The organism is Paenibacillus sp. MER 99-2, assembly GCF_023714095.1.
Classification (GTDB): Bacteria; Bacillota; Bacilli; order Paenibacillales; family Paenibacillaceae; genus Paenibacillus.
In genome coordinates, this window is record NZ_JAMAUZ010000010.1 from 115,344 (window position 1) to 164,006 (window position 48,663).

The 48,663-nt window shown below is 47.2% G+C and carries 21 protein-coding genes (1 of these 21 cut by a window edge); 17 read left to right on the forward strand and 4 right to left on the reverse strand.

Annotation, left to right across the window (positions count from 1 at the left end; translation table 11 throughout):
* Positions 1-588 carry the 5' portion of a type 1 glutamine amidotransferase domain-containing protein gene (locus M3636_RS26130; protein WP_251384474.1) on the reverse strand. 96 nt of this gene lie to the left of the window's left edge, so only the first 588 of its 684 coding nucleotides appear in the window; the start codon lies at positions 586-588; its stop codon lies beyond the left edge, outside the window.
* Between the two features lie 267 nt (positions 589-855).
* Between M3636_RS26130 and M3636_RS26135 the strand changes: the two genes are divergently transcribed.
* A complete protein-coding gene (locus tag M3636_RS26135) occupies positions 856-1,503 on the forward strand; it encodes a TetR/AcrR family transcriptional regulator (protein WP_251384475.1) in 648 nt (215 codons plus the stop codon).
* Positions 1,504-1,696: 193 nt separating this feature from the next.
* Complete coding sequence (locus M3636_RS26140; protein ID WP_128099897.1) at positions 1,697-2,161, forward strand: hypothetical protein; 465 nt, start codon at positions 1,697-1,699, stop codon at positions 2,159-2,161.
* A gap of 243 nt (positions 2,162-2,404) precedes the next feature.
* On the opposite strand, the gene M3636_RS26145 is transcribed toward M3636_RS26140, so the two are convergent.
* Together M3636_RS26145 and M3636_RS26150 are read right to left on the reverse strand one after the other, a co-directional pair.
* Positions 2,405-5,431, reverse strand: a complete 3,027-nt coding sequence (locus tag M3636_RS26145) for a DEAD/DEAH box helicase (protein WP_251384476.1) — start codon at positions 5,429-5,431, stop codon at positions 2,405-2,407.
* Positions 5,428-7,200 (reverse strand): SWIM zinc finger family protein, encoded by a 1,773-nt coding sequence (locus tag M3636_RS26150; protein ID WP_251384477.1) that lies wholly within the window; start codon positions 7,198-7,200, stop codon positions 5,428-5,430. The genes M3636_RS26145 and M3636_RS26150 overlap by 4 nt, the downstream gene beginning before the upstream one ends.
* 284 nt (positions 7,201-7,484) lie before the next feature.
* Here M3636_RS26150 and M3636_RS26155 point away from each other — a divergent pair, with 284 nt between their 5' ends.
* Positions 7,485-8,315, forward strand: coding sequence for an endonuclease/exonuclease/phosphatase family protein (locus M3636_RS26155; RefSeq protein ID WP_251384478.1), 831 nt, complete (start codon positions 7,485-7,487; stop codon positions 8,313-8,315).
* Positions 8,316-8,437: 122 nt separating this feature from the next.
* Here the strand turns inward: M3636_RS26155 and M3636_RS26160 are convergent, their stop codons facing one another.
* On the reverse strand, positions 8,438-9,265 hold the full coding sequence (locus M3636_RS26160; RefSeq protein ID WP_128099901.1) for a methyl-accepting chemotaxis protein: 828 nt from the start codon (positions 9,263-9,265) through the stop codon (positions 8,438-8,440).
* Positions 9,266-9,762: 497 nt separating this feature from the next.
* Here M3636_RS26160 and M3636_RS26165 point away from each other — a divergent pair, with 497 nt between their 5' ends.
* The 14 genes from M3636_RS26165 to M3636_RS26230 all read left to right on the forward strand — a co-directional run bounded on the left by M3636_RS26165 (position 9,763) and on the right by M3636_RS26230 (position 47,949).
* On the forward strand, positions 9,763-12,075 hold the full coding sequence (locus tag M3636_RS26165; RefSeq protein WP_251384479.1) for a glycoside hydrolase family 88/105 protein: 2,313 nt from the start codon (positions 9,763-9,765) through the stop codon (positions 12,073-12,075).
* Between the two features lie 464 nt (positions 12,076-12,539).
* Positions 12,540-13,019 carry an ArsR/SmtB family transcription factor gene (locus M3636_RS26170; protein ID WP_128099903.1) on the forward strand — a complete coding sequence of 160 codons (480 nt, stop codon included), beginning with the start codon at positions 12,540-12,542 and terminating at the stop codon, positions 13,017-13,019.
* On the forward strand, positions 13,016-14,299 hold the full coding sequence (locus M3636_RS26175) for an MFS transporter (RefSeq protein WP_251384480.1): 1,284 nt from the start codon (positions 13,016-13,018) through the stop codon (positions 14,297-14,299). Before M3636_RS26170 ends, M3636_RS26175 begins: the two co-directional genes overlap by 4 nt.
* Positions 14,300-14,674: 375 nt before the next feature.
* Entirely contained in the window at positions 14,675-16,078 is a 1,404-nt protein-coding gene (gene kamA / locus M3636_RS26180) for a lysine 2,3-aminomutase (protein WP_145409845.1), read from the forward strand.
* A gap of 73 nt (positions 16,079-16,151) precedes the next feature.
* Entirely contained in the window at positions 16,152-21,944 is a 5,793-nt protein-coding gene (locus M3636_RS26185) for a non-ribosomal peptide synthetase (protein WP_251384481.1), read from the forward strand.
* Positions 21,937-29,886 (forward strand): non-ribosomal peptide synthetase, encoded by a 7,950-nt coding sequence (locus M3636_RS26190; protein ID WP_251384482.1) that lies wholly within the window; start codon positions 21,937-21,939, stop codon positions 29,884-29,886. The genes M3636_RS26185 and M3636_RS26190 overlap by 8 nt, the downstream gene beginning before the upstream one ends.
* A 2-nt stretch (positions 29,887-29,888) precedes the next feature.
* Positions 29,889-36,338, forward strand: coding sequence for a non-ribosomal peptide synthetase (locus tag M3636_RS26195; RefSeq protein ID WP_251384483.1), 6,450 nt, complete (start codon positions 29,889-29,891; stop codon positions 36,336-36,338).
* A gap of 74 nt (positions 36,339-36,412) precedes the next feature.
* Positions 36,413-40,342: a non-ribosomal peptide synthetase gene (locus M3636_RS26200; RefSeq protein WP_251384484.1), complete on the forward strand. Its 3,930-nt coding sequence runs from the start codon at positions 36,413-36,415 to the stop codon at positions 40,340-40,342.
* A gap of 350 nt (positions 40,343-40,692) precedes the next feature.
* Complete coding sequence (locus M3636_RS26205; RefSeq protein WP_145409830.1) at positions 40,693-42,027, forward strand: ABC transporter substrate-binding protein; 1,335 nt, start codon at positions 40,693-40,695, stop codon at positions 42,025-42,027.
* 50 nt (positions 42,028-42,077) lie between these two features.
* Positions 42,078-43,028 (forward strand): carbohydrate ABC transporter permease, encoded by a 951-nt coding sequence (locus M3636_RS26210; RefSeq protein WP_251384485.1) that lies wholly within the window; start codon positions 42,078-42,080, stop codon positions 43,026-43,028.
* Positions 43,025-43,873 carry a carbohydrate ABC transporter permease gene (locus M3636_RS26215; RefSeq protein ID WP_145052136.1) on the forward strand — a complete coding sequence of 283 codons (849 nt, stop codon included), beginning with the start codon at positions 43,025-43,027 and terminating at the stop codon, positions 43,871-43,873. Before M3636_RS26210 ends, M3636_RS26215 begins: the two co-directional genes overlap by 4 nt.
* Positions 43,874-43,897: 24 nt before the next feature.
* Entirely contained in the window at positions 43,898-45,745 is a 1,848-nt protein-coding gene (locus M3636_RS26220) for a cache domain-containing sensor histidine kinase (protein ID WP_251384486.1), read from the forward strand.
* Positions 45,742-47,346, forward strand: a complete 1,605-nt coding sequence (locus M3636_RS26225) for a response regulator (RefSeq protein WP_251384487.1) — start codon at positions 45,742-45,744, stop codon at positions 47,344-47,346. Before M3636_RS26220 ends, M3636_RS26225 begins: the two co-directional genes overlap by 4 nt.
* 51 nt (positions 47,347-47,397) lie before the next feature.
* On the forward strand, positions 47,398-47,949 hold the full coding sequence (locus tag M3636_RS26230) for a GNAT family N-acetyltransferase (protein ID WP_251384488.1): 552 nt from the start codon (positions 47,398-47,400) through the stop codon (positions 47,947-47,949).
* The last annotated feature ends 714 nt before the right edge of the window (positions 47,950-48,663 follow it).

Genomic DNA, 48,663 nt, shown 5'->3' on the forward strand with positions numbered 1-48,663 from the left:
GCTGAATGCAGCCGCTTTGTCGTAGCGACCTGCACGTTCTCTCAGTGCGTCTTCCAGCAGGAACGGAACGAAGTCAGTTTGTTGTGCCAGTGCTTCCTCTTCATTAGTGAAGCCGGAAACGGTTTTATCCTTGATCAGCAGCAAGCCATTGGACAGCTTCACGTTAAGCAAGGCTGTAACACCGTGGCATACACCGGATACAACGCCGCCTTTTTCATAGATTTCACGAGAAAGCTCTTGCAGCTCAGCATTATCCGGGAAATCCCACATTGTACCATGACCACCTGTGAAGTAGATCGCGTCATAGTCGCTGGCTTTCACGTCGCTTGGTTTCAACGTATTTTTCAATTTGTTCATGAACGCTTCGTTCTCATAATAGGCTTTGGTACTTTCATCTAGGGAATCACCCAGACTTTTCGGATCGAGAGGTACATTACCGCCGAGTGGGCTGACCAAGTCGATCTGTACATTGTCATTATGATCGAATTCCTCAATAAAGTGAGTTGCTTCACTCAACCATAAGCCGGTGGGCTCGTCCTTTGTTGCGTATTTATCTACATTGGTCAGGACAACTAATATTTTTTTCATAAAGAAAACCTCCTGTGTGATGTATCGTAATTTAAATTGTGTAAAATATAATTTTATAAAACTCAATTACCTAAATATATCATAACCAAATTTCAAAGTAAACTAAAATGCCGAAAATAGTTTAGTTGGTATAACATATCTATTTCGTCTTTCCGTGCTATACTTTATATATCGCCTATTTGGTGCACCGTGAAACAATCGCATGATTTGCATCGAAGCTATAACAACAAAGATAGGTAATTGAATGCATATAGAGGAGGGCACTCCATGAAACGTCTGGAGAACTCACAGAAATTTTTGACCAAGATGATACCTGTGCTACGCACAACGGCAATTAGTTCGCTTCGAATGGATGACGTGGCCAGGCATATGGATATCAGCAAGGCAACGCTATATAAATACTTCTCTTCCAAAGAGGAAATTATCCAGAATATTTTGGAGGATTACATCGCAGAGATCCATGATTCCAGAGCTACGATGATGGATGACTCGATATCATTCGAACGTCGCTTCCAGATTGCGTACCAGCATTCCATCTCACATGTGCTATATCTGCCTGAATTTTTCTGGAGTGATGTGAAGAAGCTGTATCCAGCAATTTTTGAGGGTTTTTCGACTGCATTGCGCCATCATAGTGAGCAGTTATGTCACTTTTTTGAAGAGGGAATAGATCGAGGTGTATTTAATCGAATTAATCCCATTCTGTACATGATTCAGGATGAGGCAGTCATTCGAAAAGTGGCCGAGCCAACATTTTCAATTATGTATGATATGACCATTCGCCAGGCGCTGTATGATTATTATCTGATGAAGAAGAACCAGTTATTGAATCCAGAGCGCATTGCATCTCTCGATGATCAGCCTGTAAAAGCACATATTCACGAGTTGATTCAACAGCTATCACGAACGATGTAATACGGGGATTTAGGTAACCAATTGGGTTGAAATATATCTGAAAATGTAAGTACAGGATGGTTACGGGATAGGTTGATCCAAACATTTTAAATTTAATTTTAAATGGATTGTACAACTAGGTCTTTTGATATAGAATATCGGAGAAAACCGTACTATATTGGTACATATTACATATCCAATCGGAGGACAACAGATGAAACGGACTGGCAAATTCTTCACTTCGACAATGGTTGCTGCTATTGCAGCAGTATCGATCGTTGGCTCGGCTTCGGCGAGCGCAGTTTTTAACTCGAACACTTCGAGCATTAATGCGATCGACATCAGCAAAATGGACATCGAGACTGCGCTGATGATGGTTCAGCAAGAACGTACTAAATTACTGGATGCTCAATTGCAGATGCAAATTCAGGAAGTTCAGAAACGCAATCAACAGATTGCAGACTTGAACGCACAATTACACGTTGCTCAACAAAATGGTGATGAGGCTTTGGCTCAGCAGTTGAAGAACCAAATTGATGCAGCAAGTAATTCACAGCAAATGGACATGCTTCGTTTGCAGTCCATGTCGAACAAGCGCAATGAGGCTTTTGATTTGATGACTAATTTTGTGAAGAAAATGCAAGATTCCAGATCCTCCATCATCGGTAACATGCGATAAGCGAGAAGCGCAACCGCAATATAATCTATAACTAGGTAGGTTGGAGAATTCGAAGACCGGTTCTGGTTATAACCCAAAAGAGCGAAGCACGGACCTTAAGTTCCATGCTTCGCTCTTTTATTTGCATATATTCACCAGGGTGAATGCTTTATCTTCTTATCGTCACATGTTTCATCACGGTGAAGTTGCATATGTTCTATATTCCATCGTCTGATGTGAAACGAAATGAACATGACGGATCGGTTATCCTGACCAGTCCCGCCGGCGAGTGAATAGATCTGTCAGCTCATCTGTCGAGAGCTCTGTTATCCAGTTCTCGGAGCTGGTAATGATATTGTCGCTAAGCTGCTGCTTGCTCTCAAGCATCTCGTCGATGCGCTCCTCCAGTGTGCCTAGGGAGATAAATTTGTGCACCTGAACATCCTTGGTCTGACCCATCCGGTAAGCCCGATCAGTGGCTTGATTTTCCACGGCAGGGTTCCACCAACGGTCAAAATGGAATACGTGATTGGCGGCTGTCAGATTAAGACCCACACCGCCAGCTTTAATCGAAAGAATAAAGACAGATGGCTGTTCTGCTGCAGGAAGTGTCCGTGACTGGAACTGATCGATCATGCGATCTCGTCCTGTTTTGGAAGTCCCACCATGCAGATACAACACAGGTTCTTGCAGTTCTTGTTGCAGCACTTGCTGTAACATCTGCCCCATACCAAGATATTGGGTAAAGATAAGGCAGCGCTCGCCCTCTTCTCGCAACTCACGGACAAGCTCCATCAACCTTTCCAGTTTAGCAGATCGGCTAACGAGCATTGCCATGTCTTGTGGGCTGTACACGTCGTACGTTGCACCTGAGTCCTCCGATGTCACGGTCTCTGGGAAAGCTTCCTTGGTCAGCAGCAGTGGATGATCGCAGAGCTGCTTCAATTGCGTCAGTGCAGAGAGGATCGCACCTTTGCGCTTAATACCTTCTAGCTCTTTCATCTTATCCATCAGAGCCTGAACGGATTGGTCATATAGAGCACTTTGTTCACCGGTAAGGTGAATGTAGGTTTTCATCTCGTTTTTGTCCGGCAGATCAAGCTGGATATTCGGATCTTTTTTCTTGCGGCGCAGCATGAACGGTTTCACTAACTGCTGCAAGTCCTGCATGCGCTGCTCATCCTTATCCTTTTCAATAGCACTGATAAATCGTGTTTGGAACGCTCGTGCACTGCCCAGATAACCCGGATTAATAAAGTCATAGATGGACCATAGCTCAGCCAATCGATTTTCGATCGGTGTACCCGTCAATGCGATTCGGTGTTTCGCAGGGAAACTGCGAACGGCCATCGATTGCTTCGTTTGGGCATTTTTAATATTTTGTGCTTCATCAAGGCAGATGGATGCCCAGGTATAGGACTGCAGCATCTCTTGATCGAGTGTTGCCGTTGCATAGGATGTAATAATGATATCCACCTGCTCTGTAGCTGAGCGGAATGCTTCTTCGCTAAGTCGTTTGGCTCCATAATGCAGCATCATGTTTATGGAAGGTGCGAATCGGCTAATCTCTTTCTGCCAGTTGCCTAGTACGGATGTTGGACAGATGAGAAGCGCTGGTGCTTGCCCTGGGGAACGTGTTTCATTTTCCTTCAGATACAGCAGATATGTGATGAACTGGATCGTCTTACCGAGTCCCATATCATCGGCAAGGCATGCACCGAGTCCGAACCGGCGCAAGAATCCGAGCCATGCAAAGCCTTCTTTTTGATAGGAACGAAGCTCAGCTTGTAGCCCTTCCGGAATAGGTAGGGAAGGTGCACCACCTTGTCCGCCTCCGAGCTGTGCAATCACCCTGTGTAGATGTTCATTCAGCTCTACCTCCAACCGGATGTTCTCATTCGCTTGTGGCTGCTCTTCTTCCTCGGCTTGCTGCCCTTCCTTCCATTTCTGGTTGCGATATTCCCGTTGTTCATTGTGCAACAGATGCAGGTGCAGAATATCTTGGAAGGAGAGACCTTGCTCCCGATCCACGCCGCCCATCGCTCTTCGAATCTGCTCAAGCAGAGCAGGATCCAGAGGAACCCATTCTCCGCGAAAACGAACGAGCCGTTCATTACGAGCCACTAGATCAGCGAATTCCTCTTCCGTCAGATCTGAGTCGCCAATAGCTATGCGCCAGTCAAAATGAATGATGGAGTCCAGTCCGAAGAATGACTGTCCGCGTTCACTGCCTTCCTCCGGCTTAACCTTCGCACGCAGCTTCGGCTTTTTCTTCCGTGCAGCTTCCCACCAGCCTGGCAGCAATACTTGCCAGCCCGACTCCAGTAGTCGTCCGCTGTCAATCGTGAGAAACTGCCACGCCTCCTGATCTCCTAGCGGATCGCTGAGTACATCACGGCTACCACTGACCTCACGGCTAATGCGTGGGAGATGTGCCCGCAATTGTTCCAGCCATGCGGCAGATCGATCTATAATGAAGGCTGTCCAGCCTTCAGGCCATTCCCCCTCCAGCCGGCCACGCGAATCCAGTCGCACTGGAATGAGTGAAGAGGCATCCAGCTTGTTTTGCAGCACCAATCGTAATCGCCATGAAGGCTCATCATCGTCTGGTTCCAGCAATTGTAGAAGTGGCCGGAAGGGAGCGGCATCTGCTTTCCAGCCGATAGAGACGAGCCATGATTGGGCATCCATGCCAAATGTCCGCGGAGGTTCGCCATTCTGCGGGAATAGCTGCGGGAACTCGCGTCTCAGATCTGTGGCTGCTTCCTCCGTGCTGTACCATCGCTGGAATACGGAAGCGGAGTAGGCAGCACCTAGACCTTCGCTATAGCTCTCATCGGTTTGCTCTATGGCTTTGGTCAGCGCGGCGCGATCCTGTTGCTTCATCCGGTCTGAATCCCAGATCCATTGCAGTTGCCCTGTGCGATGAGCCACAAAGCTAGGAATATATTTACGATCTTCAATCGTGGAAGCCAGTACTGGAGCGAGCTGAATCAGATGGGCAGCCTGCTCATCCCATCTCCATTCAATATGCAGTAAGGTGTGCATGTCTGCGAAGAAAGGGATCACTTCTTCTGCGGGCAGCACTACAAGTTCAATGTCTTCAAGCTGGCGGATTTCGAGCTCCGTACCATAGAACGAAGGAGCATGCCAAGCGAATAACCGTTGCTTGAGTGATTGTCCGGATACAAAGTGGTGGGTATTGAGTGCGCCATAAAACAGGGCATCCCCGTATCCCGTTAAGGCAACGTGAACTTCAATCGTTTCGGTGTAAGGATGGTTAAGGCTCATGAGATTAATTTACCTTTCCGAAGCTCTTCCTGCAGCGCACGCAGTCTGCTATTGCGAACCGCGAGAGCCGTGATGAACTGCTCCCAACGTTCTTCTTGCTTCAATTTTTTGTATAGTTTCGCCAGTCGCTTTAGCAACTTAACTGCTGCTTTGTACCCGTCTCTGTTTTTGTGTCCAATATAACGTTCGACGGCCTGATGGTAGAAAGGTAGCAGCAGTTCGGGCGCATCTTTCTCGATGGGTTGAAGTATTGCGACACGGAATTCGAGTGGCTCCGCCCCCGTACTAAGTTGAAAATCGATCCAACGCCGCCACTGGCTGCGACGATGAAGGGCATCCTCATAGGCAGGCCGAGAATGGGGCAACATGCTAACTAACGTATTCCACATCGTATCTTCTGTTTTGGGGAGCTCCTGAATAACAGTGTCCCAGAGTTGCATGTAATCATGCAATGGATCATTGCGACGATTCGCGAGCAACGGTCCGAGCTCCGCCAGCCACTGTCCAAGCCTGTTCCAATCCAGTTGCTCAACCAGGACGTGCAGGAAGTGCAGTACATGCTCTGGTGGAATGCCATAGGCTGAGCTTCCGCTCGTTAAGATCTGCCAAGCTTCGGCATCCCGTTTCAGATGGAAGCAAATCCAGCCCTGTGCTAACACCAAAGGTAGTGGAAGCGAGGGTGGTCTTCTTTTCGTTATGCTGGTTCCTGTGCCTGAACTACTAGGGTTCATATTTAGCACACTGCCAGGAGTTGTACTAGTAGAAACGGAGTCATCACTTAATTTATGTTCAATGTCGCGTAGAGCTGTTAGTTCAGCTTCTAGCTCGTCTTGTTGGTGTAGGTGAGGCACTAGCCAGTTTAACCACAAGTCGCGATAGATGGATGTAAATACCATGATGCTAGACGTTTCCGACAACATTTGCTTACGAAGATAGGTTACCGTTTCCTCAAGACGTTTCCAATGCTGCGCGTGCTGCTCGTCAGTCAGATTAGATAGATCGAGTGAGCGATTTAGCTCCTTCTCTATGCTTCTCTGAAGGGCATCTACAGCAAGCTGGGCAGGATAACTAAGATAAACAGGCGAATTGGTGTTCGGATTACGGCCAGGTATACAGAAGCGCATAAGGTACATATGCACGTGTAGGTCAAATAGTTGATCCATGCCTGGAGACAGCTTGGGTTTAATCGCATAGAGCTCGTCCGTAGCTGCCTGTATATAGCTTGTATTTGCCGTGCCTATCCCTAGACGATTGAGCGCATTTTGAAATAGTTTATGCCATTCCGGAATAGGTAGCTGAGCAAGATCCATCGCTTGTTCCTTTATTTGGCTGTACAGATTGTCTGGTGTCTCAAGCTCCTGTACACGAGTTTCAAATTCCGAGCGTACCGATGATATAGCAGGGGCAGGCTTCACGGATTGTTTCAGTGCGGTGCTCGAATGTGCGTTCACAATGGCATGAACAGGACGTCCCATGCTTTCAGCGTAACTCATAAGAACAGCGATCATATGTTTACAAGGGGAATGTACTGGGCAAGGGCAGTCGCTTGTCGGTATGGACTGCATACTCAGCAGCACTCCATATTCTTCAGTACCTTGAACCATGGCATGGATGCCTTGCTGCTGCGTGAATGTTAATGGGCCAACACGTTTCTGTTTATAATATTGGAATCCGCGCATAATGGTCAGGTTATCGAAATGATCCGCAATTTCACGAATCAATTGTTGCCACTGTGCATCATCCATGATCATTTCATTGGGTATGTTCATCATTCCATCTCCTGGGGAAATCATAGGTTCATCATTCAACGCGTTCTGACGTTAAAGGTGTGAATTTAATGTATATATCATATCAGTTATAGGACAATCCGTGCAGGAGTTCTGTAAATGAAACAGATATTTGGTGAATTCATTTCTCCGTAAAGACAAGTTCATCGTAGCCATATGTATGCGAAACTTGTGTGTATTGTGTATGCTTAGGGTATGTATTCTACTGAGGAACCATGCAGGAACAGACGATACCTAACATTAAAAGATCAGGCAGGAGAGAGCTTATGAAAATACTTACCTTAAACGCACACGCTTGGGCAGAAGAAAATCAATTGAACAAGATTAGCCAATTGGCTGAATTTATTAATACACATCAGTTTGACATCATCTCCATGCAGGAGGTCAATCAACCGATTCAGGAAGAAGCGCTAACTGCGGCAGAGCTGGAGCATTATTTTCGCATAGATTCGGACACCGTGGTCAAAAAAGACAATTATGCTTATGTGCTGTTAACACAATTATCTGAAACGTATTACTGGACCTGGATTCCTACGCATGTCGGATTCCGCACATATGATGAAGGACTGGCGATTCTGAGCCGAACGCCAATTACACAGGCTTTTGGGGAATATGTATCCCATATGCAGGATTACAACAACTACCGAACACGTAAAATCGTTGGCATTCAGACGGTGGCTGATGGAGAAGAGGCGTGGTTCGTCAATGGACATTACAACTGGTGGGATGATGACCAGGAGCCTTTCAAAGGCCAGTGGGATCTGACCGAGAGCAAGCTTGCGCCATATATGAACGAACCTTTGTATATGATGGGGGATTTCAATAATGTAGCGGAGATCCGGGAACAGGGGTATGACTATATGATGAGTCATGGCTGGCATGATCTCTATACCATGGCAAAACAGAAGGACGATGGCGCAACAGTTGTGAAAGCCATTGCTGGATGGGCGAATAACAGTCAGCCACTGCGTATTGATTATATTTTCTCGAATCGTCCTGTTCAGGCGAAGTCTTCAACGGTTGTGCTTAACGGTAAGAACGGGCCTGTTGTATCTGACCATTATGGTGTTGCGGTCGAAATTGACATGAATAACTAAGGTAAACCAAGCAAAAAGCCTCCGCTGACTTCCAAATAAGGAATGGCAGGACGGAGGCTCTTTGGCGTCTAAGCATATATGTACATATAACTTCAAGGGTATCTTGCATGTTAAAACTGAGGTTATTCGAGCGATAACATCTTATGCACGAATGTTTTGAGATCTGCGCTGGTGTGGCTCAGCTTATCAATACTTTCCATGAACTCACTTACGAGCTGTGCTTGATCTACCGTTGCCGTTGTAATCTGACCAATCTCTTGTTCCATATGTTTCATAGAGTCCTGAACACTCCCGAGGGAGGTTTCAATATCAGCCGCCGCTTGTTTCGTATGATCGGACAATTTGCGGACTTCGCTCGCAACGACCCCGAAGCCACTACCCAGATCACCTACGCGAGCAGCTTCAATCATCGCATTCAAGCCAAGCAGGTTCGTTTGTTCGGATACTTCACGGATCACGTTGGTTACTTTGGTTACACTTACCGAATTCTCTACCGCTTGCTTGGAGTTACGCAGAATCTCTTCTGATGTTGCGGACAGCTCTTCTGAATGTGCAGCGATTTGTTGAATACCACCAACGAGGGCGTTAATTGTACTTTCATTTTCACTAATTAGCGACTCTAGCGTCATGTGATTATCCAGTGCATAGTTTACACCCAGAATACCTACAACCTGATCATTTTCTTTAATGGGAATGAGAATGGCATCGAATGGTCTACCTTGCAGATCGCCAGGCATCCGTGCCACGGTACGTGTATCTTTGTTAACTAACATTTTGAAATTCTTATAGTCATCATGCAGCTCATCGCCGACTTTTACACCGATCTCCAGACTTTTTGCTTCGGAAAAATATAAAACTTTCTCATGATCATTAATAGAGATGGATACATCATCACGGAACATTTGACTGACAAAAGGCATTGCATTTACCAAAGATTCAAGCGTATTCAAATTTCATCTTTCCTTTCCAATACAAAAAGTGGAATTTCCAGTCTAATACCTATATCGGCAAGGCATTCCTTTTTTTAAACCATTGTTTAAATATTTGTAGAGGTTGTTCAAAAAGTTCGCTTTTGATTACGAAGGATGCACGAGCAGCATCTCAGCATCGAAGATGGAATTCAGCCGAAATGTCCGTTGCTCACGTAGTCCTGCCTACGCTCCGCTACTCCATTTCTATCTTCATCCCATCTTCTCGGTACTGAAAACCGCCCTTTTTGAACATGCACTTGTTAGGAAGTAATATTGTAAGCGTAAACAAAAATCTGTAGCCATGAGCAAACATGTCAGGTATACTGGGTGTAATATTGACCGATCACAAAACGATAAAGCAATCTATTGTATCGATAATCAAGGGGATATCCTACTTAGGTTAAGCGCTATACTTAATGGTTTTTCCCCCAGCATATTTATTATTTTATTCCACGGGAGAGGAAAGTGGGGATTTCATGACAACCTATTTCAGTGAACCACAGAGCATGTACTATCGTTTCGGGGATGATCAGGATCAGGTATTGAAGGTACTGGCTGAGCGATATATCGGAGCCAATGCCCAAGCTGATTTCGTATATCGTTTATTTCAGAAGTCGGGCATTATGCAGAATGACAAAGGCTTGTATGATCTGAATTTAGGTAAACGCTTTCCAGAGGCCGAGAAAGGGCAGATCGTCTACGCGGCAGCGCTGGTTTGGGGGGATGAACACCGTAACCTGGATGTACTTATCCGCTGTTATGGCCCTGTTCGATTTTATTTTAACGAGCAACTCGTGTACCGCTCTACCGTTATAGATGAGATTACCCCAGATGCAACGGTGAAATTGGGAATTGATATTAAACCAGGCTGGAATACGCTGCTGTTACAAATGAGCTGTACTCCTGCTGGCTTTGGATGTCAGTTTGGATCTGACGAGGGTAAGGTTCGCATTTTGAATGTGCTCTCTCCTTTTGAAGATAGACTGGGGCAGGCAGGCTGGGTTTATTCCAATCTCTCAAACCAAGATATCTCGGTAAAACTCCATCCCTCCGGTGGTGGACAAACTGCGCTGAATTTAATAGGAAAAGAACAGGATACTGGGCTGACATGGTTCCCTAACCCAGAATGGTCAGAAGCACAACAAGCCATGCCTGCTCTGGAGCGCATATATGGACATCTTCCTGGTCACCGGGTGTATGCAAGAACTCATCTGAACAATAGTGATGCGACAGGGGCGAAGGTTCAACTATCTGGAGCCTGCTCTGGTCCGCTTCAAGTATGGTACCAAGGTGAGGAAGTGATCCGGCTCTCCGAAGCAGGTTCGTTTACGGAGGAAGTGGATGCTTCTTTTGGACGGAGCGAATTGTTGGTGTGCAGTGAATGTAGCGATGCTGAGACGCCATGGCAATTTACATTAACTGCCTCGGTAAATGGAAAAGAATTAAAGCTCCAGCTGCCGCAGCGAGTACATGGCGTATCCGGAGAATCATGGTTATATGCTGGGCCGTTCAAGGCTGGATCTGAACCGGCGGCGCAGGATATGAACCGATTCGACAAGGTGTACGCAACGGGAACAACGGGGGCATCCCCATCCGATCGTTTATCAGAGGAGAAAACGTATTGGCGACTGGATCGTCCAGATGCTTGGGTACGTCCGTACTATGAGAATGCGATGCTTAGTAACAAGTGGACGGTAGGTAGCGTGACCAACTATGGACGTTGGGATTATCCACTCGGTGTAACCGTATATGGCTTGTTACAGGCTGGTCGTCATTTACAGCGACCGGATATTACGCGGTATGCGGCTGAACATGTACAGACATGTACTCGAATGTACGAATATTCGTTGTGGGATCGTGAGCAATATGGATTCCCGGCGGTAAACCAGCAGCTCGTAATGCTCAAGATGTTGGACAATTGTGGTTCGTTTGGTTCAGCGATGCTGGAAGCGTATTCAGAGCATCGGGAACCGACAGCCCTCCCGATTGCGGCGCGGATTGCTGACTTTATGTTATCTCGATTGGAACGCCGGGAGGATGGTGCTTTTTACCGCGAGTGTACTGGGGAGTATGCTGAGAACACGATGTGGGCGGACGATCTGTATATGAGCACACCGTTTTTGGTTCGTTATGCCCGTTTGACGGGAAATACAGCGGCACTGGATGAGGCAGCAAGACAGTTTTTGTTATATCGTAAGTATCTATTTATGTCTGATTACAAGATCATGTCCCATGTATATGACTTCAAATATGGGCAAGCGACACGAGTACCGTGGGGACGGGGAAATGGTTGGACGCTATTCTCGTTAACGGAGGTGCTGGAGGCTCTTCCTGAAGGGCATACGGATCGCCCAGCATTGATTGATTTTTATAATGAACTATGTGAGGGGTATGCTGCACTTCAAGACCCGAGTGGGTTATGGCACCAGGTACTAAATGATGCAGGTACGTACCTGGAGGCGTCGTGTACAGCCATGTTTGCTTATGGATTTTCCCGAGGCGTTCGATTTGGATGGTTCCATCATCCCGAACGTTATATTCTAGCGGCGCAGAAGGCGTGGAATGGATTAACGAAGTATGCGATTGACCGCCAAGGTAATGTTCATGGGGTATGTAGTGGATCGAGATACGCATTCACAGCAGAATATTACAACAAGGATCTCCTGACAGTCACCAACGACAACCACGGGATTGGAATTATGATGCTGGCAGGTACAGAGCTTGCTCGAATGAAAGGGCATTTAAGTCAATCTGCTGCGAGTCAGACCAAGACCGCACTGCATTCCTAGTTTGTTGAAGTGATACGTGGTATGTATCTCTGGGTACTATCTCAGTTTATGTGCTCCGTGTAGCTCTATATGTTCTATCTAGCCTGGTTACGGATTCTCTATTGGAGATCGGTGACCAGGCTATTTTTATAAAATAATTGACAAATTGTTCCATGGGTTGATATGATGCTTCCAACACGATTTAGATTTATAAATCGATTTAAACGCTGATTTAATTACTATATAGATTGACTAGACATTTACACAAGAACGAAGAGGACGGAAATAACGTGAAGAAGCGGAGCGTTCGTCTTTATCCCCGGATTTTACCCTTTGGAAAAGGGAATCAGAAAAATCTGGGGATAACAGCGATCGGAAGGTTGTTCTGTCATCGGAGTGGTCAGTGTGAATCTTTTTAGTTCAATTTATATCGTTTAATTACTGCTTTAATTTTCCCATTATGAAAGTTATAGAGGTGAACGACTATGTCAGACGAAACATTGCAGCCGATGGATATCACGTTGGAGCAACAGAAGATTATTTCGCATCCGTTCCGGGTCGAGATCATTATTTTGTTATCCGAGCAGCCGATGACGTCCAAGCAGGTGGCAGACCGGTTGGATAAAGACCCCGGTACAACGTATTATCACATCCAGCAATTGTTTAAGCATGAGATTTTGGAGCTGGTACATACGGAGGTTTCGAGAGGAATTGTTGAGAAATTTTACAGAGCCAAAGCGACGTTGTTTCGAGTCAATGATTCAGAACTACAGGTGAAGAGACAATTTCGGGCTAAGCGTGATAACTACATCATGCTGTCAGAGGCAGAATTGGCTGCTTTAAGTGACGAAATCTCCGAGTTGTTCTACAAATATACACAGCAGTCACTCACGTCTAAACAAGACAGAACCGCATACCAGATCAGTTTTGAAGCCAAAGAGTATGATGAGGGGGAGATCACTTGAGTACGCGTTTGTTCAATCGGAATTTTAATATTCTATTGTCTGGTATGTTCGTCAAAGGCATTGGAACGGGTGTGTACGAGGTGGCGGGCATGCTGCTTGTACTTGCGATCAGCGGCAATGTTTTTTATTCAGGATTAGCCTATTTTGCGATCAGTGCTGCGGATTGTTTAGGCTTCCTGATTGCCCCCTTTGCCAATTACGTATCGTACAAAAAAAGTCTCGTGTTCTGTGAATTTCTAAAGTCAGCCTTATTGTTCTCGATTCCGCTCTTTGCTGTATTATTTGGATTGAACGTATTTTACTGCATTCTCGTATTGTTTATCGTTGCTATGATCTCACAGTTTACCTACCCCGTAGAATCTACAGTCATCCCCAGTATCGTACCTCAGGACAGTCTGGTACAGGCTAACTCATATCTGAACACTCTCCGGGAAAGTATGAACATTGTATTTCTCGCTGTTGCGGGCATCGTGGTTGCATTCATCGGCCCCGTGCAAGCCATTCTTATTACGGCAATATGTCATTTGTGTACGTCCTTAATCTACACCCTGTATCGCTTTGATTTTCAAAATACCGATGAGAAGGAGCAGCCTGAGATCAGTAAATGGCTCCAAAATTACAAGCAAGACTTTATGGCTGGAATCCGTTATATCACCGGTTCATCGATTATCCCTCATCTGGTCGTGGCCTGCTTCTTTGTTAACTTTTTCATTGCTGCGATGTTCGCCACACTTCCGGCATTCGCCTTGATGCAAGGTGGGAGTGAATCCTACTATGGATATTATATGGCGGCAATGTCCGTTGGGCTGTTATGTGGAGCCATTATTACACCGCGTGTTGGTAAATTCCCTTTTGGCAAGCTGACGGTGCTCTGCGGCGTATCTTCAGGGTTATTATGGGTCGGTGCAAGCCTATTGCCAGTGATTCCATCCATCGCACTCTATGGTGCAGGGTTTGTAACGATTGGAATTTTCAATGTACTGATGTTCTCCGCAATTCAAAGACAGATTGAGACCTCTATGATTGGTAGAGTCATTACCGTTGTATCCAGTGCTGCAGCGTTTAGTATGCCGATCGGAGCTTTGGTGGGTGGAGCAATTGGTTCGGTAAGCCCGTTGTATTCCATTTTACTTGGTGGCATTGCGATGGTGATCTTTGGTATGTATTGGCTCGTTAGCGGTGTTCTTCGGAAGTTACCGTCCATTGATCAGCTTGAATTATCAGAAACAGCCGCTACTCCAACCTCGTATCATGAACCTGTGAAGGATGCACATGCCTAATAAAGTCTACTTTCATCTATCTTCTTGGTACGAAAAAACGGGATGAATTGAACACGAATGATAAGTCAATTACGAGAAAAATGTAAAATTAAGTAATCAATATTATGAATTTGTAATTTCCTATTTCAATTATAGTAAAATATGGTTACAATAGGTCTTAAAGATATATTTGTATATTATTTCAAATAAATCTTATAGAGTGCATCAATGATGTACTCTGGTGTGCATATGAAAGTAATGTGAATGTACTTATGAATGCACAAGGGTAGTTTCGATGTTTCTGTAGAGTAGTCGTAGTCTTCGATGCTAAGTAGTCATGAATCACATAACTAGGTATGGTGAAGGGGAGAGATGTTTTTGTACACTCAACGTGAAATGCCAGATAAAGCCGCCCAGCACAGAAGACACTATCAGGAAGTCGAATTATGGGAGAACGTCGAAGAGAAGGACTGGAATGATTGGATATGGCAACTGACCAATACAATCAAAACTGTGGATCAACTCAAGAAAGTTATTCGTCTAACACCGGATGAAGAAGAAGGCGTTCGGATTTCCGCTCAGACGATTCCACTCAATATTACGCCTTATTATGCTATGTTGATGGATCCAGATAACCCCGATTGCCCTATTCGTAAGCAGAGTGTTCCGATATCCCAAGAGATGAAGATGATGAGTTACGACCTCGAAGATCCTCTTGCGGAAGATGATGATTCACCAGTTCCAGGGTTAACCCATCGCTATCCTGACCGGGTGCTGTTCCTAATTACCAATCAATGCTCGATGTACTGCCGTTATTGCACACGAAGACGCTTCTCTGGTCAGATCGGAATGGGAGTTCCCAAGAAACAGATGGAAGATGCGATTGCCTACATTCGTAACACACCAGCCGTGCGGGATGTGCTTCTATCTGGAGGCGACGGATTGCTGGTCAATGACAAGATTCTAGAGTACATCATCAGTGAGCTACGCAAAATTCCACATGTCGAGATCATCCGAATCGGCACGAGAGCCCCAGTTGTATTTCCACAACGCATTACCGAGAATCTGTGCAACATGCTTAAGAAATACCATCCCATCTGGCTTAACACCCACTTTAATACACCAATTGAAATTACAGACGAAGCCAGAAGAGCCTGTGAGATGTTAGCAGATGCAGGTGTTCCATTGGGCAATCAGTCGGTACTACTCAAAGGAATCAATGATAGCAGCCACATTATGAAGAAACTAAATTTGGACCTCGTTAAGATGCGAGTTCGTCCTTACTATATGTATCAATGCGACTTATCGGAGGGAATTGGTCACTTTCGGACAACGATTTCCAAAGGAATTGAGATTATGGAGTCTCTCAGAGGACATACTTCGGGTTATTCCGTACCTACCTTTGTGGTGGATGCTCCAGGCGGTGGGGGCAAAATTCCGGTTCAGCCTAACTACATCGTTTCTCAATCACCTGGCAAAACCATTCTACGGAACTTTGAAGGTGTAATTACAGCCTACCCTGAGCCTCGCAACTATGAAGAGGGCACAGCAGATCGCTACTTCGATGCATATTATGGCAATTCAGTTGCCTATCGAACGACAGGCGTCTCTAGCTTCTACAACGGGGATGAACAGGAAAGTCTCGTTCCGGATGAGCTTGAGAGATATTCCAAGAGGGAAGCCTTCAGAAATAGTGGAGCTGAGACCTTGAAGGATAAACGGGAGAATCGTGATCGACTTAAGGAAAAGAAAATGAATAAAGATCTTCGTCCATCAGGCGAACATATCCTTGCTGATTAATGTCGGTAGATTTCAATGAGACAGATACCTCCATTCGAGTAATGGATCATCATAGTCAAGGGAGCGGATAGAGTTGATTTATTCTGAACGGAGCATCTCCTTTCTGGATGTGGATCATTCATTAATACAAGAGCTGCGGGGGATATGCCAGGCACAGGATACCTCTATGAGCATGATGATACTAGCAGCTGTACAGGTTCTCTTACATCGATATTCCGGTAAGGATGAGGTGGATATCGCTCTCGTTTTCCCGCGGGATGAAGCAACGGATTACACCTCGTATTCTGGAGACGATCTGAAGAATATGATTTCGGTAAACACCGTTTTTACAACAGACATCTCCTTTTCGAAGTTATTAACTCAGATTAATGAACGGTTTAGAAAGATTGCTGAACAAGCTAGCCTGTGTCTGGAGTCTTGGACAGAGGGGAATGCCACAACGGAGAAGTGTTCTGATACTTTGACGATGCGAGTATTTTTCAACATTGAGGATGCGCTAGGGTTAGTCAGGAAAGAATCGAAGCCAGCCCAAGCTAATACGCGATTATCGCCTGCACATTCATTTTCTGCTGAGCTGATATGGAATGTGACAGAGGCTTCGTGTAACGTACAGCTATTAAATCATGGTAGTACGTTAGATGAGGACAAGATAAGCAGCATGCGTGAGCATCTTGTATCGTTGCTTGCTCAGATTGCTAAGCAGCCTGACCTGGATGTAGATACGGTATCTTTTTTGACCCCATACGAGAAAGAGCAGCTATTATCGGAGTGGTCTGCGCCGCACCTTGAGTTTCCTCAGGATCAATGTGTACATGAGCTTTTTGATCTTCAAGCCCAGAGTACACCGGATGCGATAGCAGTGGAATCACTGGATGCCCGCTTGAGTTACCGTGAGCTTGCGGAAGCGTCTAACCGGCTGGCGAATTATTTGGAGACCAGGGGTGTGGTTCCTGGTGATCATGTTGGCATATATATGAGTCGGTCCATACATATGGCTGTGGCCAAGCTGGCTGTTCTGAAATGTGGTGGAGCCTATGTGCCACTTGATATCAGTTATCCTGTAAGTCGGCTGGAATATATGGCAGGGCAAGCCGAGCTAGGATTTTTAATTATAGATGAGGCAGACCTCGAACTGGGAAGTGACGTAACCAAGATTCATTTAGGGACAGAACAGGACAGCATTGCTTCTCAAGCTATGACCTACCGGCACAAGGCACACGCTGATCTGCTTGCTTATGTTATTTTCACATCGGGATCAACCGGATTTCCGAAGGGAGTAGCGATTCGTCACCGCTCATTGACCGGTTATCTGTACTCCATTATTCATGCCTTGGACATATCATCAGCGGATCGAGTTTTACAATTTGCACCGATTAGTTTTGATGCCACGATAGAAGAAATCTTTCCGTTCTGGCTGAGTGGTGCAACGGTTGTATTTGTCCCTGATCCATATCGATATCCAGATTCGGATTTTACGAACTATATCATTGAACAGCACATCAGCGTATTAAGCCTACCTACTGCGTTCTGGCATAGTTGGGTTGAGGACTGCGGAGAATTCGGATTTCCTTTGCCTGATAACCTGCGTATGGTGTTGCTTAATGCCGAACAACCTTCTATGGTCATTTACCAAAAGTGGCTTCAGCTAGCCGGAGATCAGATCCGGTTGATCAATACGTATGGTCCCACAGAGGCAACGGTTACGACCACATTGTTTGACATGAGCCAGATGAAAGAGGAATATGGCCGCATTCCAGCGGGATACGCTATTCCTAATGCTCGGATGTATGTGCTTGATGAGCGCCAGCAACTTATGCCGCCTGGGTTTGCCGGGGAACTTTACATCGGTGGAGAAGGCGTGGCTTATGGATACTTGCAACAACCTGACTTGAATCGTTCCGTATTTTTGGACAACCCGTTTGAACCGGGGGCTCGTATGTACAAGACCGGTGATCTAGTACGTTATCATCACGATGGTTGCCTGGAGATCGTAGGTCGTATCGATAATCAGGTCAAAATCCGTGGATTCCGCATCGAGCTTGGTGAGATTGAAGCTTTATTATCCCAGCATCCCTTACTGAAAAATATCGTAGCAACGGTTCATGAATTTTCGCCGGATGACAAAAGGATAGTGCTCTATTATGTTCCCAAAATGCCTCGCACCGGTGCAGTGAGTACAGAGGAACTATATGCTTTTTTGAAAGATCGCTTACCTGAGTATATGATGCCTTCCTTCTGGATGGAGCTAGACAATATCCCATTGTTGCCTAATGGCAAGCTGGATCGAAAGTCTTTGCCTTTGCCTGAGAGAAAACATGAGGATTCCTTGAAGCGAAACCTCTCGGAATATCGGCCTACGGAGCGACAGGTGTTTGCCATATGGTCTGATGTCCTTGGACTGAGTGAGATTGGGCTACATGATCCGTTTTTCATGCTTGGAGGGCATTCTCTATTAGCTACAAGAATTATTTCTCGTATTCGACAGTCCTATCCTATTGATATGACGATTGCAGAGTTCTTTGAGCGACCAACCATTGCGGGCGTATCAGAGCTTATTGATGGCAGACTGTTGAATGGTAATGAATCGGAGTTGCGACCAGCGCTGCTAGCCCAATCTAATCTAGCGAAGCCAGAGCCTTCTTTTGCCCAAAAGCGCTTCTGGTTCACACATCAGCTTCATCAGGATTCCTACAGTGATCATATGCCCTATGTGTGGGATGTGAGGGGATCGCTGAATCTTGATGCACTGAAACGAGCAATTCATCAAATCCTATCACGGCATCATATCCTTCGGAGTAAGTATCCGAATATCGGCGGAGAACCTGGTTATGCAACTGTACCTATATCTGCTGACGATTCAATTCTTACGTATGAAGATAAAGTTGTTACTCATAGCGAAGCCCTACAATGGATGGAGCAGGAGGTAATGCGCCCCTTCGATTTGACCTTAGGACAATTAGTTCGTTTGCGTTTGTTCCGATTAGGGGAAGAGGAGTACCTGCTGTTCCTCAACATGCATCACATTGTATCCGATGAATGGTCCGCTCAGCTATTTGTTAGGGAACTAGGCTTGCTGTACGGAGATTACCTGCTGGGCCGTCCTACGTCGCTTGAACCGTTAAAGGTGCAGTATGAAGACTATGCCCATATTCAGCGGCAATGGTTAAGTGGCGATGTTCTTGGCAGACATGAGGAATATTGGGTAAAGCAATTAGCTGATCTGACACCTTTATCCTTGCCTACAGATAGAAGTAAGTCTAAGCAGCAGAATAAGCGAAGTGGGAAAACAATTGCGTTTCATATAAGTGATTCATTAAACAACGATTTGAAGCGTGTATGTGAAACGGCAGAAACGACTTTGTATATGACGCTGTTATCTGCTTTCAATGTGTTGTTGTATCGCTACACATATCAGGAGGATATTGCGCTAGGTTCTCCCATTACGAATCGAAACTGGCCTGAGACCGAAGAGCTCATCGGACTTTTTGTGAATACACTCGTTCTCCGTACACATGTCTCGCCAGAGCAATCATTCTTGGATCTGTTAGCACAGGTGAAGAAGGTATCCATTGAGGCTTATGCCCATCAGGAGTATCCATTTGAGCAATTAGTTGAGAAGCTGCAACCGGAACGGAAGAGAGAGACTTCACCGCTCTTTCAAGTGTTTTTTGCACTACATAACACACCGGATGAGAAGGTGATTATGCCTCATCTCAATATGGAACTACGCGAGATCGATTATGGCATTGCTCAATTTGATCTATCCCTCACGTTTAAGGAAACCGAGCACGGATTAACGGGGGAATGGGTGTACGATACGGATCTGTTCCATGAAGCAACCATTGTAAGAATGAAGGATCATCTCGTAACACTACTGGAGACAGTTGTTGCACAACCTCAGCTTCAATTAAAAGATATTTCGATTCAGTCAGAGGCAGAGCATCAGCTTATGATTCAGGAGTGGAATCAGACGGAACGGAGCTTCCCGGGAAGAGTTGCATTGCCGGAATTGGTCAGTTTGCAGGCTATGCAGACGCCAGCTCAGACTGCACTCACCTTTGGAGAAGACGGTATATCCTATCAGCAATTAGAGAGCTGGAGTAATCAGCTAGCCATTCGATTGCTTGAGCGTGTGCAGTCAGGTGGCTGTATCGCTCTCTATATGGAACGTTCCATGGAGATGATGGTTGGCATACTTGGCATTATGAAATCAGGTTGTGCTTATGTTCCTATTGATCCTGCCCTACCGGCAGATCGGATTAGCTATATGTTAAGCGACAGTGGAGCCAGTCTTGTTTTATGTGATGGTTCGATGCAGGTTCCACAGGATTACACAGGTCATGTTATGTCAGTGCCGTCTATGGAAACGAATTACCAGGATGAGGATCGTCTTTCATTCACGAACCTGCAGGATTTGGCTTATATCATGTATACCTCGGGTTCCACAGGCAGACCTAAAGGTGTGGAAATCACCCATGAAGCACTTGCTAACTTTGCCCATAGCATGATCCGACTGCTTGATTTCAAGGCGGGTGATCGCATTGCTGCGCTGACAACCGTATCATTTGACATATTTGCTCTAGAGGCACTCGTGCCACTTATTGCTGGAATGGAAGTAGCTCTGGCTTCAGGTAGAGAGCAGACGGATGTTCATGCGCTGAACCAGTTTCTAGCGCGTACGTCACCAGATTGGATGCAGCTTACGCCTTCACGTCTGCAACAGATATGGGTCGATGAGCAGATGGAGCAACGGTTAAGTGGAATGACCGGAATTATGTTAGGCGGGGAAGCACTACCGATGGCTCTGCTGCAACAATTACAGAGCCGATTCCAAGGGAAAATCTTCAACCTCTACGGTCCTACAGAAACCACCGTCTGGTCGCTTGCTCGAGATCTGACGCATGCAGATACCGTAGATTTGGGCCGGCCGATTGATAATACAGAACTGTATATTCTTGATCCATACTTGAATCCGGTTCCGATCGGAGTAGCTGGTGAGCTGCATATCGGCGGCAAAGGGCTTGCACGTGGGTATCACAACTTGGAGCAGCTCACATCGGAGAAGTTTATTACGCATCCCTATAGATCGGGAGAACGTGTCTACAAGACGGGAGACTTAGCCAAATATCGAGCAGACGGACATGTGGAGTATTTGGGGAGAGCCGATTATCAGGTGAAGGTCAGGGGCTTCCGCATTGAGCTGCATGAGATCGAGCAGTACATGCACCAGCATGCTGCCGTGGATTCCATGGTGGTTACTGTGAACGAAGCGGTGCCTGGGGACAAACAGCTGGTAGGTTATTTTGTAGTCAAAAGTGGATTGCAGGTTACGGTGTCCGAACTAAGAGAGTTTGCACGCCAGTCGCTACCTTACTATATGATCCCAACACTTTGGGTCGAGCTGGACTCTATGCCGCTCTCGCCAAGTGGCAAAATCAATCGTAAAGCCTTGCCGGAACCTGATGAATCACATGTTACGCCTTCTAATGATTATGTTGAACCAACCACGGATTTGGAGGCATTGCTATGCCAGATATGTGCTAATGTGCTGTCACTGGAACAAGTGGGAATCCATGATCACTTTTTTGAGATCGGCGGACATTCGTTGAAGCTTACACAATTCCTGTTCCAGATAGAGCAGGCTTGCCATATCTCAATTCCGCTGGGTGATATTTTTGACCATCCTACCGTTCATGAACTGGCAACATATATCGAGGAAACGCACCATGACTGGCAATTGACGTCAACACCGCTCTCAGCAATCCAACGCGAACAGACTACGGATATCGTTGTGGATGCATTAACTGAGAAGGAAGTCGAGGAATTACTCGCAGCTCTATTAGAGGAGGATCAGCATCTTGGATAAAATTGAGACCTCAATGGAACAAAAGAGAGAACTACTCAAAGCGCTTTTGCAAAAGAAAGGTGAGAAGAAGTACTTCCCACTTTCATATACACAGCAGCGACTCTGGTTCATACATCAGTTCGATCCAGTGAATGTCGGTTATAACATTTCATTAAACTGGCGTATTCGTGGTTCATTGGATTGGCAAGTGCTTGAGCGGTGTTTTCAGGTGATTGTGGATCGTCATGATTCACTCCGCGCTACGTTTCACAATATGAATGGTCAAGTTGTTCAATCGATTCAGCCTCAGCTGCAGTTCAAGCTGGAACGGTTATCCCTGGATAAGAAACAAGAGGTTGAACAGGCGATTGTGGAGCGTGTGGAGCAGGAGAAGAATCGTGTCTTTGATCTTGGAATAGGTCCGTTGTTCAGGGCTGCTGTTCTCCCGGTTGGCGAGAATGATCATGTACTGCTCGTCAATATGCATCACATTATATCTGATGGCTGGTCGATCCGTCTGCTGTCCGAGGAGTTAACAGCGCTGTACTCCGCGCTGGCAAAGGGAGATTCGTATACACTTGTCCCGCTTGATATCAAATACAGTGATTATGTGGTGTGGCAACGAGACTGGCTCCAGAGTGAGCAGGCAAGTGAACAGATGAAGTTCTGGAAGGAGCGGCTGGACGGTGTACAGATGCTGCAGCTTCCAACTGACTTCCCCCGGCCTTCTGTACAGACGTATCGGGGAGATCATGCTAGATTTAGCCTCTCATCTACACTGGAGAAGTCTCTCCAGCAATACAGTCGTGAGCATAAAGTGACACTTTACATGATCTTTCTATCTGCGTTCAAAACCCTAATGTACCGTTACAGCCAGCAGGAGGACATTGCTGTAGGTACACCTATTGCCAATCGGGTACGACATGAAGTCACACCTCTCATTGGATCGTTTGTGAATACACTCGTGCTGCGAACTTCGCTTCAGGGAAATACAAGTTTTGCTGAAGTGGTGCAGCAAGTGAAGAACGAGGCAATGTTAGCTTACAAAAATCAGGATTTACCGTTCGAGAAGCTGGTCGAGGAGCTTCAACCCGATCGAGATCCGGGTGTGTCGCCACTATTTCAAGTGTTGTTCACGATGGAAGAGAACGATGATGTCACTCTACAGTTGGACACGCTTGAGGTGGGAGCAATAGAGGTGGATTGGAGAACATCTTTGTTCGATCTGTCGCTGACGATGGAGCAGAATCACGACGGACTTCGTGGCTTATTCGAATATAATACCGACCTGTTTCACGAAGAAACGGTGGCTCGCATGGTAGGTCATTTCCAGCGGCTTCTTGAACAGGCCATGGCTAATCCAGAGCAGACTTTGGATCAATTTGAGCTATTGTCTGCCCCAGAACGCCACCAATTGCTAGTCGATTGGAATGAGACGGATCAAGCCTATGATTGGAGCTGTCTTGTACATCAGCTGGTAGAAGAGCAAGCAGCTAGAGCACCCGAAGCACTCGCTGCAACGGACAAGGATCGGCAGATCACGTATGGTGAGCTGAATGAACGAGCGAATGTCTTGGCGCATACTCTCCGTAAGCGGGGAGCGCATCCGGGGAGTTATGTGGGAGTCTGCACGGAGCGTTCCGTTGACTGGCTGGTTGCCATGCTCGGCGTGTTCAAATCAGGAGCCTGCTATGTGCCGCTCGACCCGACCTATCCAGAGGAACGACTGGCTTATATGATGGCGGATGCCAATGTCCCGCTGTTGGTGACCCATTCGCAAGTGCTGAACCGGTTGACTATAGAGCCATCAGTTGAGGTGCTCTGTTTGGATCGGGAATCGCATTGGGGAACGTGGGATAGCGGCGAGAATCTTGAGAGCAGTAAAAACAGTGATTACAGTGAGTACAGAGCTAATCCAGAGCCATGGGCAACTGCGCAAGATCCAGCCTATGTGATCTATACATCGGGTTCTACAGGACAGCCTAAGGGGGCAATCCTTCGTCATCAAGGCTTGCTGAATGTTGTTTTGTGGCACCAGGGTCGGTTTGGGACAAGCCCGGCAGACCGCGGCGCTCAGATCGCGCGGATGGGCTTTGACGCTTCCTTGCTGGAAACTTGGCCGTTGCTCTGCTCCGGAGGCAGTGTGCACCTGATGGAGCAAGAGATTGTGCTGAACCCGGAGGGATTGCAACACTGGTTGCTGGATCACCAGATCACACTGAGCTGCTTCCTGCCTCCAGTGGTCGCAGAGCAACTGCTGCCGCTTACCTGGCCGCAGGATGGGGCATTGCGAGCACTGCTCGCAGGTGGTGAACGATTGCAAATGCGTCCACCCGCGCATCTCACCTTTGATTACGTGAACATCTATGGACCAACGGAGTGTACGATTCTCAGTACTGTTTCTACGGTGGAGGCAGAGGATGGCAGCTTTACCCCTCCATCGATTGGCGGTGCGCTCCCGAATACACAGTTGTATGTGTTAGATGCTTACCAGAATCCTGTACCTCGGGGTGTGCCCGGTGAGCTGTACATTGGTGGGGTTGGGGTCGCTATTGGGTACTTGAACCGGGAGGAGCTGAATGCCGAGAAGTTTGTGGCACATCCGTTCCGATCAGGAGAGCGCTTGTATCGAACCGGAGACTTGGTGAAATACAACGCGGATGCCACCTTGAGCTACATTGGTCGTGCGGATCATCAGGTGAAAATCCGGGGATTCCGCATCGAATTGGGTGAGATCGAGTCGGTTTTAGTGGGTCATCCAGCTGTACATAGCGTCATTGTGCAGGCACGGGAGATTGGTGAAACAGGGATGCAACTGGTTGCTTACATTGCAACTCAGCCGGAGTCCTCCCGTGGCAAAGCCACTGTCGTACTCGTCAACGAGCTACGTGAATATATGAAGCCGAAGCTGCCACAATTCATGTTGCCTGCGGCATGGGTCGTACTGGATCGATTCCCTGTAACGCCAAACGGCAAGGTGGATCGGAAAGCTCTGCCTGAACCAACGCCAAGTGAACTGTATGGCGCACAGGACTATGTGGCTCCGCGTCATCCGGTGGAAGAGATGCTGGCGGGAATCTGGTCGGACGTGTTGGGGTTACAGCGGATTGGTGCGCATGATCATTTCTTCGAGCTTGGGGGTCATTCCCTTCTAGCAACACAGATTGTATCTCGGGTGAAGAAGCTGTTTGGCATTGAGTATCCACTTGCCCAAGTCTTTCAACGTCCGGTGCTTTCGCAGATGGCGAAGTCCATTCGTGAGATTCAGGAAATTCAGGAAGAACGAATTGCCCCTGAAGAGATTGTTAGGATTTCTCGGGAGCAGGAATTGCCATTGTCCTATGCACAGCAACGGATGTGGTTCTTTGAACAGATGTACCCAGGCAATCGCAGTTATCATATTCCTTCCCTTTGGCGAATTCATGGGCAGTTGCGGCCAGATCTGCTTGAGAATAGCTTAGCGAAATTGATACAGCGGCATGAGTCGCTCCGTACCTGCTTTTTATCTGGATCAAACGGAGATCCGGTGCAGCACATTTTACCGACGTTACCTTCTGTGTTTACTTATCTGGATTGGCAGGGTCATTCTAATCCGCTTGAACAGGCGCTTCACAGGATTGATGAAGATCGCGATCAAGCCTTTTCACTGCAGGAAGGCCCACTGCTGGGCGCATTGTTAATTCAGATTGCACCGCAAGAATATCTGTTTAGTGTGACGATGCATCATATTATATCGGATGGCTGGTCTATGAGTATTTTTGCCCGGGAATTGGGTGAATTGTATTCCGCTTTGGATGGTTCAGCTGTCATTGCTGATGGAATTGACGAAACTGGTGTATCTGCTGGATTGGATGGATCTACTGGATTGAGCAATATAGCAGAACGGGTATTGCCAGAGCTACCTATTCATTATGCTGACTTCGCGGTGTGGCAACGAAAGTGGATTGCGGATGGAATATTGGAACAACAGATGCAGTACTGGAGGCAGCAATTACTGGGGGTATCGGTACTGCAGTTGCCGACGGATTACCCGCGTCCTGCTGTTCAGACATTTGATGGAGCTGCGGTACGTTTCACGCTAGCGCCTTCTCTACTCCAATCCTTGCAGCAGCTAAGCCGCCGTGAAGGAGTAACGTTATACATGCTGTTGCTGTCTGCGTGGAATGTGCTCTTATACCGTTATAGTCAGCAAGAGGATATTACGGTAGGTACACCGATTGCGAACCGGAACCAAGAAGCAACCGAGGGGCTGATCGGTTTCTTTGCGAATACACTCGTGATGCGCGCACACCTGTCGGATGATTTACGTTTTCGAGAGTTGTTGTCCCAGGTGAAGGAAATGGCACTGGGTGCCTACATGCATCAAGATGTGCCGTTTGAGAAGCTCGTAAGCGAACTCCAGCCTGATCGTGAACCGAGCTACACTCCGCTGTTCCAAGTGTTTTTTGCATTACAGAATGCACCTGGAGATGATATTCGACTTCCGAACATAAAGGTGACTTCAGTAGAGCAGGCAAGCACAACTGCATTATTCGACCTGTCTCTGATTATGGAGGAAATCGGCGAAGGTATATCGGGAGAATTGATCTACAATACAGGATTGTTCGATCAGCATAGCATCCAACGGATGGTAGGGCATCTACACATTTTACTGGAAGGTATCTCAAGTGCGCCGGAACAGGTTATTAGCCATTTACCTTTGTTATCCAAGGAAGAAGAGAATTTTCTGTTAGTGGAATGGAATTGCACTGAGCGGGATTACTCCCTTGAGCAATGTATACATGAACTATTCGAGATGCATGCGGCAAGTGCACCTAATCAACTGGCAGTAGCTTACTTGAATGAGCAGTTAAGTTATGGAGAGATGAACCGTAAAGCGAATCAACTGGCTCATGAGCTTCGCAGACGAGGCGTTGTTCCTGGTACCAATGTAGGTGTCTATATTGATCGTTCTCCTGAATGGCTGACTGCGATGGTTGCTGTATTCAAATCCGGAGGATGTTACGTTCCACTCGATCCGAGTTATCCCGAAGGAAGACTGGAATATATGATGCAGGATGCTCGTGTTCCACTACTGATTACACAGTCTGGTCTGATGAATCGTTTGCAATGGACGGCAGAAACGATCTGTATTGATCAGGAGGAAACGTGGCTCAGGAGTGGTAATGACAACAATCCTTCGATAACGGCAACGCCGGACGATGCAGCCTATATCATCTACACATCAGGCTCGACGGGTCTGCCCAAAGGTGTTGTGCTCAAGCATCGCGGTCTCCTCAACGTTGCACGTTGGCATCACGAGCGGTATAACGTAACCCCACGTGATCGCGCTGCACAAGCTGCACGGATGGGCTTCGATGCCTCGATTCTAGAGGTGTGGCCATTCCTAAGTGCTGGGGCGAGTATTCATATTTGGGAGCAGGATATCGTTGCGGATGCAGAGGCGATTCGAGAGCGGATTAACGCCGAAGGTATTACCCGTTGCTTCTTATCTCCTATTATTGCAGAACAGCTCTTGGATCAACGCTGGCCGTCCGATGGATCACTGCGCACAATGATGACTGGTGGAGATCGGCTTCAGGTTCAACCGCCAGCTGGTTTGCCTTTTGAATATACGAACCATTATGGTCCAACAGAATATACCATTCTCTGTACAGCAGGAACGGTAGCCCCGAAGAAGGCAGATACGCTGAATGTGGCTCCTTCCATCGGGAGTGTTCTGCCCAATACCGAGTTATACGTGCTGGATCGTCAGCGTAATCTGGTACCGGTTGGTGTACCGGGTGAATTGTATATTGGTGGTGTAGGACTGGCTGTTGGTTATCTCAACCGCGAAGAGCTAACAGCTGAGGCATTCATTCCACATCCGTTCAAGGCTGGAGAGCGTCTGTATCGAACGGGGGATCTGGTTCGTTATCGAACAGATGCCACATTGGAATTTGTTGGACGGGCAGATCACCAAGTGAAGCTTCGTGGCTTCCGAATTGAACTGGGTGAGGTTGAGTCCGTGTTGGCAGGGCATCCAGCCGTGAATTCTGCCATCGTTCAGGTAAGAGAGACTGCAGGTACAGGCAGACAATTGGTCGCTTATTTTACATTACAGGGTGAGCAGGAGCAGATGGTGTCAGAGCTTCGGAACTATATGAAGCAAAAGCTGCCACAGTATATGATCCCAGCCGCTTGGGTTCATCTTGATGAGTTGCCTCTTACACCGAATGGAAAGGTAGACCGCAAAGCATTACCTGAACCGAATACACAAGAGAATGAAAATAAGGAGAATCATGTAACGCCTCGTACACCTGTTGAAGAAGTGCTGTGTGAGATCTGGAGTGAGGTTCTGGGGGTTACACAGATCGGTGTGGCAGATAATTTCTTCGAGCTAGGCGGCGACTCTATTGTCAGTATCCAGATGATTTTCAAAGCGAATGAGCGTGGCATTGCTCTCAAAAATCAACAGGTCTTCCTCTATCCTACCATCGCCGAACTTGCTGTTCGGGCTGGAGAGGTACGGAGCTTAAATGAAGATCAGGGATCAGTGACTGGTACAGCGCCGCTAACTCCGATCCAGGAATGGTTTTTTGCACAACAACATGCGAGCCCGAATCACTGGAATCAGTCCGTAGTGATCAAGGTAGGAGAGCCATTGCAGCTGGATATCCTGCACCAGTCGCTAGAGCTGCTGGAGTCTCATCACGATGCATTGCGTATGACGTTTAGCCTGGACGACCAACAACAAGCATGGACGCAGAACTGTCGTGACTCAGGTACCGAGGTACAACTTACGATTCGTGATTTATCTCATGTACAGGATGCGGATATCCAAGCGACAGTAACGTCTGAATTGAATCAGATTCAGTCCAGTTTGGATATTGAAGCAGGCCCATTGTGGCATTCCCTTTACATGCGTATGGGTTCCACACGGCCAGATCTACTGGCAATCGTAATTCACCATCTGGTCGTGGACAGTGTATCGTGGCGAATTTTAATGGAGGATCTGGAGAATATCTACATGAAGCTGGCGTCCCAGCAGAAAGTTCGTCTTCCGTTAAAAACAACATCGTATTTGAAATGGTCAGAGCGATTGGCTGACTATGCAAACCATAACATTCCCGAACAAGTTGAGCAGTACTGGACACATGTCAGTGAGCAGATTAAACGGCATGAATTCCAGCTTAAATTAGACGATGCACAAGGTAGCAATCAGGTAGTAGATACGGCAGTTGTCCTCAGAACGTTGAAGGTGGAGCCAACGACTGTATTGCGAGAGGAAGTTACTCGGCAGTTGCATGTTCAGGTTAATGAGGTCTTATTTGCTGCTTTTGCCAGCACGTTAGCGAATTGGAGTGCAAGCGACCATGTATGGATTCATCTTGAAGGGCATGGCCGTGAAGAGATCGCTGAGGATCTGAACCTGAACCGTACGATTGGATGGTTTACCAGTATGTATCCTGTGTACGTCAATCTCAGTGGTGTTCATCAAGTAGACGGACTGATCAAGCATGTTCAGGAGCAGCTTCTCCGTATTCCGAACAAAGGCATGGATTATGGCATTTTGCGCTATTTGAAGCACCATCCCGTGTTAACTCAGAATGCTGTAGCACCCATAGCCAGCTTTAATTATCTGGGTCAATACCAGACGTCCGGCAAATATTCCGGATTTGAGGAAACGGAAGAGTATACGAGCCTTGACTGGGGTTCAGATAATGAACGAGGTCATCTGATTGATGTGGTGTGCTGGATTTCAGGTGGAGAACTTCATTTGAAATGGATGTATAGCAGCCGTCAATTTTCACAGAGTAGCGTGGAAAGAGCAGCAGATTATTTTAATGAAGTGATCCAAGAGGCTGTGGCACTAGTCCAACATACTGGAATGGTCAATAAGCTGTCCCAAGTGCTCCAAGATAACCAATTATCCGAATTCGAACTGGAGAGTATTGCAAACGAACTAGAGGAGGAGTACTGACCGTGAAGAACAAAGATGTTGTCGATATCTATCCTCTGTCGCCGATCCAACAGGGAATGCTGTTCCATTCCCTGTACGATCAGGGTATACAGGCTAACGATACGTACCTTACTCAGATCAATCTTGAAGTGGAGGGTTCGCTGAACCCGGACAAGATGGAGGAAGCTTGGAACATTTTGATTGAGCGGCACTCTGTTTTTAGAACCCGATTTCTCTGGAATAGCACAGCAGAACCTTTGCAGGCTGTATATCGCCAAGCACGGATTACACTTGAACGGCATGATTGGCAAGCGCTTGAAACTTCAGACAGAGAAGCTGCTCTGGCACGTTTTCTTACCGAGGATCAGGAGCGGGGCATTGATCTAAAAAAGGTTCCTTTAATGCGTGTGTCCCTAATTCAGTGGGAAGATGAGCGCTACAATATGGTGTGGATGTGCCACCATCTGTTGTTTGACGGATGGAGCTTCTCGGTTGTACAGGCTGAGTTGCTTCATATATATCAATCGTTGGTACGTGGGCAACACATGCAGTTACCCGAGGTGCGTCCTTATAGAGACTTCATTCATTGGCTTCGAAATCAGGATGCTGGGGCGGCTGAAACGTTCTGGAAACAGGAGTTACGGGGCTTCGCTTCACCAACTCAGCTCGGAATGAAGATTGGTGGAAATACCGAAGAAGGGACTTCATCAGCTCAGCATGATCTAATTATTCCGGAGGAGTACACTACTGCGATCAAAAAACTAGCTACTGAGAGCCGTATCACTGTGAACACCGTGCTTCAAGGTGCCTGGGCTCTTATGTTAAGCCGGTACAGCCAGGAATCGGACGTGCTGTTCGGTGTAACTAGCTCAGGACGTGGAGCAGAGCTTGAAGGCGCTGAGCATATGGTAGGTCTCTTCATCAATACGTTACCATTACGTATCCAAGTGGATGGGGAGCAGGTTGTCCGTGATTGGCTCCAGTCTGTCCATCGCAGACAGTCGACTATTAGACAGTATGAGCACACCTCTCTCGTAGATATTCGTAACTGGAGTGAGGTGCCACAGGATCAACCGTTATTCGAGACATTGTTTGTTTTTGAGAATTACCCTACACCGATTGACGACCAGCCAGGAGAGGAACTGGTAAGGATTACGGAAATCAAGGCTGCGGAGAAAACGAACTTCCCGATCACCGTATCTCTCTCACCCGCTGATTCGGAGTTACATATGAAGGTGATGTATAAAAGCGACCGATTTGATGCCGAATGGATCGAGCGTTTATCCGGTCATTTCATGGAACTGCTGCGCCAAATGGCGGCAACGCCGGATCGTTCGCTTGCTCAGTTAGGTATGGTGACTGCTCCAGAGCGCCAGCAATTGCTGGTCGATTGGAATGAGACGGATCAAGCCTATGATTGGAGCTGTCTTGTGCACCAGCTGGTGGAGGATCAAGCGGCTAGAGCGCCCGAAGCACTCGCTGCAACGGACAAGGATCGGCAGATCACGTATGGTGAGCTGAACGAACGGGCGAATGTCTTGGCGCATACTCTCCGTAAGCGGGGAGCGCATCCGGGGAGTTATGTGGGAGTCTGCACGGAGCGTTCCGTTGACTGGTTGGTTGGCATGCTTGGCGTGTTCAAATCAGGAGCCTGCTATGTGCCGCTCGACCCGACCTATCCAGAGGAACGACTGGATTATATGATGGCGGATGCCAATGTACCGCTGTTGGTGACCCATTCGCAAATGCTGAACCGGTTGACCATAGAGCCATCGGTAGAGGTGCTCTGTTTGGATCGGGAATCGGATTGGGGAACGTGGGATAGCGGCGAGAATCTTGAGAGCAGTAAAAACAGTGAGTACATTGAGTACAGAGCTAATCCAGAGCCATGGGCAACTGCGCAAGATCCAGCCTATGTGATCTATACATCGGGTTCTACAGGACAGCCTAAGGGCGCAATCCTTCGTCATCAAGGCTTGCTGAATGTTGTTTTGTGGCACCAGGGCCGGTTTGGGACAAGCCCGGCAGACCGCGGTGCTCAGATCGCGCGGATGGGCTTTGACGCTTCCTTGCTGGAAACCTGGCCGCTGCTCTGCTCCGGAGGCAGTGTGCATCTGATGGAGCAAGAGATCGTGCTGAACCCCGAGGGATTGCAACACTGGTTGCTGGATCACCAGATCACCTTGAGCTGCTTCCTGCCTCCAGTGGTCGCAGAGCAACTGCTGCCGCTTACCTGGCCGCAGGATGGGGCATTGCGAGCATTGCTCGCAGGGGGTGAACGACTGCAGATGCGTCCACCAGCGCATCTCACCTTTGATTACGTGAATATCTATGGGCCAACGGAATGTACGATTCTCAGCACCGTGTCTACGGTGGAGGCGGAGGATGGTAGCTTCACCCCTCCATCGATTGGTGGAGCACTTCCGAATACGCAATTGTACGTATTGGATGCCCACCAGAATCCAGTACCTCGCGGGGTACCCGGGGAGTTGTACATTGGCGGTGTTGGGGTCGCTATCGGGTACTTGAACCGGGAGGAGCTGAATGCCGAGAAGTTTGTGGCACATCCGTTTCGGTCAGGGGAGCGGTTGTATCGAACTGGAGACTTGGTGAAATACAACGCGGATGCCACCTTAAGCTACATTGGTCGTGCGGATCATCAGGTGAAAATCCGGGGATTCCGCATCGAATTGGGTGAAATCGAGTCGGTTTTAGTGGGTCATCCAGCTGTACATAGCGTCATTGTGCAGGCACGGGAGATCGGCGAAACAGGGAAGCAACTGGTAGCTTATATTGCAACTCAGCCAGAGGCCTCCCGTGGGAAAACCAATGCGGTACTCGTCAACGAGCTACGTGAATATATGAAGCCGAAGCTGCCACAATTCATGTTGCCTGCGGCATGGGTGGTACTGGATCACTTCCCTGTAACGCCAAACGGCAAGGTAGATCGTAAAGCCCTGCCTGAACCAACGCCGAGTGAGCTATATGGCGCACAGGACTATGTGGCTCCGCGACATCCGGTGGAAGAGATGCTGGCGGGAATCTGGTCAGACGTGCTGGGGTTACAGCGGATTGGTGCGCATGATCATTTCTTTGAGCTTGGGGGTCACTCGCTCTTAGCCACACAGATTGTATCCCGAGTGAAGAAGCTGTTTGGCATTGAGTATCCACTTGCTCAAGTCTTCCAACGTCCGGTGCTTTCGCAGATGGCGAAGCGGATTCAGGAACTTCGCAGTACCGAAGGTGGGCAGGATGTTGCTGCGACATCCAGTATGGTGGATGTCACACGTGAACAGAATGTACCGTTATCCTTTGCACAGCAGCGGATGTGGTTCTTCGAGCAAATGTATCCAGGGAACCGAAATTATCATATCCCTTCCCTCTGGCGTCTGAATGGTTCTGTTCAACGGGAGGTGTTGGAGCGCAGCATCCATGATCTGATCCAAAGGCATGAGTCACTACGAACCCACTTCCTTGCGGGAGAGGGAAACGAACCGTTACAGGTAGTGCAGCCTGAGATTCCGTCAGTACTAACCTATATGGATCTGCAAAATCACCCAGATGCACTCCAACAAGCTATGAATTGGATTACAGATGAAGGAGACCGGGAGTTCTCGCTGCGTCAGGGGCCGTTGCTGCGTGCAGCCTTAATTCAGTTAGCGCCTCAAGAGTACGTGCTGGGGGTGACTATGCACCATATCATCTCTGATGGATGGTCTATGGGAGTCTTTATCCGTGAGTTGAGTGCATTATACACAGCTCATTTGCTCGGAGAGGCTGCGCCTCTTGCAGAACTTCCGATTCAATATGCTGATTATGCAATCTGGCAGCGGAAGTGGCTTGGTGAAGGCGTGATGGATCGCCAACTAGACTATTGGAGGCATCAGCTACAGGATGTGTCCGTTCTCCAATTGCCAACGGATTATCCACGTCCGGCTGCTCAGACATTTGAAGGGGCAACGGAACGATTCCACATTGCAGAGCCTCTCCTGGCTGAACTGAAGAAGTTGAGTCGCCGTGAAGGCACGACGTTATATATGACACTTTTATCTGCATGGAAGATTCTACTGTACCGGTATACCCAACAGGAGGATATTGCCGTGGGTACGCCGATTGCCAACCGGAATCAGGAGGAGACAGAAGGGTTGATTGGCTTCTTCGCCAATACACTTGTACTCCGATCTCAGTTTGCAGGGAACATGAGCTTCCGCCAATTGTTAACCCAAGTGAAAGAAACGGCGCTACAGGCTTATATGCATCAGGATGTTCCGTTTGAGAAGCTTGTTGAAGAATTACAGCCAGATCGAGACACCGGTCACACGCCATTGTTTCAAGTGCTCTTTACTTTGCAAAATACACCTGCAGATGAATTCAGTATTCCTGATGTTCATGTACATTCCATTGAGCTTCAGGGCAATACAGCACTCTTTGATCTTTCTCTTATTATGGAGGAGAAGGAGCAAGGGCTGGGTGGTGACCTGATCTATAATACAGCTTTGTTTGCTGGCGCAGGAATGAAGCGACTCGTGCAGCATTTTCACATTTTGTTAGAAGGAATTGTGGCGAATCCAGATCAAGCACTGAATCAGCTTCCTCTTCTATCCAAGGAAGAACAGCATCAGCTCATTGTTGGATGGAATCAGAACCAACGTGATTATTCCTGGGAACGTTGTGTTCACGAACTGTTTGAAGCACAAGCGGCTACAGCACCTGACGCGCTTGCCATATCTGACGGAGACGAGCAGCTACGTTATGGGGAATTAAATCACAAGGCGAATCAACTCGCTCATGAGCTGCGGAACAGAGGAGCTAGACAGGGAATGAATGTCGGCGTTTGCATGGAACGTTCTGCAGACTGGCTAATTGCCATGATCGCTGTATTCAAATCAGGTGCATGCTATGTACCGCTGGATCCAACCTATCCAGAGGATCGTCTTCGTTTCATCATGGAGGATGCCCAGGTAGGGATACTGATTACAGGAACGACCCTTATGGATCAGCCTTCGGCAACTGTAGCTGAGGTTATCTACGTAGATCAAAGTGAGCCATGGATGCAAGGCAATCACGGAAATCCTGTGCCAGCATCCACTGCCGACGATATCGCTTATATCATCTATACATCCGGTTCAACGGGCAAACCGAAGGGAGCTATGTTGAAGCACAAAGGGTTGCTTAATGTGATCTTCTGGCATCACGAACGCTTCGGTATTACACCTTCGGATCGAAGTGCGCAGGTTTCACGGATGGGCTTCGATGCTTCGTTGCTGGAAGTGTGGCCGTTCCTGACCGCTGGTGCGAGTGTTCATCTGATGGAGCAGGAAGTGGTTATGGATGCACAAGTATTACAGCAGTGGTTCCTGTCCCAAGGCATCACGATAGGTTGTTTTTTGCCACCTGTTATTGCCGAGCAATTGCTTGATTTAACGTGGCCTCAGGACGGTGTATTCAGATCTATTATGGTTGGTGGGGATCGTCTTCAGCTTCGTCCACCTGCGGATCTTCCGTTTGAATATATCAATATCTACGGGCCAACCGAGTGTACGATCTTTAGTACAGAAGGACGTGTGGCTAGTCGTGAGACCAATAATCAAGCTCCATCCATTGGGTGGGGATTGCCGAATATCACGTTATATGTGTTAGATCCGCAGCTTCATCCGGTTCCGATTGGTGTTCCTGGAGAATTGTACATTGGTGGAGTTGGCGTTGCTGCTGGTTATCTGAATCGTGAGGAATTAACGGCCGAGAAGTTTATTCCACATCCATTCCAGGTTGGAGAAAAGCTGTACCGCACAGGGGATTTGGTGAAATTGAATGAGGATGCTTCCCTTGAATTTGTCAGCCGGGTAGATCATCAGGTTCAGCTTCGAGGGTTCCGGATAGAGCTTGGGGAGATTGAGTCCGTGATATCAAGCCATTCATCCGTGCAGGCAGCTCTCGTATTAGTGAAAGAAACCAAGCAGCATGGTTCGCAATTGGTCGCTTATTTGACAGGTAGGGACGCTCAGGTTCCTGTGATTGAGGATATAAGGGATCATGTAAAACGCAAGCTTCCGCACTTTATGATTCCTTCGGCATGGGTGGTTATGGACGAGTTTCCGTTAACTCCGAACCGGAAGTTAGATCGCAAAGCATTACCTGATCCAGTGGGTGATGAGGCTTATGGCGTGAAGGAATACGTTGCTCCTCAGAGCCCTATGGAACAGGTAATGGCGGAAATTTGGTCAGAGGTGTTAGGTGTATCCCGAGTAGGAATTCATGACGATTTCTTTGCACTTGGGGGACATTCGCTCCTTGCTGTACAGATGATCTCAAGATTGAATGCAAGACAGGGCATTGATGCCAAATTAGCCGATTTATTTGGTCAGCCGATTCTACAAGCGTTCGCAGGTAAGGTAGAGCAACAACCTCCTGCCTCCAGCACACTTACTCCGATCAAACGGATATCACGGAAAGCCCAAACTGTTCGGCCTTAAAGTGTACGTTCGAAAAGTCCGCCAAAGCGGACTTTTTGAATAACCTTTTAAACCTAGCGACAGGAGGAACTGTATTGAATACACATCTGAGTGATGAAGTGCATGATGATGTTTACGTTTTTCCACTATCCTTTGCCCAGCAGAGACTATGGTTTATTCAACAGCTTGATCCGGATAGCTCCGCTTATCATATGAATTCGTTATGGAGACTAGAAGGAGAGCTTGACCTAGAGGTGCTTCAACGCAGTGTTCAAGAATTGGTCGATAGGCATGAATCGCTGAGGACGTTTTTTCGAGAAGAAGAAGGAACGGCTGTCCAATGTGTGGCGGAACGCCTACGTGTGTGTGTCGATGTCATTGAATTGGCTCATGCGGATGAGCAGGCTGCTGTGGAGTGGGTTTCAAGAAGAGCGGCTGATGCTTACGAGATGTCGGAGAGTCCACTGTTCAGAGCAGTATTAATCCCGTTAGAGCGAAAGCCTAAGAAGTTCGTTTTCTCAATGATGATGCATCATATTATCTCTGATGGCTGGTCCATGAATGTACTCATGAATGAATTGAGGGCTCTTTACAGTGCTTTCCTTCATCATCAGCCTTCACCTCTCCCGGATCTACCTTTACAGTATGCGGACTATACGATGTGGCAACGCGAGCTATTAGAAGGGACATTATTAGATACCCAGTTGGACTATTGGAAAAATAAACTCAAGGGAGCTGAAGTCCTTCAGCTTCCAACCGATGCACCCAAACTTCCTTTTCAATCTGCCCGTGGCGGAAAACTGGAATTTACCGTTGATTCCTCTCTGATTCAATCACTAAGACAGATCGTTCAACAAGAAGGCGCAACGCTATATATGGCTATGTTGACAGCCTTTAAGCTGTTACTCCAGCGATATAGTGGGCAATTTGATATATCGGTGGGTACCGTGAGTGCGAATCGGAATCGGGAGGAACTCGAAGGAGTATTCGGCTTTTTTGCCAATACACTTGTTATTCGTTCGCTACTCTCTGCGGACAACAGTTTCAGGGCGCATTTGCGGCAGGTGAAGCAGAATACGATTGAGGCTTATGCTCATCAGGAGGTTCCTTTTGAGAAAATAGTAGAGGCACTGCAGCCGGATCGTTCTACGACCGACAATGCGCTGTTTCAGGTTTTTTTCAGCATGGCATCCTTTGCAGAGGCATCGATCGATATGGCAGGAGTACAGTTGATAGAGCTCGAACCGGAGGTCGATACCGTTTCCTTTGATCTGACGCTAAGCCTTCAGGAGCAAGGCGATTGTGTAAAAGGCACTTTTTTATATCATGCTGATCTATTTAAAGAGACGACCATAGGTAGAATGGCTGATAGTTTTGGCGTGTTGTTACAGAGTATTGTGCATTCGCCTAATGAGGCCGTTGGTCATCTCCCCATACTATCTCAGCAAGAATTGCATAAGCAGCTTGTGGAATGGAATGACACAGAGCGTGATGTGCCAGAGATCAGCATTCATGAGTTGTGGCAGCAAAAGGTGAAGGAAACTCCGGATGCACTGGCCGTGACGTGTGGTGCAGTGCAACTAACCTATATTCAATTGAATCAGCAAGCCAATCAATTGGCGAGGTATATGCAGGAACGTGGTGTGTGTGAACATGATCTTGTAGGGATATGTCTCGACAAATCTGTGCAGATGGTTGTATCCATTCTGGCTGTGCTCAAAGCGGGTGCAGCTTATGTGCCTATAGATCCTAGTTACCCTGCAGAACGGTTGTCATACATGCTTCAGGACGCTAGTCCACATACCATGGTGGTCAACAGTGCTGATCTGGAGCAGCTATCTTTGGATTCGATGAATGTCATTTGTTTAGATCGTGAGTATGAGCAGATTAGTCTGAAGTCTACCGAAGATATGGAATCTACGGTGGCTTCCGACAGCCTGGCGTATGTGATCTATACCTCAGGATCAACGGGGAAACCAAAAGGGGTAATGATTGCTCATCGGGGTGTTGTTAATCTAGCGCTCGACAATATCGAGACCTTTGCGGTAACACCAGCAGACCATGTCATGCAGTTTGCATCATTCAGCTTCGATGGATCGGTGTTCGAGACGATGACGGCTTTATTGTCTGGGGCGAGTCTTCATATCTATCAGCGTGGTGAAGACCTTGGGGCATTTTTACAAAGACAGCATATTACCTTCGGAGCCTTCCCGCCATCTGTCCTTGCCACATTGGAGGAGGAAGAGGTTGCGAATCTACGTGTGATGATTGTAGCTGGGGAGAAGTGTCCCGCAGAGCTGATTGAAAAATATAACCAACATAACCGGATGTATAATTCATATGGTCCGTCTGAATCAACCGTAGCAGCCACGGTATATCCATACCGAGTGGAACAGCCGGATTCCATCGGGCGACCGATTGCCAACAGTCGTGTATATATATTGGATCAGTATCTACAGCCAGTGCCTGTTGGTGTGCAGGGTGAGATTTATATCGCTGGTCGCGGACTGGCTCTTGGGTATCTGAACAAGCCTGATTTAACTGCCGAACGTTTTGTAGAGTCCCGTTTACATACCGATGAGCGGCTGTATAAGACAGGTGACCTGGGACGTTATTATACGGATGGAAGTATTCAATTCCTAGGAAGAACCGATTATCAGGTGAAAATTCGTGGATTTCGGATTGAACTCGGTGAGGTGGAAACAACGCTCGCAGAGCATCCCCATGTGGACGAGGTATTGGTGGATGCACGAGCCAACCATCTGGGAGATCGCACATTGGTTGCTTACCTTGTGCTTAAAGAAAATTATACGTGGGAGTATGGACCGCTGGAGAAATATGCACAGGAGCGATTACCTGCTCATATGGTGCCTAGTCATTGGGTGTTTGTGTCACAATTCCCGCTTACGCCGAATAATAAAATTGACCGCAAAGCATTGGCCGACCCTGTATGGGATGACGAAGCTACAATGGATACAGAGCTAACTCAAGACGAAGCGCGGCTACGTGACTTATGGGTGGAGGTACTCGGATCAGGCATTTCCATTGGGCCGAGTAGTAATTTCTTTAAGTTAGGTGGACATTCGTTGAAAGCCATGCAGCTGATTAGCAAAATCAATAAATCGTATGGCGTGCAACTTGCAGTGAAGCAGCTGTTCATGTATCCAACATTGTCTCAATTGGCAGTCAGTATTCAGAAAGGGATCATCCACGAAACGAATCAGATTCGTGTTCCTTTGCAGGCAGGAAGAGGGGAGAAAACCCTATTTGTGATCCACCCCCAAGGTGGGGATGTGCTGGGTTATCTGGACCTGGTACGTCAATTGGAGGATGATGTAACGGTCTATGGCTTGCAGGCTCGGGGATATAACTCGGAAGAGACACCCTTAACGACCATTGAAGACATGGCTCAAGCCTATCTGCAAGAAATGGATCAGGTTCAATCGCGTGGACCGTATCATATCCTAGGTTGGTCGTTCGGTGGTTACATTGCAGTAGAAATCTCCCGATTGCTGGAGCAGCGTGGGGATGAAGTGGCACTACTGGGCATCGTCGATGTCCCTGCTGAAGCGATAAAAGCCGGATCAGACTCTCGGTCCAACCCCGTGCCGTCGCTCAGCATGTGTGCGGCAACACAGCTTGGATTGACCATGGAAATGCTGGATGATGAAGTCGAGGAACATGATCTGGACCAGGTTTATGCAGTAGCCAAGAAGTGGAACAGGCTTCCGCCAGGTTTGACAATGGAGCAGATGACCCGCAATGCACGCATTATGGTTGTGAACCAGAGAGCGATTGAGAAGTATATATTGAAAGGTAAACTACGGACTGATATTCATCTATGGTATGCTTCGCAACCGACAGACACGCATCAAGTTATTCATCCCTCGGGGTGGCATGGTTTGAGTCTGGGCAAGGTGTATGCACAGGAATTGGCGTGTAATCATTTTACGATTGTAACCACACCGCATGTCCATGTTATCGCGGAAAGGTTGAATCACTTGGTTATGATGGTGCACTCGTAGGCACTAGGTAGGTTAGGATACTCATAGCCCTGTAGTATGTCATAGGGTGCTATGGGTATCTTTGTTTTTCTATTTTTGGTTACCTACCTCTTGAAAATGCCTTAAACCTATTGCTTAAATGAACCTGCTATAATACCATATCCATGAAGATTAACCTCCACTTAAACACACATGCTGATCTCATCAGTGGTGCATAGGTTCATGAGTGATTTGAAATTCCTCTTTGTATAATAACCTCTTACTTTTTTGACAGGAAAGCTTACTTTTGTTTATGTCATGTGCAGCAATGGATCGTTACAATAGGTTTTGTAAGCGATTTCATAAATGCAAATAGGGGAGGAATTTCATTCATGATGATCACGAAAAAGTGGGTAACCCTGTTCTGTCTGTCCCTGTTATTGTTCGCTACAGCCTGTTCTGGAGGGTCTTCCGGTACAACGGCTTCTTCTGATGAAGAAGGCAAAGGAGACACCTCAGGTAAGATTGAACTACGTATGACCTGGTGGGGATCACAGACCAGACATGATTTAACAACCAAAGTGATCAAATTGTTTGAAGAGAAGCATCCGGGCATCACCATTAAACCTGAATATTCAGGCTGGGATGGTTATTTTGATAAGCTGACCACGCAGGTAGCCGGATCTAACGCCCCAGATATCGTACAGATGGATTACGCGTTTTTGACAGATTTTGCTCGGCGCGGTGCTTTGCTTGACCTGACTCCGTATGCAGATAGCGAAGAGCTGCGGACTAAGGATCATGATCAGAGTATGATCACAGCCGGATCGATTGATGATAAATTATACGCAATTACATTAGGAGTCAATGCACCAGGTGTCGTTTATGACGCTACCATATTTCAGGAGTTAGGTATTGAAGAGCCACAGGAGAGCTGGACATGGAAGGACTTTGAAGATATTGCGACCAAGATTGCTGCAGCCAAAGGGGATGGATTCTACGGTTCTGCCGACATCTCTGGCGCGACCAATATGTTCGAGGTATTTATCCGGCAATCGGGAAAAGGACTGTTTGACGGAGGTACATTAACAGCGACTAGTGAGGAGTTACAGCAGTGGTTTGAGATGTGGGCTGCTCTACGTGAGAGCGGAGGCGCAACTTCTGCGGAGGTGACGGCTTCCACAACGAACGCACTGGAGACAAGACCGATTTCACTTGGAACAGCGGCAATGGATTTTGCATGGTCTAACCAATTGCTGACATTCCAGCAGGTGAACAAAAATCAGGATCACAAGCTCGCTATCCAAGTGCTTCCTCACGGCGTGAATGAAAAGCAAATCGGTGAATATCTGAAACCAGGTCAATTTCTCTCCGGATATGCCAAAACGAAACATCCAAAAGAAGTCGCCATGTTCATTGACTTTATGGTAAATGATCCTGAGGCAACGGCAATTCTGGGCTCAGAACGTGGTGTGCCAGTCAACGCAAGCATTCGTGAGCAGATGCAGCCAACTCTGCCAGAAGCAGAACAAGCTATTTTCCAATTCATCGATACCGTATCGAAGCATTCCAGTGAGATTGACCCGCCATACCCGCAGGGATTCGCTGAGGTGGACACAAGCTTCAAGAGCACAAGCGAGCAGATCGCCTTTGGTCAGGGCAGCATGCAGGATGTCATTGCCCAATTTATTGAAGGTGCCAAAGCTACGCTTGGATCGAGTCAATAACGAGTGAAGCCGTTCCAGACTTTCTAATTCTGCGGGGAGGTTACGATAGGATGACTACATCACAGGTCAGTCAAGCCCGAGTCGAGAGTGTGGCCACCCGGCGAGTGAAACGAAGATATGCACATAATGGAGCTGCCCTTCTGTTTCTCGCCCCATGGCTTGTTGGATTATTATTTCTGACCCTAGGTCCCATGTTGGTATCGTTGTATATTTCCTTTACCGATTATAGTATCCTGGCCGCCCCTTCCTGGGTCGGTCTGGATAACTACATGACGATGTTTACATCGGATAAGCTGTTTATCCAGTCGCTCAAGGTCACGTTCACGTATGTTGCTGTATCCGTACCGGTCAAGCTTATCTTCGCATTACTTGTCGCCATGCTACTCAACAAAGGCATACGTGGACTTGGCATTTATCGAACAGTGTATTACATCCCGACGCTGCTTGGAGGCAGTGTGGCGATTGCTATGTTATGGCGCAAAATGCTAGGTGGCGACGGGCTGCTTAATGGTGTGCTTGCCATGGTTGGCATCAAAGCCCCGGATTGGGTTGCTAACCCGAAGTATGCTCTATATTCAATCGTACTGTTATCGGTATGGCAGTTCGGTTCATCCATGATTATTTTCTTAGCAGGCTTGAAGCAGATCCCACCTGAGTATGATGAGGCTTCAGCGGTGGACGGTGCGGGGCCTTTACGGAGATTCTTCTATATAACATTGCCGATCCTATCACCTGTCATCTTCTTCAATCTTGTCATGCAACTCATTACATCCTTTCAGTCGTTCACACAGGCTTTCGTTATTAGTAACGGTAGCGGAGGGCCAGTGAATTCAACATTAATGTACTCTCTGTATTTGTACAAAAAGGGATTCTCCTTTTTCCAAATGGGCTATGCTTCCGCAATGGCGTGGGTGCTGGTTGTTCTGATCGGGGTATTTACATTGCTGGTATTCCGCAGCAGCAAGCTATGGGTGCACTATGAGGATGGTGGGAAATCATGATCGGACAACGAAATTCCGTTACGTGGGTGGTTGCCAAACATGTGCTGATCTCAGGAATCGCTTTTGTCATGTTGTATCCCATTCTCTGGATGTTGGGTAGTTCGTTCAAGCCAGGACATATGATTTTCACGGAAACCTGGTTTTGGCCGAAAGAATGGAATTGGCAAAATTATATGACTGGTTGGTCGGGAATTCAGGGTAATCCATTCTCGCGTTTTCTGACCAACTCCATCGTGCTGTCGCTGGGCGCTGTGCTTGGCAACGTTATCTCCTGCTCCATGGCAGCATATGCTTTTGCCCGGCTGAACTTTCGCTTCAAAGCAATCTGCTTCGGCTTGATGCTAATGACGATTATGTTGCCGCATCATGTCACGCTGATCCCACAATATATCCTTTTTAATCATCTGGAATGGGTAAATACGTATCTACCTCTCGTCGTGCCCAAATGGCTCGCAACGGATGCATTCTTCATTTTCCTCATGGTTCAGTTCTTCCGGGGGCTTCCGAAAGAGCTGGATGAGGCAGCAACGATTGATGGATGTGGCCCTGTGAGAATATACACCAAGATCATTATTCCACTTGCGTTTCCAGCACTGGTCACCACGATGATATTTACATTCTTATGGACATGGGACGACTTCTTCAGTCAGTTGATCTATCTGAGTGATGTAAGTAAATACACGGTGCCGCTAGGTTTGCGTCTGTTCCTGGATTCCAGTTCCCAATCCGATTGGGGCCCGATGTTTGCCATGTCAGTGCTGTCACTTGTGCCGTGTTTTATCGTATTTATCGTGTGCCAGAAGTACTTTGTGGAAGGAATCGCAACCTCCGGGCTTAAAGGGTAACTCCAACACGAAACGAGTGATTCCATGAGGAAACGTGCATTATCCAGATGGTTTAATCAGAAGCTGCAACAAAGCAAGCTCTCCACGTTGATGGTGACTTGCTTTATTGTATTTAACCTGTTGCTGGTGTCTGTCATTGTGTGGTTGGCGTATCAATCCTTCTCCGCAGTCACATTCACCGAGATTAGTAAGGCTCGGCTAGCCCTTCTTAATGAGAGCACCCGTCGAGGGTTTGATTTTATAACAGGGGTGACGGGGACTGCTTATTCACTTACCAGCAACAGGGAGCTATCTGCTCTCTTGGAGACGTCTGGCAAAGGGCGATTGACACAAATTCATCAGCGGCGCGAAGTCTCCAAAATACTGGATCACACGGTTGTCGTTAGCGAGGGCATTACGTCGGTGGAGCTGTACACGGATGCTTTTAATGGTGTGGCGATAACGACAGAAGATCGGATCTACCCAGTAAATACGATTGCTGACGCTGAGTGGTTTGTGGCGCTAGAGCAAGCCGATGGAGCATGGGTGCCTCTAAGGGAGAATGAGTCTGGTCACTCGCTGATCGGGTATGCTCAGCGGATCTTTAATAGCCGTGGTAACACTGTAGCTTACGTTCTCATTCGGTTAAGTCGTGCCGATATTGTGCGTCGATTCGCAGATATGCCTATGGTGTTGGAGGGGCAGGTAATGCTGGTCGATACGGCGGGTAACGTGATTATGCATATGGGGGATTCTCCACCTGAGGAGCAGGTAGCTTCAACAGCCGCCGCACAGAACGTTATTCCGCTGATTGATAGTGCCTGGATTCAAGAGCATGCTGAGCGCGGAGATGACGGGTTCGAAGTTGTATCTGGGCAATCGGGTGGTGCACAGCTTGTCCTGTATTCCCGCCCAGCGATGCTTCAATGGCGTCTGGTACAGACCATCCCTGTTCATATGCTGTTATCTCCAGTTAGAGAGGCAGGGTGGAAAGTGCTTGCGATTGCAGTGACAGGTCTGCTGTGTTCAGCGATACTTGCATGTTTATTCGTGCGGCGTATTGTTCACCCGATTCGTCAATTGATCAAACGAATGCGGCAATTAGAGAAGGGTGACTTTGAGACCCGGGTACAGCTTTCATTTACGGAGGAATATGCTCATTTAGCATATGGCTTTAACCATATGGCCTCACAACTGACAACGCTGATGGAGCAGGTGAGGGAAGAGAGTCGTGCCAAACGGGCAGCGCAGACAGGTTTGCTTGAAGCACAGATCAAACCTCATTTTCTGTACAATACACTCGATATGATCCATTGGCGTGCACTTGATTATGAAGCGAAGGATATCAGTCGTATGATCGTGCAACTCAGCAAGCTGCTGCGAATCGGACTGAGCGGGGGCAGGTTGTTTATTCACGTTCGTGATGAATTAGAACATGCCCGTTGTTATGTCAGCATTCAAGCAGAACGATTACCGTTCTCCATCGATTATGAGGAAAGGATTGACCCGCGGGTTAGAGGTTATTACATCCCGAAGATTATTTTGCAGCCCTTTATCGAGAATGCGGTGATCCACGGACACACGAAGGAAGACATGCTTCGAATTCGAGTGCATATCCATGAAGACATTAGAGAAGAAGGGAGCCGAGTTTCATCAGGTATCGTAATTCGTATTTTGGATAATGGACAGGGTTTGCCAGAAGGCTGGAGGATGGAAGATACGTCAGGAATAGGCGTGCAGAACGTACATCAGCGAATTCAGCTTTATTGCGGAACACACTACGGGGTACGTATAGGTGCTAGTGAGCTAGGTGGAGTGGAAGTGACCATTAGGTTGCCACGCATCGAAACCGAAGAGCAGCTAAATCAGTGGTTGGGTGGTGAGAACAAATGAAGACAATAATGCTCGTAGATGATGATCCGCATATTATCAAAGCCTTAACGGATCACATTCATTGGTCTTCCCTCGGTCTTCGTATTGCCGGAACAGCTGCCAATGGAATAGATGCACTGGAACTGTTCCACCGTCTTCAACCTGATCTAGTGATGACGGATGTGTATCTGCCAGGAATGACAGGACTTGAGGTGACGCAAGCATTGCGGAAGGAACATCCTCATCTGCCGATTATCATTCTAAGCGGATACGATGAATTCGAGAATGCCCGAGCAGCTATGCGCTGGGGTGTGAATCACTTTTTGCTAAAGCCTGCAGAGGTGGAGGAGATTGAGTCTGTGCTGCGTGATGTATTGCTGGAGCAGGATGTACGGGAGCGGCATGAGCGACTAGAGCGGACATATAAACAGGAGATTGGCCGAGTGCTTCCCTATTTGCGCAAACACTTTCTGCATGAATTGCTAACGACGCGGTATCGAGCAGACGAGCTTCCAGATGAACGTATAAGTTATGTAGGGATTCAAAAGAGCTCCCCAGTACGCGCCATCAGCTTACAACTAAATCGGCCTGGATTTCTAACGCGGATGAAAGAGCGGGATTGGCAGTTGCTACGCTACGGGGCAGCAGACATTATTCAGGAGACCATCAAGGTGCAGATTTCACATATGCCTGATTGTCAGGTCGAAATTGTAGACTATTCTGATCGTGTATTTGTGCTGCTTTTATTTGCCGAGAATGACTACCTTGAGCAGGTTCAATCCCTCGTGGAGCAGATGATTGATCAGATTTTTACGTACCTCAAGCTAGAATTGAGTGCTGGGATTGGGAGTGTGAAGGGTCACCTGTGTGAGGTAATGGATTCTTATCTGGAGAGTAGAGAGGCGCTGGAAGCGGCAGAATTTCAGGGAGGCAGCCGTGTCTATCGTTATCAATCGTCAGAGGCAGTAGAGTCTAGTGTGGCGGATTACTCGCTTTTGCTGCGACAATGGAATGAAGCGTGGGTGGATATTCGGCCTGATCTGGCAGAAGAGGTATGGCATCATATCCGTAGTTTGCTGGATGAAGGGAGCTGTAATGGAATTCAGGATGTGCAGGTTGTGGCTGTGAGTCTGTTTGATACGCTGATTCATAGTTGGAATCGACATTATCCGATGCTGGCACCTCCGCTCGCCATGGGTGGTTTTTTGCAAGAAATTCAATCGAAGTATGCTCTGCAGAACCTGATAAGCTGGCTAGACGACATTATTCATAATTGGCTGGAGCAGACGAGGAAAGAGATGGGCGAGAAGAAGAGCAATAAACTCGTGGAACAGGTCAAACGATACGTGGAATTGCATTACGCTGAAGAGATCAGTTTTGAAGCGATCGCTAAGGGTCTGTTTGTGCATCCTAAATATCTGAGTCAGTTGTTTAAAAGGGTGAGTGGGGAAAACTTTGTGAGTTATCTGAACGGCTACCGAGTCCAGCAGGCCATGGAACTTTTGCAGTCGGGCAATTACATGGTGTATGAAGTCAGTGAGATGACGGGGTTCCGGAATGCGACGTATTTTAGCCAGGTGTTCAAAATGCTCACAGGTAAGAGTCCATCAGAAGTTGGATAGCGTATGCAAATAGTGAGTTTCATTTCAGTGGAGAGGAAGGGTTATATTCTTATGATTGTTGAACAACAGGTATTTAACGTAAAAGGAATGAACTATTCGATCAGATCGGCAGAGGAAAAAGATGCTGGAGAATTATCCTCACTTCGTGTGCAGATTGATGGAGAAACGGATAATATGGATCGCGAACAGGGTGAAGCATATATTGATGAGGCAGGATTTGCGGATATCATCCAAGTGGATGCACAGAAGCGGAGAAATCTATTCTTAGTTGCAGTGGTACAAGGTCGAATTGTAGGCTATGCGAGATGTGTGGGAGTAGACTTAAGACGCTTTGCACACAAGGTTGAATTTGGCGTATGTGTTGCGAGAGAATTCTGGGGATACGGGATAGGGAAGAAGCTGCTGGAGATATCTATTCTGTGGGCGGATACAACCGGAGTACAAAAGATGACGTTGAACGTGTTAGGAACGAACGATAAAGCGGTAGAACTATATAAGAAAGTAGGTTTTGAAGTCGAAGGAATTATGAAGAGAGATCGATTGCATGCAGACGGGCAGTTCTATGACACCATTGTGATGGGTAGGTTTAGATCTCAGGCGTAATAATAAGTGTGTTGGAAATGAGAATGTAACGGGCTGTGTGTATTGGAGTCTAGAGAAAAAAGTTCATTCTAGTAAAGTCCAGTATTGTACAGAGTAAAGTGTAGTGAAGTAGAGCGGTCTAGTGGAGTGATAGATTAGTTCGACCTGGTCTAACTTAGTTCAGATTAACGTGAGAAAATTGTGCTTCTTCTATTATTGTCTCTATTACCTCTATAATGAGGATTACATGTTGAATATGTTGTGATCATTAGGTAGAGATATATTAGTGGATTAGCTTAATAGAATGTATTACGAAGATTATATTGAATTAGAGTTTGAGAATGTTATTGAAGGGTAATACGTTAGAACACTCTTAAATAACTAGTAGGCTTATATTTATTATATAGGTTGAACGAGAGATGTTTAGGTACATGTGATCTATGATCTAGTTGAGGCAAGCGAAGCTGAGCTAGACTCAAAACTCAAAAGATAAATAATTTTGAGAAAAGAGTTGCATTAATTAATCTAGCATGGTATATTCTAATTCCGGCCAAGAAAACACGAGAAACACGGTGCGGCAAGCAAATGAAATAAGCTTCGAAAGAAACTTAAAAAAAGAGCTTGCAAAGTTGGTTCGGATGTGATAAGATATAAAAGTTGCTGACGAGAAGTAATGTCGGCGCTGAAATAAGTTTGATCTTTGAAAACTGAACAACGAGTGAGTAACGATCTTGC

Coding starts and splice junctions, on each gene's coding strand:
- M3636_RS26165 (WP_251384479.1), top strand. CDS start 9,763: ATGACAACCTATTTCAGTGAACCACAGAGCATGTACTATCGTTTCGGG.
- M3636_RS26145 (WP_251384476.1), bottom strand. CDS start 5,431: ATGAGCCTTAACCATCCTTACACCGAAACGATTGAAGTTCACGTTGCC.
- M3636_RS26140 (WP_128099897.1), top strand. CDS start 1,697: ATGAAACGGACTGGCAAATTCTTCACTTCGACAATGGTTGCTGCTATT.
- M3636_RS26135 (WP_251384475.1), top strand. CDS start 856: ATGAAACGTCTGGAGAACTCACAGAAATTTTTGACCAAGATGATACCT.
- M3636_RS26215 (WP_145052136.1), top strand. CDS start 43,025: ATGATCGGACAACGAAATTCCGTTACGTGGGTGGTTGCCAAACATGTG.
- M3636_RS26150 (WP_251384477.1), bottom strand. CDS start 7,200: ATGAACATACCCAATGAAATGATCATGGATGATGCACAGTGGCAACAA.
- M3636_RS26225 (WP_251384487.1), top strand. CDS start 45,742: ATGAAGACAATAATGCTCGTAGATGATGATCCGCATATTATCAAAGCC.
- kamA (WP_145409845.1), top strand. CDS start 14,675: ATGCCAGATAAAGCCGCCCAGCACAGAAGACACTATCAGGAAGTCGAA.
- M3636_RS26205 (WP_145409830.1), top strand. CDS start 40,693: ATGATGATCACGAAAAAGTGGGTAACCCTGTTCTGTCTGTCCCTGTTA.
- M3636_RS26155 (WP_251384478.1), top strand. CDS start 7,485: ATGAAAATACTTACCTTAAACGCACACGCTTGGGCAGAAGAAAATCAA.
- M3636_RS26220 (WP_251384486.1), top strand. CDS start 43,898: ATGAGGAAACGTGCATTATCCAGATGGTTTAATCAGAAGCTGCAACAA.
- M3636_RS26230 (WP_251384488.1), top strand. CDS start 47,398: ATGATTGTTGAACAACAGGTATTTAACGTAAAAGGAATGAACTATTCG.
- M3636_RS26210 (WP_251384485.1), top strand. CDS start 42,078: ATGACTACATCACAGGTCAGTCAAGCCCGAGTCGAGAGTGTGGCCACC.
- M3636_RS26170 (WP_128099903.1), top strand. CDS start 12,540: ATGTCAGACGAAACATTGCAGCCGATGGATATCACGTTGGAGCAACAG.